Source organism: Bacillus sp. NEB1478, from assembly GCF_031582965.1.
GTDB lineage: Bacteria > Bacillota > Bacilli > Bacillales > Fictibacillaceae > Fictibacillus.
The window spans coordinates 692,059-749,729 of sequence record NZ_CP134049.1 but is presented as its reverse complement, the minus strand read 5'-3'; the positions used below and the strand labels follow the sequence as shown (position 1 = coordinate 749,729).

The 57,671-nt window shown below is 36.6% G+C and carries 59 protein-coding genes (2 of these 59 only partly in view); 12 read left to right on the top strand and 47 right to left on the bottom strand.

Going from position 1 to position 57,671, the window contains the following annotated elements:
• Positions 1-1,204: the 5' end (the start) of a preprotein translocase subunit SecA gene (secA, locus tag RGB74_RS03490; protein WP_310761610.1), read on the bottom strand. 1,316 nt of this gene lie to the left of the window's left edge; only the first 1,204 of its 2,520 coding nucleotides appear in the window; it begins with the start codon at positions 1,202-1,204; the stop codon falls past the left edge of the window.
• A 253-nt stretch (positions 1,205-1,457) separates the two neighbouring features.
• Here secA and RGB74_RS03485 point away from each other — a divergent pair, with 253 nt between their 5' ends.
• Positions 1,458-2,042, top strand: a complete 585-nt coding sequence (locus tag RGB74_RS03485; protein WP_310761609.1) for a flagellar basal body-associated FliL family protein — start codon at positions 1,458-1,460, stop codon at positions 2,040-2,042.
• A 100-nt stretch (positions 2,043-2,142) separates the two neighbouring features.
• On the opposite strand, the gene RGB74_RS03480 is transcribed toward RGB74_RS03485, so the two are convergent.
• From RGB74_RS03480 to RGB74_RS03460, 5 genes are all read right to left on the bottom strand, one after another.
• A complete protein-coding gene (locus RGB74_RS03480; protein ID WP_310761608.1) occupies positions 2,143-3,771 on the bottom strand; it encodes a long-chain fatty acid--CoA ligase in 1,629 nt (542 codons plus the stop codon).
• A gap of 145 nt (positions 3,772-3,916) precedes the next feature.
• Complete coding sequence (locus tag RGB74_RS03475; protein WP_310761607.1) at positions 3,917-4,576, bottom strand: DUF6198 family protein; 660 nt, start codon at positions 4,574-4,576, stop codon at positions 3,917-3,919.
• A gap of 318 nt (positions 4,577-4,894) precedes the next feature.
• Complete coding sequence (locus RGB74_RS03470; RefSeq protein ID WP_310761606.1) at positions 4,895-5,371, bottom strand: DinB family protein; 477 nt, start codon at positions 5,369-5,371, stop codon at positions 4,895-4,897.
• Between the two features lie 154 nt (positions 5,372-5,525).
• Positions 5,526-6,080, bottom strand: coding sequence for a ribosome hibernation-promoting factor, HPF/YfiA family (hpf, locus tag RGB74_RS03465; protein ID WP_310761605.1), 555 nt, complete (start codon positions 6,078-6,080; stop codon positions 5,526-5,528).
• A 127-nt stretch (positions 6,081-6,207) separates the two neighbouring features.
• Positions 6,208-7,629 (bottom strand): amino acid permease, encoded by a 1,422-nt coding sequence (locus RGB74_RS03460; RefSeq protein WP_310761604.1) that lies wholly within the window; start codon positions 7,627-7,629, stop codon positions 6,208-6,210.
• A gap of 153 nt (positions 7,630-7,782) precedes the next feature.
• On the opposite strand from RGB74_RS03460, the gene RGB74_RS03455 reads away from it, so the two are divergent.
• Positions 7,783-8,265, top strand: coding sequence for a GNAT family N-acetyltransferase (locus RGB74_RS03455; RefSeq protein ID WP_310761603.1), 483 nt, complete (start codon positions 7,783-7,785; stop codon positions 8,263-8,265).
• Positions 8,266-8,641: 376 nt separating this feature from the next.
• On the opposite strand, the gene RGB74_RS03450 is transcribed toward RGB74_RS03455, so the two are convergent.
• Complete coding sequence (locus RGB74_RS03450) at positions 8,642-8,839, bottom strand: cold shock domain-containing protein (protein ID WP_066245425.1); 198 nt, start codon at positions 8,837-8,839, stop codon at positions 8,642-8,644.
• Between the two features lie 338 nt (positions 8,840-9,177).
• On the opposite strand from RGB74_RS03450, the gene RGB74_RS03445 reads away from it, so the two are divergent.
• Both RGB74_RS03445 and RGB74_RS03440 read left to right on the top strand, forming a co-directional pair.
• The gene (locus RGB74_RS03445; protein ID WP_310761602.1) at positions 9,178-10,212 is read left to right on the top strand and encodes an acyltransferase family protein; all 1,035 of its coding nucleotides are present in this window, start codon (positions 9,178-9,180) and stop codon (positions 10,210-10,212) included.
• 129 nt (positions 10,213-10,341) lie between these two features.
• Positions 10,342-10,605, top strand: coding sequence for a YqhV family protein (locus tag RGB74_RS03440; protein ID WP_310762780.1), 264 nt, complete (start codon positions 10,342-10,344; stop codon positions 10,603-10,605).
• Between the two features lie 25 nt (positions 10,606-10,630).
• Here RGB74_RS03440 and RGB74_RS03435 read toward each other — a convergent pair whose 3' ends face one another.
• The 13 genes from RGB74_RS03435 to RGB74_RS03375 form a co-directional block, all read right to left on the bottom strand.
• On the bottom strand, positions 10,631-10,981 hold the full coding sequence (locus tag RGB74_RS03435) for a flagellar protein FliT (protein ID WP_310761601.1): 351 nt from the start codon (positions 10,979-10,981) through the stop codon (positions 10,631-10,633).
• Entirely contained in the window at positions 10,981-11,382 is a 402-nt protein-coding gene (fliS, locus tag RGB74_RS03430) for a flagellar export chaperone FliS (protein ID WP_310761600.1), read from the bottom strand. The genes RGB74_RS03435 and fliS overlap by 1 nt, the downstream gene beginning before the upstream one ends.
• A 28-nt stretch (positions 11,383-11,410) precedes the next feature.
• Positions 11,411-12,877 (bottom strand): flagellar hook-associated protein 2, encoded by a 1,467-nt coding sequence (locus RGB74_RS03425; protein ID WP_310762779.1) that lies wholly within the window; start codon positions 12,875-12,877, stop codon positions 11,411-11,413.
• Positions 12,878-12,901: 24 nt separating this feature from the next.
• Entirely contained in the window at positions 12,902-13,240 is a 339-nt protein-coding gene (gene flaG / locus RGB74_RS03420) for a flagellar protein FlaG (protein WP_310761599.1), read from the bottom strand.
• A gap of 115 nt (positions 13,241-13,355) precedes the next feature.
• Complete coding sequence (locus RGB74_RS03415; RefSeq protein WP_310761598.1) at positions 13,356-14,153, bottom strand: hypothetical protein; 798 nt, start codon at positions 14,151-14,153, stop codon at positions 13,356-13,358.
• The gene (locus RGB74_RS03410) at positions 14,153-14,749 is read right to left on the bottom strand and encodes a PilN domain-containing protein (protein WP_310761597.1); all 597 of its coding nucleotides are present in this window, start codon (positions 14,747-14,749) and stop codon (positions 14,153-14,155) included. Before RGB74_RS03410 ends, RGB74_RS03415 begins: the two co-directional genes overlap by 1 nt.
• Entirely contained in the window at positions 14,746-15,711 is a 966-nt protein-coding gene (gene pilM, locus RGB74_RS03405; protein WP_310761596.1) for a type IV pilus biogenesis protein PilM, read from the bottom strand. The genes RGB74_RS03410 and pilM overlap by 4 nt, the downstream gene beginning before the upstream one ends.
• A gap of 216 nt (positions 15,712-15,927) precedes the next feature.
• A complete protein-coding gene (locus RGB74_RS03400; protein WP_310761595.1) occupies positions 15,928-16,380 on the bottom strand; it encodes a type II secretion system protein in 453 nt (150 codons plus the stop codon).
• A 36-nt stretch (positions 16,381-16,416) separates the two neighbouring features.
• Positions 16,417-17,625: a type II secretion system F family protein gene (locus tag RGB74_RS03395; protein WP_310761594.1), complete on the bottom strand. Its 1,209-nt coding sequence runs from the start codon at positions 17,623-17,625 to the stop codon at positions 16,417-16,419.
• Between the two features lies 1 nt (position 17,626).
• Complete coding sequence (locus RGB74_RS03390; protein WP_310761593.1) at positions 17,627-18,667, bottom strand: type IV pilus twitching motility protein PilT; 1,041 nt, start codon at positions 18,665-18,667, stop codon at positions 17,627-17,629.
• Positions 18,668-18,675: 8 nt separating this feature from the next.
• A complete protein-coding gene (locus RGB74_RS03385; protein ID WP_310761592.1) occupies positions 18,676-20,340 on the bottom strand; it encodes a GspE/PulE family protein in 1,665 nt (554 codons plus the stop codon).
• The gene (locus RGB74_RS03380; protein WP_310761591.1) at positions 20,337-21,755 is read right to left on the bottom strand and encodes a VanW family protein; all 1,419 of its coding nucleotides are present in this window, start codon (positions 21,753-21,755) and stop codon (positions 20,337-20,339) included. Before RGB74_RS03380 ends, RGB74_RS03385 begins: the two co-directional genes overlap by 4 nt.
• Entirely contained in the window at positions 21,748-22,686 is a 939-nt protein-coding gene (locus tag RGB74_RS03375) for a hypothetical protein (RefSeq protein WP_310761590.1), read from the bottom strand. The genes RGB74_RS03380 and RGB74_RS03375 overlap by 8 nt, the downstream gene beginning before the upstream one ends.
• Positions 22,687-22,855: 169 nt before the next feature.
• Between RGB74_RS03375 and RGB74_RS03370 the strand changes: the two genes are divergently transcribed.
• From RGB74_RS03370 to RGB74_RS03360, 3 genes are read left to right on the top strand one after another with little or no spacing between them, the layout of a single operon-like run.
• Entirely contained in the window at positions 22,856-23,287 is a 432-nt protein-coding gene (locus RGB74_RS03370; RefSeq protein WP_310761589.1) for a type IV pilus modification PilV family protein, read from the top strand.
• On the top strand, positions 23,277-23,750 hold the full coding sequence (locus RGB74_RS03365; protein WP_310761588.1) for a prepilin-type N-terminal cleavage/methylation domain-containing protein: 474 nt from the start codon (positions 23,277-23,279) through the stop codon (positions 23,748-23,750). Before RGB74_RS03370 ends, RGB74_RS03365 begins: the two co-directional genes overlap by 11 nt.
• Position 23,751: 1 nt before the next feature.
• A complete protein-coding gene (locus tag RGB74_RS03360; RefSeq protein ID WP_310761587.1) occupies positions 23,752-25,575 on the top strand; it encodes a hypothetical protein in 1,824 nt (607 codons plus the stop codon).
• A 46-nt stretch (positions 25,576-25,621) separates the two neighbouring features.
• Here RGB74_RS03360 and RGB74_RS03355 read toward each other — a convergent pair whose 3' ends face one another.
• The 19 genes from RGB74_RS03355 to RGB74_RS03265 all read right to left on the bottom strand — a co-directional run bounded on the left by RGB74_RS03355 (position 25,622) and on the right by RGB74_RS03265 (position 42,054).
• The gene (locus RGB74_RS03355; RefSeq protein WP_310761586.1) at positions 25,622-25,936 is read right to left on the bottom strand and encodes a DUF5658 family protein; all 315 of its coding nucleotides are present in this window, start codon (positions 25,934-25,936) and stop codon (positions 25,622-25,624) included.
• Between the two features lie 215 nt (positions 25,937-26,151).
• The gene (locus tag RGB74_RS03350) at positions 26,152-27,498 is read right to left on the bottom strand and encodes a glycosyltransferase (RefSeq protein WP_310761585.1); all 1,347 of its coding nucleotides are present in this window, start codon (positions 27,496-27,498) and stop codon (positions 26,152-26,154) included.
• A gap of 38 nt (positions 27,499-27,536) precedes the next feature.
• On the bottom strand, positions 27,537-29,468 hold the full coding sequence (locus tag RGB74_RS03345) for a glycosyltransferase (protein ID WP_310761584.1): 1,932 nt from the start codon (positions 29,466-29,468) through the stop codon (positions 27,537-27,539).
• Position 29,469: 1 nt separating this feature from the next.
• A complete protein-coding gene (locus tag RGB74_RS03340; RefSeq protein WP_310761583.1) occupies positions 29,470-29,799 on the bottom strand; it encodes a DUF8042 domain-containing protein in 330 nt (109 codons plus the stop codon).
• Positions 29,800-29,860: 61 nt separating this feature from the next.
• Positions 29,861-30,712, bottom strand: coding sequence for a flagellin Hag (hag, locus tag RGB74_RS03335; RefSeq protein WP_310761582.1), 852 nt, complete (start codon positions 30,710-30,712; stop codon positions 29,861-29,863).
• Between the two features lie 144 nt (positions 30,713-30,856).
• Complete coding sequence (csrA, locus tag RGB74_RS03330; protein ID WP_310761581.1) at positions 30,857-31,084, bottom strand: carbon storage regulator CsrA; 228 nt, start codon at positions 31,082-31,084, stop codon at positions 30,857-30,859.
• 3 nt (positions 31,085-31,087) lie between these two features.
• Positions 31,088-31,531, bottom strand: coding sequence for a flagellar assembly protein FliW (gene fliW, locus RGB74_RS03325; protein ID WP_310761580.1), 444 nt, complete (start codon positions 31,529-31,531; stop codon positions 31,088-31,090).
• A 12-nt stretch (positions 31,532-31,543) separates the two neighbouring features.
• On the bottom strand, positions 31,544-32,119 hold the full coding sequence (locus RGB74_RS03320) for a DUF6470 family protein (protein WP_310761579.1): 576 nt from the start codon (positions 32,117-32,119) through the stop codon (positions 31,544-31,546).
• Positions 32,120-32,172: 53 nt separating this feature from the next.
• Positions 32,173-33,051 carry a flagellar hook-associated protein FlgL gene (flgL, locus tag RGB74_RS03315; protein ID WP_310761578.1) on the bottom strand — a complete coding sequence of 293 codons (879 nt, stop codon included), beginning with the start codon at positions 33,049-33,051 and terminating at the stop codon, positions 32,173-32,175.
• 11 nt (positions 33,052-33,062) lie between these two features.
• Complete coding sequence (flgK, locus tag RGB74_RS03310; protein ID WP_310761577.1) at positions 33,063-34,583, bottom strand: flagellar hook-associated protein FlgK; 1,521 nt, start codon at positions 34,581-34,583, stop codon at positions 33,063-33,065.
• A 21-nt stretch (positions 34,584-34,604) separates the two neighbouring features.
• A complete protein-coding gene (locus tag RGB74_RS03305; RefSeq protein WP_310761576.1) occupies positions 34,605-35,063 on the bottom strand; it encodes a flagellar protein FlgN in 459 nt (152 codons plus the stop codon).
• Positions 35,064-35,072: 9 nt separating this feature from the next.
• Complete coding sequence (gene flgM, locus RGB74_RS03300; RefSeq protein ID WP_310761575.1) at positions 35,073-35,339, bottom strand: flagellar biosynthesis anti-sigma factor FlgM; 267 nt, start codon at positions 35,337-35,339, stop codon at positions 35,073-35,075.
• A 95-nt stretch (positions 35,340-35,434) separates the two neighbouring features.
• Entirely contained in the window at positions 35,435-35,830 is a 396-nt protein-coding gene (locus RGB74_RS03295) for a TIGR03826 family flagellar region protein (RefSeq protein ID WP_310761574.1), read from the bottom strand.
• 82 nt (positions 35,831-35,912) lie between these two features.
• On the bottom strand, positions 35,913-36,623 hold the full coding sequence (locus RGB74_RS03290; RefSeq protein ID WP_310761573.1) for a ComF family protein: 711 nt from the start codon (positions 36,621-36,623) through the stop codon (positions 35,913-35,915).
• Positions 36,620-38,116, bottom strand: a complete 1,497-nt coding sequence (locus tag RGB74_RS03285) for an ATP-dependent helicase ComFA (RefSeq protein WP_310761572.1) — start codon at positions 38,114-38,116, stop codon at positions 36,620-36,622. The genes RGB74_RS03290 and RGB74_RS03285 overlap by 4 nt, the downstream gene beginning before the upstream one ends.
• 51 nt (positions 38,117-38,167) lie before the next feature.
• Complete coding sequence (locus tag RGB74_RS03280) at positions 38,168-39,016, bottom strand: DegV family protein (protein ID WP_310761571.1); 849 nt, start codon at positions 39,014-39,016, stop codon at positions 38,168-38,170.
• A 140-nt stretch (positions 39,017-39,156) separates the two neighbouring features.
• Positions 39,157-40,077, bottom strand: coding sequence for an ROK family protein (locus RGB74_RS03275; RefSeq protein ID WP_310761570.1), 921 nt, complete (start codon positions 40,075-40,077; stop codon positions 39,157-39,159).
• A gap of 84 nt (positions 40,078-40,161) precedes the next feature.
• Positions 40,162-40,893, bottom strand: coding sequence for a response regulator (locus tag RGB74_RS03270; protein WP_310761569.1), 732 nt, complete (start codon positions 40,891-40,893; stop codon positions 40,162-40,164).
• Between the two features lie 12 nt (positions 40,894-40,905).
• The gene (locus RGB74_RS03265; RefSeq protein ID WP_310761568.1) at positions 40,906-42,054 is read right to left on the bottom strand and encodes a sensor histidine kinase; all 1,149 of its coding nucleotides are present in this window, start codon (positions 42,052-42,054) and stop codon (positions 40,906-40,908) included.
• 312 nt (positions 42,055-42,366) lie between these two features.
• Between RGB74_RS03265 and RGB74_RS03260 the strand changes: the two genes are divergently transcribed.
• Positions 42,367-43,002, top strand: a complete 636-nt coding sequence (locus RGB74_RS03260) for a YigZ family protein (protein ID WP_310761567.1) — start codon at positions 42,367-42,369, stop codon at positions 43,000-43,002.
• A 156-nt stretch (positions 43,003-43,158) separates the two neighbouring features.
• Positions 43,159-44,169 (top strand): LCP family protein, encoded by a 1,011-nt coding sequence (locus tag RGB74_RS03255; RefSeq protein WP_310761566.1) that lies wholly within the window; start codon positions 43,159-43,161, stop codon positions 44,167-44,169.
• 36 nt (positions 44,170-44,205) lie between these two features.
• Here RGB74_RS03255 and RGB74_RS03250 read toward each other — a convergent pair whose 3' ends face one another.
• Both RGB74_RS03250 and RGB74_RS03245 read right to left on the bottom strand, forming a co-directional pair.
• Entirely contained in the window at positions 44,206-45,264 is a 1,059-nt protein-coding gene (locus RGB74_RS03250; RefSeq protein ID WP_310761565.1) for a glycosyltransferase family 4 protein, read from the bottom strand.
• 158 nt (positions 45,265-45,422) lie between these two features.
• Positions 45,423-46,505, bottom strand: coding sequence for a glycosyltransferase family 4 protein (locus RGB74_RS03245; protein ID WP_310761564.1), 1,083 nt, complete (start codon positions 46,503-46,505; stop codon positions 45,423-45,425).
• Positions 46,506-46,889: 384 nt separating this feature from the next.
• Between RGB74_RS03245 and RGB74_RS03240 the strand changes: the two genes are divergently transcribed.
• From RGB74_RS03240 to RGB74_RS03230, 3 genes are all read left to right on the top strand, one after another.
• Positions 46,890-48,392, top strand: coding sequence for an O-antigen ligase family protein (locus tag RGB74_RS03240; protein WP_310761563.1), 1,503 nt, complete (start codon positions 46,890-46,892; stop codon positions 48,390-48,392).
• A complete protein-coding gene (locus tag RGB74_RS03235; RefSeq protein WP_310761562.1) occupies positions 48,373-49,017 on the top strand; it encodes a hypothetical protein in 645 nt (214 codons plus the stop codon). Before RGB74_RS03240 ends, RGB74_RS03235 begins: the two co-directional genes overlap by 20 nt.
• Positions 49,018-49,261: 244 nt before the next feature.
• A complete protein-coding gene (locus RGB74_RS03230) occupies positions 49,262-51,523 on the top strand; it encodes a cell wall-binding repeat-containing protein (RefSeq protein WP_310761561.1) in 2,262 nt (753 codons plus the stop codon).
• A gap of 41 nt (positions 51,524-51,564) precedes the next feature.
• On the opposite strand, the gene RGB74_RS03225 is transcribed toward RGB74_RS03230, so the two are convergent.
• From RGB74_RS03225 to RGB74_RS03200, 6 genes are all read right to left on the bottom strand, one after another.
• Entirely contained in the window at positions 51,565-52,275 is a 711-nt protein-coding gene (locus RGB74_RS03225; RefSeq protein ID WP_310761560.1) for a DapH/DapD/GlmU-related protein, read from the bottom strand.
• Positions 52,276-52,472: 197 nt separating this feature from the next.
• Positions 52,473-53,588 (bottom strand): DegT/DnrJ/EryC1/StrS family aminotransferase, encoded by a 1,116-nt coding sequence (locus RGB74_RS03220; RefSeq protein WP_310761559.1) that lies wholly within the window; start codon positions 53,586-53,588, stop codon positions 52,473-52,475.
• A 91-nt stretch (positions 53,589-53,679) separates the two neighbouring features.
• Positions 53,680-54,771, bottom strand: coding sequence for a glycosyltransferase family 4 protein (locus RGB74_RS03215; RefSeq protein WP_310761558.1), 1,092 nt, complete (start codon positions 54,769-54,771; stop codon positions 53,680-53,682).
• Positions 54,772-54,816: 45 nt separating this feature from the next.
• Positions 54,817-56,046, bottom strand: coding sequence for a glycosyltransferase family 4 protein (locus RGB74_RS03210; protein ID WP_310761557.1), 1,230 nt, complete (start codon positions 56,044-56,046; stop codon positions 54,817-54,819).
• Between the two features lie 30 nt (positions 56,047-56,076).
• Complete coding sequence (gene wecB, locus RGB74_RS03205; RefSeq protein WP_310761556.1) at positions 56,077-57,129, bottom strand: non-hydrolyzing UDP-N-acetylglucosamine 2-epimerase; 1,053 nt, start codon at positions 57,127-57,129, stop codon at positions 56,077-56,079.
• 265 nt (positions 57,130-57,394) lie between these two features.
• Positions 57,395-57,671 carry the final stretch of a nucleotide sugar dehydrogenase gene (locus tag RGB74_RS03200; RefSeq protein ID WP_310761555.1) on the bottom strand. Its footprint extends 1,061 nt past the window's final position, so the window shows 277 of its 1,338 coding nt (coding positions 1,062-1,338); the start codon falls outside the window, past its right edge — the gene reads right to left on this strand; it ends in the stop codon at positions 57,395-57,397.

Sequence of the window (57,671 nt, the reverse complement as noted above, 5' to 3'; positions counted from 1 at the left end):
CTTCACGCGCGATCGGACGGTTCGTTGGAATCACGATAACATCCATGTTATAGATGTTGCGGAATTCCTCTTCTTCCGTTTTCGCAGTACCAGTCATACCAGCAAGTTTGTTGTACATACGGAAGTAGTTTTGGAACGTGATCGTCGCAAGTGTCATACTTTCACGCTGGATCTCAAGACCTTCTTTTGCCTCGATCGCCTGGTGAAGTCCGTCGCTGTAGCGGCGGCCAGCCATCAAACGTCCCGTGAACGGATCAACGATGACAATTTCGCCTTCTTGAACGACATAATCCACATCCAAATGCATGATTGCTTGCGCTTTTAACGCTTGATTAATATGGTGATTCAGTGTTACGTGCTGATAATCATAAAGGTTATCAATGCTGAACATTTGCTCTGCTTTATTGATTCCTTCTTCTGTCAGCTGTACGTTTTTCGTTTTTTCATCAACTGTAAAATCTACTTCCTTTTTCAACTGGCGCACGAACATGTTTGCCATTTGATACAGCTGTGTTGACTTTGCCGCAGATCCTGAAATGATGAGCGGTGTACGTGCTTCATCGACAAGGATGGAATCGACTTCATCGACGATTGCATAGTTGCGGCGCTGAACCATTTGTTCCTTATAAACAACCATGTTGTCTCGCAAATAATCGAAACCGAACTCATTGTTTGTACCATACGTAATATCCGCATCGTACGCTTCACGCTTTTCTTCTTTTGAAAGGTCTGAAACGTTCAAACCAACCTCTAGACCAAGGAAGTTGTAAAGAGGACCCATGATTTCGGAGTCACGGCGAGCTAAGTATTCGTTGACCGTAACAACGTGAACACCTTGTCCGCTAAGCGCGTTCAAATAAACCGGCATTGTCGCAACGAGCGTTTTACCTTCACCGGTTTTCATTTCTGCAATATTCCCTTCATGCAGCGCTACCGCACCCATGATCTGAACAGGATAATGGCGCATCTTTAACACACGTTCAGAAGCTTCACGAACAGTCGCAAACGCCTCTGGCAAAAGATCGTCCAGTGACTCTCCTTTTTCGATACGTCCTTTGAATTCGATCGTTTTTTGAGCTAAAGCTTCATCACTGAGTGCTTTATACTCATCAGTTAATGCTTCCACTTTTTCTGCAATTTTCTCGTATCTATTTAACGACCTATCATTGGAAGTTGGAAAAATCTTTTTCAAAATGCTTATCATCCGAATAAACGCTCCCTGTTTTCGAGAATTATATACCACTTCTATTCTACCAGTTTGTGATTCGAGCCACAAGAAATGCCAAATCTTTTCGCTACTATTCTTATATCGGATATTATATCGGAACCTATAACCCCATCCCTGTTTATGTAAATTTTTATAAAAACGAGATTAAGTGAATATTTAAACACGTGTTTAATACAGACATAACGTGAAAGTTTTGGTAAAATAATGGAAACGTATGCAGGAGGTTCAAATGGGACATACCGATCTGGAAAGAACGAAAGATAATCGCAGCGAAAAAAAGAAAACGATCATTCTAACGGTAATACTGAGTTTGTTCCTTATCGGAGGAGTCGGTACATGGGGATATTTTGCATTATTCGGTACATCATCCACATCTGAAGTAGATCTGCCATCGGAAGAAGAAATCACAAACGCTGAAAAATCAACAGGAACTGCAATCTACAAGCCGACAATCCAAGTTCCTGTCACTGAGATAAATCATCGGATAAATAGGATGCATGAATACTGGAACAGTGAACTTGGCTTTGGAAATTGGCATAATTATAAAATTAATAGCAATCTTGAAGAACTGAAAAGCAAGGTTCAGGAAACGCAGCAAGACATACTGCCGTATGTTTCTGGACCACTGAAAAAAGATGTTGAAACCGCCATAAATAAGATAGAAGCAGGCTATCATGAAAAGAATATCGATGCTTTAAAAGGGGCTCATCGAATCTTTCATGACCTGGATATTACATTAAATGATTACAAATCGACAACCGATTTTTGGGAAGTAACTGAAACCTATAAATGGTGGCAAAAAACACAAAAATAATCGAACAAGAGAAAAGCACTGCCCTCAATAATTGAGAGCAATGCTTTTTTTCATTACCAGAAAAGATAACTTGTTATCTAGATGATCTTCAATTCGATCTTTATGATTTTGTGGTTGTCATATAGTGATCTTTCAGCTGATCACGCAATGTTCGTTTTAGGAATTTCCCTACTGATGTTTTCGGAATCTCTTCCAAGAACACAATATCGTCTGGAATCCACCACTTCACGAACTGGGGTTTTAAATATTCCAGAATATCTTCTTTCGTCACCTTATCTGTTGCTTCTTCTTTTATAACAACACATGCAAGCGGCCGCTCCTGCCACTCCGGATGAGGAACCGCTATAACCGATGCTTCGAAAACATCCGGATGCGCCATGATCGCATTCTCTAAATCGACTGACGAAATCCACTCACCACCGCTTTTGATGAGATCTTTCGTACGGTCGACGATTTTCACGAATCCCTCTTCATCAACAGTTACGACATCACCCGTATGCAGCCAGCCGTCAACGAACGTTCCTTCTGTCCGGTCGTCATTGTAATATTCATCCGCGATCCAGTTTGATCTGAGCAGCAGCTCACCCATCTCGTTCCCGTCCCATTTCACTTCACCATTCGCACCAAGCACCTTCATTTCAACACCTGGAACAACGTAACCTTGCTTTGCTTTTATATCTAATTTTGCTTCATCATCCAAGTCCGTCTGATACGATTTTAATCGGGTTGAAATAACCAGCGGACTCGTTTCTGTCATTCCGTATGCATGCATGAACGGAATGTTATGCTTTTCTTGGAATGCTCGGATCATTCCTTTTGGCGCAGCAGATCCTCCGCATAAGACAGCTCGCAGACTTGAAGTTTCATAACTTTTTTGTTCGAGTTCACGAAGCAATCCCATCCATATGGTCGGAACCCCTGCGGTTACAGTTACCTTCTCCATCTCGATCAATTCTGCTAAAAGTTTTGGCGTAAACTGTGGCCCTGGCATAACCTGCTTTGATCCGAACCAAGTTGCTGCATAAGGAAGTCCCCACGCATTAACATGGAACATCGGAACAACAGGCATGCAGACATCACTTTCAGACACCGCACCGCAATCCGCGAGCCCCAGTGCCATCGAATGAAGAACCGTTGAACGATGCGTGTATGTTACCCCTTTTGGATTACCAGTCGTGGCTGACGAAAAACACATCCCTACCGGATCGTTCTCGTCCACATTTTGTGGAAATTCATAATCCGGGTCACCTGTTTCCAGCAATTTTTCATAATGATACAAAGGCTGTAATGGAGATTGCGGCAGTTCGTCTTCATCCGTCATTAAAATATAGGCTTTTACGTTTGGAATATGGTCTTTTAGATGTTCTACAAGAGGCAGGATATCTTGATCGATTAATAAAATCTGATCATCGGCGTGATTGATGATAAAGGCAACATGCTGTGGAGAAAGGCGGATATTAATCGTGTGAAGGACAGCTTCAACACCTGGAATCGCAAAGTACGCTTCGAGATGGCGGTGGTGGTTCCAAGCAAGAGTTCCAACCCGCTCCCCTTTTTGGACACCAAGGCGCTTTAACGCACTCGATAATCTTCGCGTTCTTTCACCAATTTCACGGTAAGTGAAATTACGTATTCCTGACATTGTCCTGCTCGTTACTTCTTTTTTTGCAAAATACCGTTCAGCGTGCTCCAGCATACTTGTTACTCGAAAAGGTACATTCATCATCATGACTGCTTCTCCTCCTTTTAATAGACAAATACATTATTGTAAGCGCTTCCTCTCAACTAGTTCCCTTTACCTATAACAGATTCCTTCCATGAAATGCACATTTAGACGAGGATTTTAATGGAAATGTAAAAAAACAAAACCTCGATCACATACGATGGTCGAGGTCTGAAACTTTATTTAATATGATTCTTTTATTGTAATGGTCGATTAAGTAGCCGATTCCGAAAACAAATAGAAGCGTCCCTATTCCGATACCCATTAAATGATGTTGCAATAAAATGATTAAGATACTGATTGACAAAGGAATGGACATGCAAAAGATCGTTCCTACCGTATAACTTTGTTTTAATTTTGCAAAAGCCTGCAACAAATAATCAAAAGGCAGATAAACAGAATCCAGTTGAAAATAAATGCAAACGGCTATGGCCACAAAATTGATGCCAATTAATAAATAAAGACATCTGAAAAGCATGCTTTCCGGTACATAAATGAGATGGTGCAAATGAACAAACACATCAATAAATAGTCCAAAAACAAAAGCAAGAGCTACGCTTTTTATTATAACGGACAAAGTAAATCGCACCTTCAGCAAATAACAAAGAATAAATGAGAATACGTTCAAAAGAATAATGCATACCCCAATCGATATCGGAAGCATGGAGCCAATGTTTTGACCGGCAGAAGTCCACGGGGCACTACCAAGATTGGCTACTATCATAAAACTATTTCCTAAAGCATTTAAAAGAATCGAACAAATAAACCATAAATTCACTTGAAGAGGTTTCATCGGTGTCACTTCTTTCATTCTGTAAGTTTCTTTCAGTTAGTAAGTATACTCCTTTTTTACAAATTTTGCAGAGATTATTACTTTTAAAAAACACAAAAAGGAGCAGAATTTGCTCCTTTTTGTTTCAAGTGGTAAAGTTTATTTCCGCTACAGGATATTTGCTTTCCGCGGGGCGTGCGGTGAGCCTCCTCGGCGCAATGCACCTGTGGGTCTCACCTGTCACGCTGCTCCCGAAGGATTCTCGTACCTTACGCTTCAATCAACTTCTTTTTAGGCAATTCCATTTAAAATACTTTTGAATAAGCCAAACTAAAAAGAAGCAGAATTTGCTCCTTTTTAAATAACAGATTTCTGTATGTTGATCGCTTTTCGAATCGCTAGGATCGTTCCTACATGAATACCCTCATGATAAAACGTGCGTGGAAGCACTTCTGCAAAACTGTTCATGCCAAGCTCTGTTAGTTCGTCCAATTCTTGATCGAGACGATGGCCAAATTCGTGCTTAATGTGCTCGACCTGTTCCATTAATCGGTTGCGTAATTCTGAAAGTGTCGGGGGTGTCTGTTTCCAATCCTCTGGCTTCGTACCGTAGCCAAACAATTCACGATAATGTCTGGGTGATGGATTATCTTCTCTCGTTTTGTGATAGAGCCAATCATATTGATCTAAATAAATGTGGCCCAAGTTCCAGCGAATGTTGTTGTTGAAGCCGTCTGGAATAAAGTCTGCTTCCTCTTCGTTCAGTCCTTCCATTACGCTTAATGTATTGTGACGAAAAGCAGAGAGTTGTTTTAAAAGAATTTCATTTCTCACCTTCAAAACCTCCTAAAACTCACAAAAATATTAGCTATAATGTTTTCTCCAAAGATTACAGTATTCCTTTATAAAATTCTCAGCATCTTTTCAATTTAAAAAACACACCCCTCAAAAAGGGGTGTGCCCGTCATCATTAATATTTAATTTAAGTTTATACTTCACCAGCAATAAGGCCGTATTTTCCGTCTCTACGTTTGTAAACGACGTTCATTTCACCAGATTCGGCATTATTGTAAACGAAGAAGTTATGACCTAAGAGATCCATTTGAAGAATAGCTTCTTCGGTATCCATCGGTTTAAAATCAAAGCGTTTTTCACGCACGATTTCAAATTCTTCTTCTTCATCTAACAGAGCAGTGGATACACCCTCTGTTCCAGTTGCAAACATGTGTTTAGCACCTTCACTGTTTCTAGTTTTTCGGTTTACTTTTGTTTTATGTTTTCGAATTTGTCTTTCAAGTTTTTCTACCACCAGGTCGATCGCAGCGTATAAATCTGTATGACGCTCTTCTGCGCGAAGCAGGAGTCCCTTCATGGGTATCGTTACCTCAATTGATTGTTCATTGTTATAAACTTTCAAATTAACATGAACATCTGAGTTTGGAGTTTCGTTAAAGTATTTGGTGAGCTTCGTTACCTTCTTCTCTACGTAAGCCCTAATGGCTTCGGTCACCTCGATGTTTTCTCCACGAATGTTAAATTGCATAACTTAACTCCTCCTTTCGGTGATGTATATATATTTCGATATACCCGAAAAGAATTCCTCCGTAACATTTAAAATATTTTGACAATTTATTAATGTATTTCGACAAAATCTTTACAAACTTAATAAATCAATATTCTTCCTCACTTTTATGAACCTTTTGAAAGTACCCAAATCGGCTCCCCGCACGAAAAGCAATCTGAATAATCGCCACAAATCCTATACTAATATAAAAGCCGACACGCTGATTATGGTGAAGAAGAGCACCGCCTATACTAAAAAGGATTAAAAAAATTCCAATATAGGAAGCAAAAGGTGTGGAAAAATAACTGGAATCACTTTCATCATCCAGCTGTCTTTTCTTTTTGATGTGGGAAGCCAATATGATCATCCAGTTTAAAATGAGCATAATTCCTGCAGCTGTCGTCATATATTCATACACGGTATCCGGTAAAAAGAAAGACAGAATAACTGTCACACCAAGACCTGCTCCACTTAAGAGCAAGGCACCTGTCGCTACACCTTTTTTGTTTTTCTTTTCAAGCCTTGCTGGCGCATCTCCATCTTTTGCAAGAGAAATCATAATACTCGTTATCGAGAACAGCGCGCCTACCATTGTCGAAAAAGCCGCTGAAATTAAAATGACGTTAAAAATACTATCCAAATAAGGTATATGAAAGTTGGATAGGGCCTCAACAAAAGGGCTTTTCTCTTCATTTATTTTTGTCCATGAAACGACACTTAGTATAAGAAAAATACTTCCTATATAAAGAACTGTCAGCGCTAATACTAATGACCTTCCTGCAAGCGGAATTTCTTTTGGATGCCTAAGTTCATTCGACAAAACCCCCAGCATTTCAATCCCGCCATACGAAAACAAGATAAAAATAAGCGCAGACCAGAATCCTGTAAAACCATTCGTAAATAAACCGTCTTTGAACGCATATGACCAGCCTTCAGTTACTTCCTTGCCTGGGTGAATCACTCCCGAAATTACCAATGCAATAAACCCTATAAAAATAATTAGTGTCGCTAATTTAATGACCGCAAAAAATGATTCAACGGTCCCAAACTTTTTCACACCAAACAAATTGATACCCAAAGCCAGCACCGAATAAATGATCGCAAATATCCAGAGAGGCACTGACGGAAACCAAAACTGAGTAAAAATAGACAAAGCTGTCACTTCACTCGACATGATTAACACACCAGCAATCCAATACACCCACCCGCTCGTAAATCCCATCACGTGACCAAAAGCTTGTCCTGCATATGTACGAAATGAGCCAGCTTGCGGATCACGAACTGTCATTTCAGCCAGTGCATGGAATACAAAAAAGGCAGTTAACCCTGCGAGCAGATAGCCAATAAGCACAGAAGGACCAGCAGAATGGATGGAGAGACCAGTCCCGAGGAAAAATCCTGCTCCAATCACACTCCCTACCCCGATCAATGAAAGCTGCCACCAAGATAGCTTTGGCGATTTCCCTTGTTCCATCTTCTTTTGCTGAACAGCCGACACCGTTTGTTTTGTAACATTCTTTTTATGCATAATTGACCTCCTTTCTCTACTCTTACCCTCTACCTCCCAATTTTTCACAAAAAGAAAAATAAAACCTTACCTCTTTATTGTGGTTCAAAACGAGAAGATTTATATTGAATAAAAAGAGATAATTAAACATTTGTTTAAAATGAGGTGTAATTGATGAAGAAACTCTGGATTAGAAATGACGAATTCACAATTCACACGGACAAGAAACACCTGGATATGAACGTCATTTATGAGTTTTTAAAGACTTCGTATTGGGCGAATGGGATGTCTAAAGAAATTGTGAAAAAATCGATTGATCACACACCTTTGTGCTATGGGGTATATGAGGGAAATCCTGATGAGGATAAAAATGCTAACCAAATTGGATTTGCAAGAGTGATTACCGATTTCACAAGGTGCTCCTGGCTAAGCGATGTGTTTATTCTGCCCAAGTACAGAGGAAAAGGATTAAGCAAATGGCTGATGCAAGTCATCACATCCAATCCAGATTTGGAGGGTACATCCTTTCTGCTTACGACCAAAGATGCCCATGGATTGTACAAACAATTTGGTTTTCAGGAATTAAAATCACCTGAAAGCAAGATGGAGAGACCGATCAATATTGCTGTAATTGAAAAAAATCATCAAAGCCAGTGAAAAAGGAAACGACTCAAAGAGGGATGAACCTCAATGAGTCGTATTTGTTAACTTAAAATCTATTTTTCCACTTTTTAATACAATTTTATTGAAAAATATGGACAAGAACGTTAAATAGGACTTCCTATCCTAAGTTTTCGTGCAAGTTTTGCTCGTCACTGACAATGAGATTCGCCGCTTATCAATCCAATCATTTGTTCATTTAGAAGCAAAGAGGTCGAGAAAGTGAAGTTTCGAGGAATGGAGCGTATTATAATACGTGAATACCGCAGAAACAATACTGACAAAGAGATCTGCAGCTTATAGATGAACAAATCAAATAAAAACCCGCCTGTAAATTTACAGGCGGGATCTTAGTTATGGTCATGGTTTTAAATTATAGTTTAGTAACGTTAGCCGCTTGAGGCCCACGTGCTCCATCTACAATATCAAACTCAACTTGTTGACCTTCGTCAAGGCTTTTGAATCCGTCAGTATTGATTGCAGAGAAATGTACAAATACATCGTCTCCGTCTTCGCGTTCGATAAATCCAAAACCTTTTTCTGCGTTAAACCATTTTACTTTTCCTAACATGCCTTTCACAATCCCTTCATCATGCGTTTATCTTTGTATAGAATCTCTATACACTTCATAGTATGACACACACCCAAAAATGTTGTCAAAGGCTTAAGATTAGCGAAAAATAAGAAGTTTTGTCGATTTTTTTCGGTTAAAATATCATGTAAAAACGCAAGAAAACTCTTCCTCTTTATCCACTAAATGTACATACTATTACATTCCTTTATAAATCGTTTAACATTGAGGTTACATTCATGCTTGGGCTGTTCTTATTTTTACCCTTTTTTGTTAGTGTTGTTTGGTGGATTTTGAATAAACACATCGACAATACTAACTAACTAAGAGGGATAAATATGATAAAAGAATGGAACTTATTGCGAACAATTGCATGTCTGACCATTGTCTTTCTACACAGTACATCTAATATCGGATTAGTGACTGGCTTTCCAAAAACCGAATATTATCAATTGATGAGAATTATCCTATGTTACGCAACACCAACATTCGTTGTTTTATCAGAGATTATTTTAGCTAACCGATATCCAGAGAAACTTCCCGATCATTTTTGGTCTAAGCGTATAAAATGGATATTTGCTCCTTACTTATCATTTGCAGTCATTGATGCGTTGGTGAGCTTTCATTTAAATCCAAACGTAGATATTTCCCAAAAGATTGTTAAAAATATCTTTTTAGGCAGCTTTGAAGGTTATTTTGTTCTTATTATTTTTCAGTTTTATGTGCTGCACTACTTTGTTACGAAATACCGTCTTAAAATGGAATGGCTTATTCCAATAAGCATTTTATCTATGATCTTTCATTTTCAGATTCTTGAAGGTGACATTGCATTCGTAAAGGAAAACATGGGGATTTTCAAAATTCCTTTTACCGCTTGGTTTTGTTATTTTACGGTTGCCTATGTGATCGGCCGAAATTACAGCAAAATTTCAGCCGCTTTATTAAAGTATAAATGGCTGACAGCTGCGGGAGTATTGGTTTCCTTAGCAATCGTGTTCGTATTTTACAAGGCGGGATATACTGGAATCGGCTCACGCAGAATTGACTTATTACCTGTCAGTCTTTCAATAAGTGTAGCTGTTATCGCTTGGGGCCAGCTCATTAAAAAATCAAAAATTATAAATACCATCAGCAATTATTCATTCGGCATTTACTTGATACACTGGCAAGTACAACGCTATCTTGGAACATACGCAGCTCAAATTTTCGAAAACACATTTACTCGTGTCATGGCATTATTCGTTCTTTCATTAATCATTTCTATGGCGATTATCAAATTAATCTCCATGCTGCCGTTCGGAGCTTATATTGTAGGTAACATAAAACGAAAAATTCCTAAGTCACAGCGAAAAAATCTAATGAATGCAGCGTAGAAAGAAAAGGTAAGCCCCTCCGGCTTGCCTTTTTTTTATTCTATTTCAGGCTTGACCACATATAATTCAGTAGAACAGAGTATTGTTTTTAAACAGATGTTTAAAAGGAGGCAATGGACGTTGCTGAACATGATCGAAAAAGTCGTACTAGGAATGGCCGCGATCCGTATTCTTTCGGGAACTTTAGAAATCACCGCAGCTTTTTTTATGCTGCATTACAATACTGTCGAGCGTGCACTCGTTATTAATTCTTTGCTCTCCATTATCGGTCCTATCATCTTCTTCTCAACCATGACCCTCGGAATATATGGCTTATCCACAAAACTGTCCTTTACAAGTCTGCTTTGGATCATGTTAGGCGTAATTTGCATTGTTTATGGAATAAAAAAATAAACCTTAGCCGGTAGCTAAGGTTACTTCACTTCTTTTTATCAAAAAACATGCCGTCAGACGAAACCGATTGATACGGATTCGCATACTGGACATTGTTTATCTTTTTCTTTTTCATGAGTGTTAAGTTCTGCTTGATCTGGTCTAATTTAAGCGCTAGTAATGGCTCGATTGTTTCATTCAATTTCACAATCATCTTACCCATCCGCTTTTCTTCATCAGTATAGGATAAAGGAAGTTTGTCCATTATCGCTTGACGCTGCTCTAATAGTTCATTCAGCCTCTCGATATATGGTTCACGTTCTTCTTTTGGCAGCCCTGCATTCACGTGATCATGCAAATTTTTTGTGATTTCTAATAAAATCTTAACTGCAGACATTAAACTCTTCCTGTTTCCCCGTGCTGAAGTCGGCGGTTGATCTGAATAACCTCTTTCCACGTATTGCGGAAATCCGTTACATAGTCTTCAATCTCATCTAAAATTTCTACGTTGTTGTGCAGATTTACCTCAACTAAACGTCGGTTGATGTAATCGTACATCTGCATCATCGATTTTGAAACTTCTTGATCCATGTTTAATGTAACCATTAATTCTTTAATGATATTTTGAGCTTTTAATAAATTGGTGTTTTTACCTTCGATGTTTTTATTCTCGATCGCCGTTCGTGCGAGACCGATAAATTTCAAACATCCGTTGTATAACATAAGCGTCAATTCACCTGGTGACGCTGTTTGAAATGAGTTGTTCTGATATGCTTTATTCGCGCTAAGTATGGACATGTAAAATTAACACTCCTTTTTCATTCAATTACTGTCCGCCGCCAAACTGTTGCATTAAGTACATCGATTGCTGGTTAGATTGTTGAATGGCTTTTTCCATAGCTGTAAATTGGCGCCAATAACGATTTTCCACTTGAGTCAGCCGATCTTCGAAAGCCGAGATTCTAGAATTTACATCTGTCAGTTCACGACCGAGTGTAAATTGTGCATTAGTAAAAGTTGATTTTCCAGCCTTGCTTTCAATTTTTTGAATAGTACTATGAATTGTTTCCCGAAGATTTTTAGCGATTCCTCTTACCTCATTACCACCACTATCCGTAAATCCAGTAAAAAGCTTCATTACAGAATCGGGATTATCTGTAAGTGCATGCCGAAGTTTGTCTTCATCTATCTCTAATTTTCCTTTATTAAAATAGTTACCGGTTGTGATTCCAATCTCAGTTAGCTGATTATAATCGGAATATCCTGTATTCACTGTTTCATAAAGATTTTGTCTCATTATGTTTAGTCCATTTGAAAGAATGGAATCTCCACGAAGCATACCACTCTTGGCCTTTTCATCCCAAAGCTCTGCTTCCTTTTCAGAAAGGTCCTTACGCTGCTCATCAGTTAACGGAGGGAATTTACGGTACTTCGTTTCACTGATTTTTTTATTAATTGAATCGACTGTCTCGTTATATTTTTCAACAAAATTCTTAATAACATCCACAGTGGAGTCCAAGTTATTTGCAATACTAATATTTGCTTTACCTGCTTGCTGTAGAGTATAAGTAACCCCACTGATGTCAAATGTATTAGTCGCACGTGTTGTCTGGTAACCATTAATTTTAAAACTAGCATCATTTCCGGCAGTTTTACCAGTGATTTCTCCCGTTGTATTGGAGTATCCGAGCTCAGACATAAAGGCGGCTGTTGAAGCATCATCCACAACAATCGAAGAATTAAAACCAGTATCTTTTTTTGTTAAAACAAATTTTTGATTTTGTTTATCATAAAAAGCGGTTACACCAAGACCTGAAGTGTTAAATTTTGAGATTATGGTATCTACAGTATCACCGTCATTAATATCTATCGTTTTCACACCTTGATTTGTACCTGCACCATCCGTGACAGTAAATGTTAACGTTTTATTACCGACCGTCTGATAGCTGGTTAAATCCTTTGATCCACCTACCCAAATTGCTGAACTTGCTGTGGCTAAAACTTCTATATTAACCGATGTATTAACTGCCGTTCCGTTAGCAGTTGCCGATACAACACTTGAATTAGAATTAGTAACAGTTTTCGTAGTGAACTTCCCTTGCTTTCCTATACCATCAAAAATACTCTTATCCAAATCATCCAGGAGCTTGTTTATTGAACGATAATCATCACGTTGCCACTCTAATTGAGTTCTTTTCTGTGATAGTTTATCTAATGGTATTCTTTCTGCTTTCATCATGTCTTTTACAATAGAATCAATATCCATTCCACTTGCAAGCCCGCCAATTCTCATACCACTCACGGTTCTTCACCGTCCTTAAATTTTTTTATCCACGAAGATTCCCATAAAATCGATCATTTCAGAATACATGTCCAGAAACTTTTTGTTCGGAATCTCCCTCATTACTTCATGTGTCGTTTCATCTACGATTTGCACATAATACTCGTCTAGTTTTTCGTGAAGAACAAACTTTGTTGAAGTCTGACTCGGTCTTAACATTTCGTTCATTGCACCAATAATTTTTTCCAGCTTTTCTTTCGTCGGTTTTACTGTAACTGAAGCTTCGGCTTTTGAAGTATCGTCTTGTAGGTTTTGGCTTTTCAGCACAGGCTCAGATTTTTGAAAAACAGGAGAACTAATTGCTTTCAGTTCCACCTTCATCGCCCCTTTTATTTTTCTCTATCCGTTATATCGGATTATCCATTTAATTGTTGAGTTTGCCAGTTAAGAAAATAGGTAAAGAAAAAAACAAGACACCGTGGCCTTGTTTTTATTCGTCATTTTTTAGATTTGGTTCAGCTCCGCTTAATGGATTTTCTTTTCCGTTTGGAGCAGGGAAATCACCTTCGGGTAGATCTTTTAAATAATCCGTAAGCTCTGGTAAATAATATGCGGCAATCGTCACCTCATATTTTAACTGATCAGGTGAAGCTTCTGCCGCCGCCCGTTCTATTTCACTTAGTCCAGTAAACGTAATTCCTTCAATAACTGTAATGCGCTTCAAGTCCTCAATGGTACGTATGAACTTCATTAGTCCCTCATAGTTTTTAGATAGGACTGTCATCTCGGCGGTTATTTTTTTTACACCGTCAGGTAATGATTCCTTTGTTACGTTCACTTTAGAATCAGTGATTGTTTCAGTTTGTTCCGTCTTATCTGTTACAGGCGAATTGCTAGTTTCTGCAGCCTGTGCTTCTTGAGATTTTGAAGCTCGGTCTGTTTCTTCTTCATCAAGTGCATCATCAGAATCACTAAACTGCATGCTCAGAATCAGACTGTCCGACAAAACTTCTGCTTTTTCAAACTGGAGCAACAGTTGATCAACAAGTGGTTTCACGGGAACTTCCTCTTGAAGCGGGTATGTGTTTTCATCAGTCGTTTGAATGATGGAAATCGCTTTCTCTGATTGCTTTATAAAGGTTTGCTGCTGTTTGATTTCAGAATCTACTGCTGTGATATCAGCATTTAAAGGGGAGAGAACACCGAAATAACCGTACAATCCACCAATTAAGGATAAAATGAGCAATCCTGCGATTACATATAATTGAACTTTTTTATGATCAGTCATCATTCTTCACCTTTTAACTCGGTCAATTGATCTTTGTTAAATTTAATTTTGTATTGACCACGATATCTCGGCAGAATATTTTCAAATGCTGTCAAATCTTGACCTTCTTCAACTTCTTCTATATTGGTCGTTTCCATTTTTTCAATAGAAGCTTCGGTTAAATAAGGCGAGTTTGTGAGTTCATGCAAATATTGTGAAGTTTCATCGAGCGTATCAAATTGCGCTTCAATAGTGATTGTTGATTTTTCCTTGTACTCGTATTTTATAAAAAATCCTCTTTCAGGCAACAAACCCACAAGGTGCTGAAGAAGATCAGCAGCTGCAATATTCTTACTGCGTATATATTTAACTTTTTCAACTAGTGGAGAAGCTGAAATAGCTGGTGTTGTTTGATTTTGCATTTTCGCTTCAACTAGTTTTTTCTCCTGCTGAAGCAACTGCTCTTTTTCATGAAGAGTACCTGTATTCACATAATAACTTAATCCTAGCCATGTAAATAATCCTAAAAAAAGAGCAGTAGCAGCTATTAAAACCAACATGGTTTGAAACGACTTTTCTTCTTTTTTGGGAAGTAGATTAATATCAACTAACATCATAGCTGTACCTCTTTTAAACCAAGACCTAGGACAACATCAAATTGTGGTGCAAGCTGAGAATCTGATTGATCCAGGATGATAACAGGAACATCAAATTTTGCTTGTAGTTTATTTTGAATATATTTTAATTCCGGAAGTTCGCCAGACAGCACAATTTTTGTAATGCCTTGCTGACCATTATTCAAATTAAATTTATAGTAGGTGACAATTCTATCAATCTCAATAAGCTTGTCCTCGATCAATCCATGTATATAACCAGAATCACCTTTCCACTCAATAGCCTGTTGTCTAAAAGACCATTGTTTGATTTCACTCTCCATCTTTAAATGGTTGAAGAATAATGGTTTATGGTGGTGAAATACACTTAGCTTTACAGCCGGAATATCAAACTGCAAACAAAGAGTATGATCTTCTTCCGTAACTAATTGTTTTTGGTAGATGAGCCGATATAAGGCTACACATGATGCGTCCGCGATTGTTGGCTTTAACTTCGCATCTTCTAAAAGAGAAGCATAATCGGTCACCATTTTTTCAGATGCGGCAAACAGGAGAATCTCTCTCATATTTTCTTTTTTATCTAATAAAACATAGTCAAAGACAGGATCCTCAAATGGCAAATGGATAGAGTTGCCTAACTCCATGTAGAGGTAACCCTTAATTTCATCATCTTTATGTTCTAAAGGAATTTGATGCTTTCGGATGATGAGTTTGCTATCTGGAATAAGAAATTGAACTTCTCTGCCTTTAATTCCCCACTCACTCACACACTCTTCTAATAGAATGAGCAGCGTTTCTCGATCCAAAATCGCACCATCCTGTACAATTCCTTCAGGAAGATAACGTTCACCAAAGCTTTTAACCTCCAACAGCTCGGGCTGTCTCATGTCTAAATAACGGATCACATGATCTTGAATGACTAAGTTAATTCTCTTCTTATTGAAAAATCCTAACCCGAATCTCATTATGCCCACCCCTGCCATGTTTGTTATGACTGATTGAAAGATACACATTTTAAACAACTGTTTAAAAATACTCTAAAAGAAACTAGGGAACTATCAATTCCTTTCACCATTGCACCAGGGCTCTTGTTGGTGGAATCGTGAAAAGAATTCTTATTAAGTAGAACCCTCTCGTCTTTTTAGTCGAGAGGGTATACTTCTAAAATTATTTCCTAAATTCTATTCTTCAACTTTATTATCTTCAACTTTCGATCTTGCTAATTCAGTTCCACTAACACTTGTTATACTTTTTTTACTTCCAATTAATGTAACAGTATAAGTAAAGGTATTAGACCCTGAAGCTTTTGAAATAACAACCTTGCTTTTATCAACATCGTAACTGCCACCGTCTGGATCTTTTACTGTTTCTAATAGATCTTCAGTATTCATAGTTTTAAGAGTAAGGTCTGAAGGATTAGTAAAGTTTGGATTACTTGTTACATACATCTTGGCTGCATTTACCATTTGCTGTGCGTTTGCTACGTGTGCATCTTTCTTAGAGTTTTCCATAATCCCGCCAATACTCACAACTGCGATACCTGCTATGATTCCTAGGATTACAATAACAACTAGCAATTCGATTAGCGTTAATCCTTTTTCATTTTTTAAATGCTTTTTTAATAATGCTAACATGTGAATCCCCATTTCATTTTATATTTGGATGCTTTACTACCCTATTGTTTTATACACTTCAAACATCGGTACGATAATGGAAATAACGATCGTCCCTACAATGGACGCGAGAAAAACAATCATTAAAGGTTCTATTAAAGCTTTTAATCTATCTGTTGAAGTTTCTACTTCTTTTTCATAAAAATCAGCAACTTTAGCCAGCATTTCGTCAAGTGATCCTGTTTCTTCCCCAATCGAAATCATTTGCGTTACGAGTGGTGGAAAGATCCAGTGTTTTTTCAAAGGTTCCGTTAACCGTTGACCGGTTTCGAGCGCACTTCTTGATTCCCGGATCACTTTCGCAATAACTTCATTCTCTACTACTTTTTCCACAATCGATAATGACTGCAGAATCGGAACAGAGCTTGAGAAAAGGGAACTTAGTGTTCTTGTCATCCTCGCTAAAGCTGACTTTTGAAGCAGTTTTCCAAACACAGGTATTTTCAATATGACATAATCAAAATAATACCGAGTAGAGTCGCTTTTCCGAATAAAGAGAAGTGATAGATAAATAGAAATAAAGATTAATATGATCAGCCACCAGAAGGCTTGGACAAAATCACTGCAGGCAAGAACAAACTTTGTAATGCCCGGCAACTCTCCTCCAGCTTCCTTTAGCATTGTGGCAAATGTAGGTACCACTTTAGCCAATAAAAAGATAACAACAAATACCGCTACTACCCCAACAATCATCGGATACATCATTGCTGAAAGGATTTTTTGTTTTGTATAATGCTGCTTTTCAAAATAAGTGGCTAGCTGATCAAGTGTGTCATCGAGACTACCACTTGCTTCCCCCGCTGCGATCATGTTCACGACCATCGGCGGAAAAATCGTTCGGTGCTTACTCATCGCCATGGATAAAGGATTACCTTGCCGCAATTCCTCTTCCACATCTGCTAACACCTTACGCAATGCTTTACTTTCCGTTTGAGCAGATAAGATATTCGTAGAATCGACTACAGAAACACCTGCTCGCAGTAAGGTGGCAAACTGCCTAAGATAAATAACAAATTGCTGCGACTTTACTGGACTGCCAATGGAAATCTCTTTGTTCAATAATGATTGCTTCACTTCTTGAACATCTGTTACCGAAATCCCTTTTTCCTTCAGCTTCAATACAGCTTCCCGTCTAGACAGACCAAATATCGATCCTTTTCGTCTCTTACCGCTTTTGTCCCGGCCTACATAGCTAAATTGTGCCATCTCATCCCCCCTTCTCCAGGAGATACGGCTCTACAATCTCTTTTGTAACTTCATTTCGATCAAGAGCTTCTTTTGCCGACATTTCGAACGTGTGCATGCCTGCGTTCTTGCTGGTCTGCATGACACTGTGGATCTGGTGGATCTTCTCATTGCGGATTAAGTTCGCGATCGCTGGTGTATTCACCAATATCTCTGTAATCGCTTTGCGTCCTTTTCCGTCAATCGTTGGCAGCAATCTTTGAGACATCACCCCTACTAAAACAGAAGCAAGCTGAATCCTAATCTGTCCTTGTTGTTCAGGTGGAAAAACATCTACGATTCGATCGATGGTGGAAGAAGCATTTGTTGTATGTAGTGTCCCTAAAACAAGATGACCCGTTTCTGCTGCTGTAATAGCTGTTGCGATCGTCTCCAGATCCCGCATTTCTCCTACTAAAATGACATCAGGATCTTGGCGGAGTGCCGAACGAAGTCCATTTGCGAAATTGTTTGTGTCAAAGCCAATTTCACGCTGGTCTACCACGCACGTTTGATGACGATGCAGATATTCAATCGGGTCCTCTAACGTAATAATATGCCGGCTCATCGTCCGGTTCATATAATCGATCATCGAGGCGAGTGTTGTCGATTTTCCGCTGCCGGTTGGTCCTGTTACGAGAACGAGACCTTGGTGTTTGGTCGCCATTTTGCGAACGACTTCTGGCAGATTCAAATCTTCTAAACTAGGAATCGCTGTTGGAATGATCCGAAATGCTAGACTCACACAGGAACGCTGACGATACGCGTTCACCCTGAATCTCGACAACCCTTGAATGCCATAGGAGATATCAATTTCGCCCATTTCTTCAAAATCGGGATAATATTTTTCATCGATTACAATTTTTGCAATCTGAAAAGTATCATCAGGCTTTAACGGTTCACTTCCATACCGCTTCAGTTTCCCGTTAATTCGAAAAACAGGAGGCATTCCTACAGATAAATGAACGTCTGAAGCTTTTAATTGAAAAGCAGCTTTTAACCATTGCTCTAATTTTTCTTTCATGTCTGCACCTACTCGTTAGTTGCGACTCGTAAAATTTCTTCTGTCGTTGTTAATCCTTGTTTTACTTTAAGGAAACCATCATCAATCAAAAAGATCGTTCCGTTTTTCATGGCGTAATCACGTAGTTCGATAATCGGACGGTTGTTCATAATGAGCTGGCGGATATGCTCGTCAATCACTAAAATCTCATGAAGTGCTATTCGTCCTTTATAACCCGTCATATTACAAGTACCGCATCCTTTTCCTCGAGAAACAACATCCACCTTAATCCCGCGCTTTGCAAAGATTTCTTTTTCACGTTCTGTTGCTTTAAACGTTTGTTTACAATCACGGCATATTTTTCGAACGAGACGCTGCGCCACTACTCCTGAAAGGGAGGCTGCTACTAGGAAAGGTTCTACTCCCATGTCGGTTAATCGGGCAATTGTACCAATGGAATCATTTGTATGAATCGTACTTAAAACAAGATGACCCGTTAGAGAAGCACGGACTGCGATTTCAGCTGTTTCGGTATCGCGAATCTCACCGATCATGACAATATCCGGATCTTGACGAAGTATGGACCTTAGTCCACTTGCAAATGTAAGACCAACCGATGCATTCACCTGGATTTGATTAATGCCTTCAAGCTGATACTCAACTGGATCCTCAACGGTTACAACGTTAACTTCCTCAGTGTTCAGCTTATTTAAAGCCGCATATAGCGTGGAAGATTTCCCTGACCCAGTAGGTCCCGTAATGAGAATAATTCCATTCGGCTGTTTAATTAAGCTCTGAAACCTTTGGAGATTCAGTTTATTGAATCCCATATTTTCAAGGTTGTTTAGTGTGCTGCCTAAATCAAGGATCCGTAAAACAATCTTCTCACCATAAATCGCTGGCAATGTCGAAACCCGCAGATCGACCGGATGCATGTCCAAATTGAGTTTTATCCGGCCATCTTGGGGCAGACGGCTTTCCGTAATATTCAAGTTCGCCATGATCTTGACCCGTGCTGTTAACATACTTTGCATATGCTTTGGCAAGCTGCGTTCTGTTTTCAGCATGCCGTCGATTCGGAAACGAACGACGAGTTTCGTCTCTTGCGGATCAAAATGGATATCACTCGCTTTTTGTTGAACCGCCTGTTGAATGATCTGGTTGACGAGTTTGACGATGGGAGAGTCATCTTCTGTTATTCGGCTGTCATCCTTTTGCAAAGTACTTTGAGGCAAAAGTTCCAAAAGCTCTTCCATCGAATCATCAATATCGTAGTATTTATGCTGAGCCCGAATGATGTCGTCTTTGGCAGAGATCGCTCTTTCAATTTGAAATCCAGTCGTTAAGCGCAAGTCATCGATTACGGTAAAATCCATAGGATCAGACATCGCAACAAAGAGCTTATCGCCATCTTTTTTGACTGGCATCAAGTAATTTCTTATTGCAAACTCCCTTGGTACGATAGAGATCGCCTGTTCATCAATCGGATAACGGTAAAGGCTGATGTGAGGAATACCAAGCTGGAATTCCAACACTTCGATCAGCTGCTGCTCAGATAGAAACCCCTTCTCGATTAAGGCATCTCCAAGCTTTTGTTTACTTCGCTTTTCCTTTAACGTTTGCTGAAGCAGTTCTTCTGTAATGAGACCTGATTCAACTAACAGATCACCCAGCCGTTTCTTTTGAATCATCATTTCGTGTCACCACCACTCACTTTTGTACCAGTGCTTCCCCCTTGATTCACAGTTTGCGAACCAGCCTGCTTATCTGTTCCTGGAATGCCAGGTATTACAGGCTTTGTTGTTACCCCTGGCAAATAATTAGGATACACAGGATACGGATAATAAGGATATGTTGGTATAACTGTTCCATCGGGATAAGTTGCCGATGGATTGCCGTCAGATGGCGTTCCTTCTGTTGGTGTTCCCGCACTAGGATCTGTTTCAGGAGCCTCTTCGGTCGGGAATCCTCTTTCTTCAAGACGATGTTCCGGTGGATAAAAATCTTCCGCAAATTTCATTGTTTCCACTTTTTCCGTTCCTTTATATGACTCACGATTAACAGTCGTTAAATAGCCATCACTTCCCGAGTCAACGAGTACAGAACTTAAAAAACTAGAAAGGTTCTCATTAAAGTGAATAATCGTTTTTGGTTTAAATACTTGTGTTTCCAATTTAATTTTATACGTGTACGGAAAAGGAGCGCCTACGATTGAGGTCACTAGCGTATTTCCATTGACTAAAAACTTCAGTTTATAAGCCGGAGCATTGGGATTTTGAAAAACAAAGTCCATATCCTCAGGCTTCACATTCGCTTCATAGCCTAACTTAACGTAATCGGGCAGTTTTCTTGATGTATGACGTTCAACAATCGTAAAGTTCGTTTTTTGAACAGCCGCATAAATGGCGCTGGATAACACATTAATATCAATGGAATCTTGAGCGGTCATACCTGATTCTTGTATCGCCTGGATCAGAGAGAACGTTTGTCCAGGTTTAACTTCATAATCATCCAAACCTTCAATCCAATCCTCTAATAAAACATGTTCACCAGGTAACGCAATTGAACTTTCACTAACGACCTCTTCAGGCTGGCCGTATGTAGTAAGAAATTCGTTCACATTTAACTCCAGATTCAAAGTTTGTAAATCCGCACCAAGTTTCTTCAACCGGGCATATAACATTTCTTTATCTAATAATTGATCTAAACCATCTGCCTTTAATTGGGCAATCGACTTGTCAACTGCATCTTTATTTAAATCAACAAGGAGATTAGTAGATTTAGCTGTATTTTGGATGCTGTCTTCTGCTCGAAATGTCCAAGCTTCAGGATCTACTGTGACAGTTTGTTCGTTATACTTCAGAACGACTTGAGAATTTTTTTGCCAATCTGATACTTTTTTATTTACTTCGGCCACAGCTTCATCGCTCGTAAGGTTTCCAACTGCAATAGTACCTACTTTTACACCCTTATTGATCACATGCTCTTCGAATAAATTAAAGTATAAGTTTGTTAATAAAGAGCTGAAAACAAAGAGAAAAAGAGCCGTAAGACTAATGGATACAAATATTATGAGAAAGCTCTTCGGATTGAATTCTCTTTTAGCCATAAACGACACCTTTTAAATCAATCACTTCTAGTTCGCTAATACGTTCTTCAACTGCAGTGGCATCAACTGTTAATTCATTCAGTACTTCTTTTATTACATCAATAAATTCATTTTCCTCAATTACATTTAATTCTTCATAAACGGGTATTTGTTCTCCTACCACATTTACCTCAGTTTCACGAGTGAGGTCTTTTTCTTCCACCAAATCTACTAACTTATCATTTTGTTCTTCTACAATAGTATTTTCACTATGTGCTGAATGTTCCGTTTGAGTTGCTTCATTTAAGTCTTCTAGTTCCTCTAAAAGAAGTGAACGCTTCAGCATAGCCTCTTTCAATTCTTCATCGGTATGTATAGTTGCTTTTTGGAGTTCTTCTTCTATAATTTCTCGACCTTCTGTTAAAAAAGCAAATTCATCATCCGTAATTACTTCAAATGGAATTACTTTTTCGGTAATTTCAACGTGAATTTCTTCTATTGTTAGTTCTTTTATATCTTCTAAATCGGCTAAAATTATTTCTGACTCACTAGTAATAGATTCTAACTCAATTTCTTTAGGAAGATTCATATCTTCTATTTCCAGATCTTTTATGGTCACAGCCAGATCCATTGTCTCAATATTGGAAAGATCGTTTTCTATAATCAATTGGTCTTCCATGATAATTTGGGCTGAATCCGTTTTTTCTCCATTTGCACCTTTAACAGCCCTACGTTTTTCTACAAAATAGGAAGCGATAAAAGAAACACCAATCATCGCGCTTACTGACATCCAGTAAGAAAACATATCTAAAATAAATAATCCGCCCATAGCTACCATAAATGATAAGCCTAATACAGCCATTCTATATTTCAAAGGAACATTCGAAGGAAAAAAGTACAACAAAGGACTTATAACTATCGTAAATAGCAATAATATGATAATTTGCGTCAAATTATTATTCCTCCATTTCCAAATTCCGTTCTTTTTCCCTATAATACTACAAAGTTACTAAAAAATATCCATATATAACAAAAATATTCTAAAAATATTGTATAATAAAGCAAAACAAACGATAAAAGTAGTATTTTAGACCTACACTTTAAGTATTAGGAGGTGTGCTATGCTCTCGGAAAAAGGTTTTTCATTAATTGAAGTGCTTGTTTCTTTATCGATTCTGTCTATTTCGGTCATTGCCATATCTTATTTTTTCACACAAGCCAATGAAGTATCTGCCGGAAACAACAGCAAACTCGTTGCGACAAACCTTGCCAGAATGACACTTGTAAGAGTCCAGCATGACTACACTTCTTTTGGAATAACAAAAACAGCTAAGGTTTATAATCAATCCAACTGCAATCCCACTGGATGCCAGCCTTTATATGAGTCAACTATTAATAATAAAAAGTATGATATCGATATTACGGTAAGAAGCCAGACAACAGAAGAAGCAGAAATTAAACTCTTTCCCGTAACGATTAAAGTCAACTATAAAACTATGCGAAACAACCTTAAAAGTACGATTGTAGAAGGGTATGTTACAGATGCGAATTAAGATTCTTAACGAAAGAGGATTAACCTTAATAGAATCTCTCCTTTCCCTTGTACTTTTTTCGATTATCGGAACGGTGGTTTATTTTGTGTTGATTAACGGACTGAATACTGAAAAAAAAATCTATTCAGAAACCCTGATTCGTGACGAAGCAGATCTTGTCATGTCGCAAATAATTAATGAACTATATACAGCATCCGTTTCTAAAGTTACCGATATTTCAACGACTACTCAAAACCTGCTGAGCTATCAAGGAGCTGTTAATAACGTAACGACTGTCGGTTTTATAGGAGCCAATCCTGTCATCGACGGTAAATCTATCAGCTCGAACGGATTTGATTTCACCAACTCTACCATCGAAAAGTCTGGGAACAGCGTAGTCATTATTCTAAATGTAAAAAGCAATAAAAATAAAAATGCAAAACCATTAACACTTGAAAGCCAATTTGGACTTTTGGAGGAGTAACATGAAAAAGATTCTTTTTTCGGAAAAAGGTAATACACTGCTAATTGTTCTCCTCATGATCGTCATCTTTTCCGTTGCCGGCCTCTCATTAGTAACAACAACATTTAATGGCGTAAAAAAAACGGATGCCCGCGAAACACAAATACAGTCAACCGAGCTTGCTGAAAAAGGAATCGACTATTTATCAGTGCTGCTTGAAACAAAATCAAAGCAATATATCAATTACACTACGAATGATTATGAAACCGCATTAACAAACCTTTTAAGCAAATATGAAGTGAGCGATGCGGATACTCCCTTTAAATCAACCGCAGCTCTTCCAGCAGATGCTGGTGAACTAAAAGTGAAAATCTATAACCGCCATAAAACATCTACAAGTCCAGATGACTTAACTCAAGTGATGACTTTACATAGCGAAGCAAAAGTAAACGGCAAGACAAAAACACTTATTTCTACCATTCAGCTTGGTGCCAAACAAGTTCCAGAAGCGCTAAATTATGCACTAGGCGCTTATAATCCATGTACAGGACAAGCGAATTGTACGACAAAACCAGATGATGGAAATATGTTTATACATGGGGGTGTTGCGATTAAAGGGGACCTCTATGTAGAAGGAAACTTAACCACTAAAAATAAAGGAATCATAGGGACAGAAAAGAATTGGATTCCTTCAGATTTCCCAAGTATAGAAGGCGAGAACGGGAATAAAGCACGACTTATTCTACCCGGCAATCTATATACACTAACGAACGACCGTACTTACAGTAATCATATTAACGAGACACAATTCACCTCACAAAATGGTTACCAAAATATTCTAAAAACAAATATAGAATCAGCATTCACTGCTTATCATGAAGCAAACAAACAATATGTTCCAATGATAGATACACGTGTGCCTAGCTTTGCACCTATTGATATTTCGGGACAGAAAATCAACTATTATTATCCACTGTATGGAAATTCGTTTACAGCTACTGAGCTTCGGGATGGAAATTTCAATAATAATCCAAATCAAGAAAACATAAGAAACCGATATGCGAATGATAATATCTATGTAAATATGAACAGCAACAATAACAACGGCAATAATTTTATTACGATTAATGGCAGTTTTACCTTTAATCGTTTTAGTACTAAAAATCTTAACAATGAAAAACGTGATGCATGGATTTCAAGTGATAAAGATAGTTGGAGTAAAGTGACTTTTAAAAAAGGTGGTTATTTCGGTGGGGATGTATTAATCGGGAATCCATGGGAAAGCGGTTATAACACCAACAACTATCAAAAATTTGAGATTGATGGACCCATTTTTATTGATGGAGACCTTACCATATGGGGAGCAAACGTAAAATTTAACTCTACCGTTTATGTTACAGGAAAAACAACCATTCGATTCTCCAGACTTCAAGGTATCGTTCAAAATAATGTAGAAAAGTCATTAGTACTTTTCGGTAAAAAACCCATTCTCATCGCAAATAATAATGTTTATGGCGATGTTCCTAATGTAATCCGCGGATTCTTTTATTCTGAAGATTTAATGGAAATCTACGGTGTTGGTTCAAACGTGGAGATTCAAGGCGGTGTCTTTGGCAGGAAAGTTGTATTAAATGCTGCAAGAGGAAGAGTTAGCCCTGATACTGGATCTGATGATGAAAGAGGAGGAGTAGGAACTTACGTATTCCAACCGAATCAAACCCAAATATCTCCTTCAAAATCCCGTTTAATAATAACTTATAATCCTGAACTCATTCAAAATCCGCCAGAAGGATTACCAAGAGTTAGAGAGTTATCAGTAACCACATTAGATCGGTATTTGCAGTAAATATGAGAAGTCTTCCTTAAAAATAGAGGAAGGCTTTTTTATTTTATCAAGAAGCGAGTAAAATCTTTAAATACAAATGCCAAATGATAATAAAAGAATAGATGATGAATGCGATGTATAGAAGAAATTGAACCCTCTTCCCAACCTGGATAAATCCAATAGCTAGAATCAAATATGAAAAAAAGAATTTCACGAGTAAAAAGAGTACGGGATCCTTCGAGTAAACCAAACGCATAACCGGATTCAATTCAACTCCGCCTTTTAGGAGAAACTGATGTGTGAATAGCGCATCTGCCATATTAAAAATAGCCAAACAAACACATATCCATAAGTATCGCTGCACCCGGAATACTTGATCCATCCTTCCACTCCTCTCTCATTTAGAAGTATACCCTAAATAAAAGAAGGTTGTTCTTAATAACGCACGACAAATAGTGACAAGTAAAGTGGAATTTGAAAAGATAAATGTTTAATGGCTATAAAGGTGGTTTTTATATAATTAGATAATAAACAAAAAACTATCCAATTATTTTCTATTGCTCAAAATAATTGAATAGAGAAAAAAAGTAATCTGGATTAACTTCTTATTGATTGCATATTTAACAACTCTCGAATGACTGTATGAACCATTTCCTCTTGTTTATCTAATGAATATTTATTTTTAATAAAATTCCTATATTTTATAGGATTATATTCATCAACCGAAAGCATTTTGTAACATTCATCAAAAGTGTTCCAGATATACTCTGGGGGAAATATTCCTCTTGCTCCCACAAAGTTATGTATTAATGGTTTCATACCTCTTGCCATTGCCTCCATTATACCTACTGGATGTCCCTCTAGAACGCTAGTCGAAATAATATAATGTTTATCTTTTAGCCAGTTCGCTATATCAGTCTGCCAGCCTTCAAAAAACACATTATCCTGTAATCCTAATTCATGAATAATTTGTTGAAAATATAATGCATATCTAAGCTCTTGGTATTTACCTGCAATAAATAATTTATATCGCTTATCTTTTTGATAGATGGAATGAAAAGCATGCAACAATAACATCGGGCCTTTTTTAAAGTTAATATAGCCTACAAAAGCTATATTAAAGCCCTTTTCTCGATTCACTAGTTTATAGTCTTTTAGGTTTATTCCATTTGGGATAACAATGGTGTTATTTTCATTTAATTCTTTGACTTGTTGTAACACTAAGTTTTTTATATGCTCTGCTACTAAAACTAACTGATCAACTACTATCCAATTAACATCATGGATATAATGAGTAAACGCTTCATAACTATGAAGACGGCAGATAATTTTCTTTTCTCTTGCTATAGGAAGCTTACTACCAGTAATAATTAATTCGTCACACCATTCAAACCAGCAAATATCAGACCACTTCATACCTAATTCAATATCTATTGAACAACTGACTATTATTTTTTTCACATGATAGTCTCTAGACATTTCGTCTATGATATTTCCAAGAAAGCTATCCATCCCTTTTTTTACAAAGAAAGCTATTTTTTTCTTAACAGAATTTCTGATTCCTTTATCTTCCTTTATTTTATTTATTGCATTTATAACATCCTCTTGGATTTTTTCATCCCCTATGAGGATTAGATCATTATATATATTCAATGCCTCTTCACTTTTATCTTCCAAGCCATAAACATATGCCAAATTAAATAAAATATCTTGATCTAAGGGGAATTTCAAAATTTCTTTTGATAATAAAATTCTAGCTTCGTCATATCTCCCTTGGAGTACTAACAAGGTCGCTTTCATCGAAATAATATCAGAATCTAACTCTATTTTACTTTCAAAATGACTAAGAATTTTGTTAGCTTCTTTTAGAAAACCGCCGTTAATTAATTTTTCTAATTTTTTTTTTACAAGATTTAGTTTATCATCCCTGTTTAATGTTCCCATTTAAAAGCACCAGCACCCTCATTACCTTATGAATTTGTTTATTTTTTAACCACCAATAATTTATGAAACTCTTCTTGAATAAAAAATGAATTAACAAACTTTCTAAAAACAGGATAAGTTTCAATTGCCTCTTTATAATAATTTAATGCTCCTCTTCTATTATCCATTTCTTCTAATTGATTAGCTAAAAATAAACTAATAATAAATATATGTTCTTTGAAATTTAATGTTTTATAGATCATTCTTAGTTTTTTTTCTTGATACAGGCTTAAAAGATAACTTAAACCACTATCTACAAATTTAAAAAATAATTCTCTATAATTAATTATTTCGTCCTCATCAATTAATCCATTATTAATTGAAAAACTAAAATAATAATTTGCAATAATAAAATATACTCTATTAAAATGGAAATCATATTTCTTTAATTGAATTTCTTCCATTTGTTTTTTGAATTTCCCTAAACTATCTTTATTCACTACTTTTGTACATACATATATTAATTGATCATCTGGTATTTTTGCCGCAAATTCAAAAATAGACAAATTTAAGTCCAAGATTATTTCAAACACTTCTTCCAAATAAACTGGAGATGTCGTTCTACTGTTATATTTACTATAAAAAATCTTTATTGTGTTTTTCTTTTCTTCGAATGTTTTTGATACTCTTAATTTATTTAAGTCATTATAAATATCAGTACCGTTCGATAATTCTTCATATAAAGACTCTAATTCTTCAATAGTTAAATTAGATTTATGCTTTTCAATAGTCCCAATCATTATTTCTCTTAACTGATTATTTTCTGTTTCTGTTATACATCTATTTATTAAAAGATAGTCTTTATTTAACATATAATATTTAATTAATTGCTCTTTTTTAAAATATTCATCAGTAATAAAATTTATATAATTGTTAACTTGGTTTAAATAAGAAGAATCTTTCAATAATAAATTTATTAGCTTATAACCTGCAACTGTAATAGAGCCTTCATCTATCTTATGAAACTCCATAGCAGAGCTTTTACCAATTTGTAGTTCTCCGACATTCTGAAGTAAATCAAAGTATATTTTGAAGTTATTAATTGCACACTTTTCGTTCGCTAACTTATCATATGCGCTTGCTAAATAAAAATAAAGATCAATATATTCATTTGATATATTTAATCCTTCTTTACAGATTTCGATTGTCTTTTCATAATCATGTAATAAATAAGCTAAATTCGCATATATACCAAATATATATAATTTTGCTGCTTTCTCATTTTTATCTTTTAATAAAAAGTATGCTTTTTCAATTTGTTCATATGCTCTTTCTTTTTCTCCATGTAAGCCATAACTTTGTGCCAGTTGAAATCGATAATACACATTGTTAGGGTTTAGCTCTAGCTCTTTTTGAAGTAATTGGCTTGTTCTGTTATATTTTCTTTCCATTAATTTTTTATCATCTCTAACATATCCAAAATGATTAAGGTATACATCTGTAACATTAAGGATTGGACTTTTGAATTGTGGCTGATTATGAACAGAACCTACATATTTAAAATCTTTATCATTTCTAAAAAGCCTAGGCGAAACCATAGACGAAAACAAGTTTTTATCTTTGTATGTGTAATTTTTAACTCCAATTTGAATCGTATTGTATTTATTAAAACGATTGTTATTGATTATCTCAAATAATTCATTTGCACCCATTAATTCTTCATCTGCATCTATAATAAATACCCATTCACCTTTTGCTTTTGAAATTGTATAATTCCTCATAAATGAAAAATCATCATTCCATTGTTTATCAAATACAAGATTCGTATATTCACTTGCAATTTTTTTGCTATTATCTATAGATCCTGTATCTACAATAATTAATTCAACAGTTTTGTGATTCAATAAAGAAGCTAGACTTGGCAAATAACTTCGCAGGTTTTCCTCCTCGTTCTTCACCATCATGCAGATGCTTAATTTTATATTATTCATCTTATGAAAGAAGCTCCTTCCAATAACTTAATATTGGCATTATTTCCTGTCCTAAAATATCAGCAACAAATAGTGGATCTTGCAATTCAATGGCATTTATTATTTCATTCATCTTTGCATTTATATCTGAAATTATAAATTTATTTTGATTTGGATCAATTGCAGCTAACCCTTCTGTTAAAACTGTTAAATCTTCAGTAAAAATTAATACCCTGTTTAAACCATCTGATATATCATTTTGAAGGAATACCTCTTGTATACTCGATGCTCTGATTTCTAAATTATTAATAAGTTCAAGTAGAGTATTTTCTAGTTCAAGTAATTGAGTCATGCATTGTCACTCCTTTTTGTATATAAAAATAAGCCGACCGAAGTCGGCTTATTCACTTCAATTATCTTAATAATTGAAGCACACCTTGTGGTTGTTGGTTCGCTTGAGCCAACATAGCTTGAGCTGCCTGAGAAAGAATTGAATTCTTTGTTTGTTGCATCATTTCTTTAGCCATGTCAACGTCACGTACGCGAGACTCAGCTGCAGTTAAGTTTTCTGATGCGTTATCTAGATTGTTAATTGTATGCTCTAAACGGTTTTGGTTTGCACCTAGTTTAGAACGTTGAGTTGATACTTGCTCAATAGCTTTATCGATAGCTTCAATTGCAGTATCTGTGTTTGTTTTTGAAGTAAAGCCTGAAACATCTAGTGAATCAATAGCTAAAGTACTAGTACCTAGACTAGCAGCTTTCATATTTTCAATTGTTAGTTCAAGCTGTTGAGTTCCATTTGCACCGATTTGGAATGTTAAAGTTGCAGTTCCGCTAGCATAAGTACCATCTAGAAGGTTCTTACCATTAAACTGAGTTCTGTCACCAATTCCATCAATTTCATTAATCAAGTTTCCAATTTCATCTTGGATTGAACTTAGGTCTTCACTTTCATTTGTTCCTAAGTTTCCAGCTTGAACAGTTAATTCACGCATACGTTGAAGAATACTATGTGTTTCATTTAATGCACCTTCAGCTGTTTGAATCAATGAGATACCATCTTGCGCATTACGAGACGCTTGATCTAACCCACGAATTTGCCCACGCATTTTTTCAGAGATTGCTAGACCTGCAGCATCATCTCCTGCACGGTTAATACGAAGACCTGAAGACAATTTCTCCATTGACTTGCTTTGTGCGTTTGAAGCACTGCTTAGTTGACGATACGTGTTAAGTGCAGCGATATTGTGATTAATTCTCATTTTTTATTTCCTCCTTGAATGTGTTCCGCCCACGTCCTTGTGGTTGGATAATTTACTGAAACAAAAGTTCTTTTACGGCCGCTAAAGTACTATTTGTTTCTACAATAGTTATATCGGAGGTAAACGATTTATCTTTAATAGCTTTTAGGTGTTTTTTAAACTTTTTAATTTTTGTAACATGTTTAATGACGTACCCGCTGCACTTGCATTTTCTTTTTGAATAGCTAGAAAAACTTCTTTACGATGTATTTCTATATTTTTAGGTGCTGAAATTCCTAGTTTTACTTGATCACCATCAATGGATATAACAGTTAGTTCAATATTGTCCCCAATTTTAATTACTTCTTGTGGTTTACGAGTTAATACTAACATTCTTTAAACCTCCTTTTGAGCAAATTGAGGTTCTATTAAAACATGGCGTATCTGATATTGTGAATTAGTTAAGACAACTTGCTTTGCTAAATTCACTTTATCATTAATGACTAGAGGTGCTTGTAGATTTGCAGTAGTTTTTTCAAATGGATCATTAATCGTTAAAATAACCTGGATCATTACATCAGATTCATTTTTTATCTTTAACAGATTTTGAACAGATTCTGGAAGTTCAATATCATAATCCTTAAAAAACATGAATGGATTTGCTGTAAAAAAAGCAAGTTCTTTAGTAGACACAGATTGTAAAACAAAAAACAGTGACTCTTCTATTGGAAGTAAAACAAACTGTTTTTCCTCTTCGAAACCTGGTAATCCTTGGTCAAAATGAATAATATCTGATTCATTAATTTCTATCGTTTCCTCAAATTTCGTATGAAGTATCATTACCATCACCCTTTACTTTTTTTCATCCATATTTAAACCTACCACATCTATATATAATGATGACCATTGTTTCATTTCAATTTGTACAGATCCAGGAGTATAAAGGTGTTGTGGTATATTAACTTTTACATCTATTTCTGGTTTATGTGTTTGCCAATTTAATTTCACTTCACCGGGCTGATAGTTTATTTTTACACTAAATGGAGAAGGAATGAAACCTATATTAAAATCATAGATGGGACTTTCACTATTTCTTTTTGCTTGTTGCGCAATTGGATTCCCACCATTTTCTATCATCATTAATTCATCACCATCTTGTGACATTCTTGCAAGACCCGATAACCAATCCTCATACCCTTGTTGAGCAAATTCTTCAATTCTTTGAGAAATACTCTTCAAGTCCATATCTGCTCTTGCTTGGGTTTGATCAATTGTCAGTTGTCCAGAGGTCCGTTCAATATCTAATTCTGCTCTTGGCTGTTGAATAGATAGTTCTGCTGGAGTCTGTTCAATTTCTTGAACAGATTTTTGAATATTAATATCAATTTGTCCGAAAGTAGACTCCATTCTTAACTGAGGAAAATTCAAGTTAACCCCTCCCTTTCTAAACAAAAGAGCTATCACAAGGATAGCCCTAAAAGTTAACGTAAAAAGTCCATTAATGATGGTTGAATGATTCGTGCCCCTACACTGAGTGCAGCTCGCTGAACCGTTTCTTGCATTTTCAGATCAGTAATCACTCTTTCGATATCAGCATCTTCATTATCAGAAAGAATACGATTAGCGATGACTTCTTGTTCACTTACTCTGTCATCAATCAGCTCCAGCCGGTTATTTCGTGCACCTAGCTCAGCACGTTCAGCTACTAAACTATCAATGTTCTTGTCCAACTTTCCAAGAAAATCATTAATTGGTGTAGCGTTGTTCCCTTTTAGTGCATCTTCAAGATCAGTTATATTTTTAAATAAATCCTGATTAAAGACATGTGTTGGATTAATATTTACAGCAACTTCAATCCCTTTAGACATTTCTATTTTTACCGGATTTTCGTTAATTGATAATGTCGGCGGATTAGTTGATAAGTCAACTGGTGCTGAAGTTGTATCATTTCCATTAAATAGATACTTCCCTGCTATTTGTGTATTAGCAATCGATCCTAGGTGCTCTTTCAACTGACCTACTTCTTTAGCAATCATTTCCTTTTGTGAGTCTTCTAGTGTGCCATTACTCGCCTGTACAGTTAGCTCACGAATTCTTTGCATGACACTCGTTGCTTTATCTAATGATGCATCTGAATTCTCCATCCAGTTATACGCTTCAGATAAGTTGCGTTTATATTGTTCTACTTCTGTTAAGTTTGTTCGATAGGACATACCTTTCATCGCTACAACTGGGTCGTCTGAAGGACGGCTAATCTTTTTACCTGTAGAAAGCTGTTCCTGTGTTTTGCCCATTTGCTCATAGCTTTGGCTAATATGACGGAGCATATTATTGGATAACATCGATTGTGTTACTCGCATTTATCTTGCACCTACCTTCCTCCGACACCCATTCCGTTAATAATTTTATCGAGCATTTCGTCTACCACTGTTATGTTCCGAGCCGATGCGTTATACGCATGCTGGTACTGAATCATATTCGTCATTTCCTCATCGAGGGAAACACCGCTTACAGAAGTACGGCGCTGTTCAACTGCGTCTGATAAAACAGCAGAGTTATCAGTTAGGCGTACTGCTTGTTGTGCATCTATAGCCATTTTACCGATTGCACCTTCATAAAAACTTTGCAATGTAGCTGTTCCACCAGTAAAAGCTAGATCTGTATTTTTTACATCTGCAAGTGCAAGTGCATTACTTCCATCACCATTGAAGCTGCTTTTTGCGGCAGCTATGTGATCAAGATTATTCGTATCTGTGTGAAGTTTAATAGATTTTGCTGCACCGGATGTACCCGTTAAATCAAAGAAAGAATAGTTTGTGTTTCCATCCAATCCTGTGCCTGCTTTGTGAACCTCGTTAAACTTATTGGCGAAGTTTAACGCCATCTCATCAAGGTTATTTAGCATATCTGGATAGATTCCTTTTACAGAACCGTTAATACCATCTTCATATCCATAAGCTTCTAATAATCCTTTTAGTTTTCCACCTGAAAAATCAGTAATACTAAGTGGAGCGGAACCACTTACTGTTATACTTTCCGCCATCTTACTCGTAGTATCATAGTTGATTGATACAGCGTTGATTGTTTGAGGATTAGTAGCAGAATCAATCAGTTTTACTGGAGTTGCAAATGAATTTCCGCTTACGTTTAATAGTTCAATGCTATATGAGCCCTCAGCCATAGGTAGTGCTAATCCGCCATTTGCTTCTTTTGTTACTTTTATATTCACAAGAGTTGAGAGCTGATCAACTAGATTATCTCTTTCATCATAAAGATTATTAGGTAAATAACCATGCGGTTCAATTTCTTTGATTTGCTGATTGATATTAGCGATTTGTGTTAAGTAAGAATTCACTTCTTTACTAACGAGATCAGCTTGAGATTTCATATCTTCTTGTATGGAAGATAAAGAGTTGGATAGGTAGTTGAATGTCTCCGCCACTGCCAAACCGCGTTGTCGAACAACCGAACGAGCTCCAGAATCTTCAGGATTAACAGCTAGATCCTGCAGTGACTGCCAGAAACGATCCATCGTTTTCGCTAAACCATTATCGGAAGGCTCATTCATGATATCTTCCATCTTCTCTAACGCTTCACTTCGAGAGTTCCAAAATCCTAATTTGTTATTCTCACCGCGAAACTGTGTATCCAGGAATCCTTCACGCACTCGCTGAACAGAACCTGCTTCTACACCTGTTCCCATCTGTCCAGGAATTTGCGGACGGTTTCTTGCTGCAGCTGGGTACGCTTCTGTTTGAGAAAAATTGACACGTTGACGAGAGTATCCGGGTGTATTGGCATTAGAGATATTATTACCGGTGGTCTGCAGAGCAACTTGCTGTGTAAACATTCCTCTGCGGGCTGTTTCTAATCCATGAAAAGTTGAAGTCATTCTTAGGTTCCTCCGTTAGGTTTAAGCTTTTGAATCAAACAGTGATGAAGGGTTTGAGTGATAAGGATTTGTTTTTGTCTTACTATATGTTGCGGGTTCATTTGAAGGCTGAACCATGCTTAACGTCATATTTACGTACTGAAGTGATTGCTCTAACAACTCTTGATTCAGTTCATTTCTGCTCTTTAAAGCCTGGTAAGCATGTACTAACTTTCCTTGCAAATGTATGAGCATTTCTTTTTCTATATCATCAGCTTGCTCTAAAACGTCTGATACCGTTACATTCGCAAACTTGAGTAGTCTTTCTTTTTCGATCACTTGAAGTTTTTTCACATTCAGATCTTCTTCTTTCAATAGAAGGTCTAACGTTTTCATGTCGCCAGCTTTTAGAGCTTCTGTTTTCCGTTCTCCTAATGATAGAAGGTCTTCATGTGATTTAAACAAACGTTCAAGCAGTGATGTCATTTGTGCAGTTTCCATGGAAACCTCCTAGGATTTACTCCAGAAATCAATAACCGATTTTGCTGTTTCTGAAATCTTTACTTTATATGTGCCGTTATCCACTTGTTGTTTAATCTCGTTTACTTTTTCAACACGTTCTTGTTCAAACTTTGAAGTTGATAAAAGCTTTTTAGCTTCATCTGAAATTTGAATTTCATCTTTTTTGAAAACAGATTGTTTTTGTTCTTGTTTCATATCTTGCACCTGTTTTTTGTATGGATTGTTTTGTATGGAGTTGAAGTTGTTTATACGCATTTATCGTCACCTCTTTTATTAGAAGAAAAACCGTACTCTTTAATTGGAGTATCGGTTAATAATTAAAATTCTTTAAGGCATGGAGCAAATATAGGTTAATTGTCATCTGTATGGTAAGAAGGTAATGCTTCTTCTTGTTTTTGTCTAATAAAATCTTCAATGGATAGATCGGATTTGATACGATTCTTGCATTCTTCACACAGTCGTCCATCATTAATTGGATTTTGACAACCATCACATGGATATGTGAAGTTAGGATATCCCTTCACTCGAATTCTTCCTTGATGGATAAATTGAATAATCTTATTTTCTGGAACCTTCGTCGCTACGCTTACATCGAGTAAGGTAGAATTACGATTTTCACTTTTACGAATGAACTTATATACAATGTCATATTGTTTTTCTTCTTCCATATAACAAGTATCACAGTTATTACGAATCACCTTTACAAAAAGTTTACCGCATTGGGGACAGTTCAATAAATTGCCCATATTCATTCCGCTCCTTAGCATATCTTTCTCTTTTATATATCGGAAAGTGCTAAGAAGTATTTAGCAGGTCATAAGTTTTAATTTATCTGCCTAATGTTAAGGAAGAGACACTTTTTGCTCCCGCATCAACTAAGACTTTTGCCGCATAACGTATCGTGCTGCCCGTTGTATAAACGTCATCTACAAGGAGAATCTCTAAATCTTGAACAGAGGAACCATTCTCAATTTCAAAAGGGTTAACTTTTTTCATTATACGGTCTTCTCGATTCTTTTTACTTTGTTTTTCTTCATGCGCCGTTCTTTTTAAAACGGAATGGACATTTGAGCTAATACCATTTGCCAGTAATTTCGCTTGATTAAATCCCCTTTCATAATGACGTTCTTCACTTAAAGGAATAGGAACGACAATATGATTATTATAGAATCTCCTGTATAACGTTCGAGTCTGGTCATAAAATGCTTTAATTATTTCCGCGTCACCACGATACTTCAATTTTGAAATAACATCTTTCATAAAGTCATTATAAACATAAAGGGAACGATTTTTTAACAAAACTCCACACCATTCTTCATCTTCTTCCCATCTAACGCAGTCGAAACAGAGATCTGCTTGTCGATATTGCTCGGGAAATAATGAAAATGATCGACCGCATATTCTGCAAATCTCTCCTTTTATTAATGCTAACTTGTTATGACATGACTGGCACAACATCGGGTGCCGATATAAACCTAACAAAATACCCCATGACCATGTTTCAGAATAAGACTGATGACAAAATAGGCAGTAACTCAAAAACCTGCCTCCTTATTCATATCTTTAATGTGATTCACTGCTTTTAACATGTTCAATGATTTCCCGTAATGAAAAAAGAATACTTGTCCATTATAGTCCTCTTTGTTTCTGCCAGCTCTTCCTGCCATTTGAACGAGGGCGCTTTCTGAAAACACATTGTGGTCTGCTCCAAAAACCGCTACATCTAAAAATGGAACGGTTACTCCACGCTCTAGAATCGTAGTTGTTACTAATAATGAGATTTCATTTCGGCGAAAGGACGCTACTTTTTCTTTTCTTAAAGGATCTTCTGCATGAACAAAATCAACGCTAGCTTTTATATGTTTCCGCACCAAATCAGTTAATTTTGCAATCATCGAAACGGATGGGACAAAAATCATGGCACGACGACCACTTGCAACTTGTGACTTTAACCACTTTATAAATGCTGGTGGAAGTTTGCCACGATCTATTCTTTTTTTCCATTCACCACTCCAGACAATTTTCGGAACAGGTAATGGAAATCCATGAAATCGCTTAGGAATTTTCACAAATGATAAATTATCTCTATTAACATCTTTTTTCATTTTGGTGGAAGGTGTTGCAGACAGGTGTAACTTGAAATGATAGGTTTTAACCGCAGTTGCTGCAGCATATTGGAGGGTATGATCGTACGAATATGGGAATGCATCCACTTCATCTATGATCATCATGTTAAACGCTTGTTTAAATCGATAGAGCTGGTGAGTTGTTGAGATGATGAGTTGTGCAGGGATTTCACGTTCTTCTGATCCGCCATAAAAGCTGGCGATCGAAGTGTTTGGAAAAACAGTCTTTAATCGAGGTGCTAATTCTAAAACGACATCCGTTCGAGGCGTTGCTATACAAACTCTGAGTCCTTCCTTTAGTGCTTTTTCAATTCCTTTAAAAAGGACTTCCGTTTTACCAGCACCACAAACTGCCCAAATGAGCATTTCACCACTCGATCCAACTTTTTCTAGGAATCTTTTTGATGCAATTTCCTGACCTTCTGATAATTCACCATTCCAAACTAATTCATAACCTTCACTCCACTTTAGCTCAGGACCAATCCAAGAAATAAGAGGTGTACACGTACTCACTCGACCCATCATAATGCAATTTCGGCAATAAACGCATTTTTCACTTTTACAGCGAAAACACGAGAATGAAGCAAACAGATAATCCTTTTCATTTCCGCAACGATTACACTGCCATCCATATTTGGTTTTACTTAATCCAGGATTATACTTCACAAAACCTTTTACAAAATGTTTGTGGATTGTTTCTAACGGAAGGTTTATTTCATCTAAAAGCAGCAGCTTTCCGAAGAGGAGTTTTTGTAGGTTTTTATCAAATGCATAGGTTGGATCATAGGGGCTATCTTCAAATTCTGGCAGTTCACAAAAAGGAACAGCTTGTAATTCTGTGTCACTTATGAGGCTTTCTGGGGCAATCGTTAAACGCTTGTTTAAAATAAAGGAGACAAACCTCATTGTGTTGTCTCCAAATATTTTAGAGATTTTATCATCTGCATCTCTCCGTTTTTATTCTTTCATCCACGTGATACCAAGCGAGCCTTCACCTAAATGGGTACCGATGACCGGTCCAAAGTAACTGATTGAAACATTTGCATTCACAAAATTCTCACGAAGTTCTTCGGCAATTTCCACAGCTTCGTCTTCACGCTTAGCATGGATAACCGAAATCGTCACTTTTTCATCTTGTCTGATGTTCTCATCCATGATGTCAAATATCCGCTTCAATGCTTTCTTTTTTGTTCTTATTTTTTCAAATGGCACGATCTTTTTATCATCAAAATGAAGAATCGGTTTGATTTGCAGCAAGTTCCCTATGAAAAGCTGAGCGGTATTTAACCTTCCGCCGCGGTGCAGGTGGTTCAAGTCATCCACTACGAAATATGCTGGTATCCCTTTATTCTTCATTTCTAGAAGTTCGTTCATAATCTCAAACCCGTTCTTACCTTGATTCGCCAGTCCAGCAGCCTTCATTGTATAGAAGCCTTGCGGTGCGCAGCTGATTTCTGAGTCAAAAACATGAAGCTTGATTCCATCGACCATTTCCCCTGCGGCAACTGCACTTTGATACGTTCCGCTAATCCCGCTTGATAAAGTGATCATCACTGCTTCGTCATAATCTGTTGAAAGTTCTTCCAGTAACTCTACCAGTTCCCCAATCGCCGGCTGGGATGTTTTCGGTAAGGTATCGTTTCTTCCAACCATTTCATAAAAATCATCTGCTTTTATTTCAGCTTCTTCTTTGTACGTTTCATTTTCGAAAATAACGTTGAGCGGAATCATTACAATGTCTTTATCGCCGCGGATATGTTCAGGTATGTAGGATGTGCTGTCTGTAATGATAGCTACCTTACTCATAATTTTAGCCCTCTCTTATGTAAAAATCTTATTTGATCACCTTTAACAGTGTACAACATCAAAAATAGTAAAACACGAAATTAAGGTCGTATATAAAATGTATTCTCTTGATTATACTTATTTCCTTCCATACTTTTCTTCTATACGTCTAACCGTTTTCGGCATAACGAGTAAGCACCATACAAAACTGAGTGATTTCCTAAGGATGAAATATTCAATTCTGGTTTAAAAGGAACATATTTATCAAGATTTTCATTTATTTTTTCTAAAAAAGGTTTTAATTGTGATCCTACTCCGCCACTGAATAAAATGACTTCAGGATTTAAAATTACTGTTAAATTTATTAAGCATGTTGAAATGTGTTCTACGGCTTCTTCTATTATAGATTTTGCAACTGGGTCATCACTTTTAGCTAACTGAAAAAGTTCTTCTGTTGAAACACTCAGCCCCATTAACTCAGCATACTTATGAGCCATTCCATAACCGCCTGCATGTGTGCTTAAATATCCATAGCCTGGTCGTGCTGCTCTAAATCCTTTTGAAACAACTGATTTTTCTGTTATGGCGTATCCTACTTCACCAGCAGAAAAAGAATGCCCTTCATAAATTTCTCCATTTAAGAAAAGACCAGCACCGATACTTGTACCGATCATAAAATAAATAGCATGGTTAACACCTTCTAATGTACCTTTCTCCACTTCACCCAGCAATCCAATATTTACATCGTTTCCGATGCAAACTGGAATACCGAGTAAATTTTGAAGCTTTTCCTGCATCGGGTAATTCTCCCAGTTCAAACTAGGCGCTTCTAAAACCACACCTGCAGCACTATCGACCAACCCTGTGACGCCTAATCCAACATAGCTCACTTCATTAAGTCGTATCCCCTGTTCCTGTATGATCCTTTTCATCTCTACCGCTAAACAATCCGCAACATCAAATTTTATGACTTCGTTTGTTTTAAAAGTTTTACTGTTCAATAATTCTCCATCAATATTAAACAATACACATTCTATTTTTGTTCCGCCAACATCTGCAGCGAGGATATATTTCTTTTTCAATTAGATCTCTCCAATGGTTTTTCTTTTTTAGTATTAAAAAAAGACCCTCATTTTACATGAAGGTCCTCAAACTCAAAACTTGTATTAACGCACCTTTACCCAGCCGTTTTTGATCGCTTCTACTACCGCTTGTGTACGGTCGTTTACGTTCATTTTTTGCAGAATGTTACTTACATGGTTTTTAACCGTTTTTTCACTGATATACAGCTCTTCACCAATCGTACGGTTGCTTCGTCCGTCAGCTAATAGCTGAAGAACTTCACATTCACGACGCGTTAAGATGTGCAATGGCTTGCGGTATTCCACTTCTACAAAACCAGCTTTGTTCTGCTGTGTCTTGTTTGAAGTAGATAAACGGCGGAACTCGTTCAGCAAGTTGTGTGTAATTTTCGGATGCAGATAAGCACCTCCATCAGCTACAACTCGTACAGCTTCGATCAAGGAATCTGCGTCCATTTCTTTTAGCAGATAACCGGAGGCACCGGTTTGAACCGCATGGGATACATATGTTTCATCATCGTGGATCGAAAGGATGATAACTTTCGTGTCAGGAGACTTTTCCACTAAACGGCGAGTCGCTTCAACGCCGTTAACATTTGGCATGTTAATATCCATCAAAACAACATCTGGGTTATGATCACGCACGATTTCTTCTGCTTCTGATCCATCATCGCCTTCTGCCACTACAGAAAATTGATCTTCCATATCTAATATGCGCTTTACACCTTCACGGAACAATCTGTGGTCATCAATGATTGCAATCCTTGTTTTCTCAGGTGCTGAGGCGTTGCTTTCGTACACATTAATTGTATTCATGTGTGAACCCTCCTAGTCTCGAATGGGAATTTGAATATAAACACTTGTACCGAAGTTCAAGCGAGAATTAACTTTTAATGATCCTTCGAGCAGATCAACACGCTCACGCATACCCATCATTCCAAACGAATTCGTATTGGAAGGCTGTGACGTATCGAATCCTTTACCATCATCCCGAACATAGATCGAGACGAACTTTTTGGTAATCTCGAGTTTAACTTGTATGACCTTTGAATTAGCATGCTTTAAAGCATTATTGACTGACTCTTGAATCAGCCGGAATATCGCGATCTCCATTTTGTGATGGAAACGCCGCGACTCACCCATAGCTTGCAATTCAATATCGAGGCCAGTGCTCTCTTTTAGGTTGCGTAAATACTTATCTAAAGTAGGAACGATGCCCAGATCATCTAATGCCATCGGGCGCAGGTCATAAATGATTCTGCGAACTTCTTTCAGCGAATCCCGAATCATAACCCTTAAGTCTTTAATTTCGGCACGCGCTGCTTCTGTTCCTCTTTCCACAAAGATTTTCTCGAGCAGTTCCGAGCGAATCAGCATATTGGCCATTAACTGTGCCGGTCCATCATGAATTTCACGGGACAGCCGTTTTCGTTCTTCTTCTTGTGCCTCAATGATCTGAAGACCAAATTCCTGCTTTTGTTTAGCATCTCGAACAAGTTCATTAATCTTACGCAAGTCACCGTTTAAATAATTCAATACAACCGATATCTGACCTGAGAGATTTTCCGCTTTTTGAACCGTTTCCTGAAGTCCGAGAATCCGTCTCTCCAGTTCGTCTCTCTTTTCGCGTAGCTGTTTTTCAGTCTGTCTAATAATAGACAGTTCAATTTGATACTTGTTGGCATTCTCATAAGCGTCCCGAATATCGGATTCACTGTACTTCTGAAAATGCTTGCTCACTTCAGCAAGACGGGTTCTGGCAAGCTTCGCATGGTTTTCGGTAAGATCAACCTTGCTGATTACCTCAATAACCTGTTCTTTAACCCCTGCCAAATCACGCTGTAATTGTTGAAATTGCTGACGTGAGTTTTCATTGATCTCAAAGATTTGAGACTGGCTTTCCGTTACAGTATCGATGGTTTTATTCAATATTCCGTCTAATAAATGTGGATCTATCGCTAATTTTGCTGCAGACATGTAAATTTCCTCCAATTAAAACGATAAAGAATTACAAACGGAAGTTCTAGAACCATCTTACCTAATTATCAAATAGGACTTCTTATCCATAAAAGTACTAAGAATAAGATTGTTTAAAAATCCACCTTATATAGTACATTCGGCAAGATGTGGAATTTTATGACTTTTTCTGATAAAAAATTTTATCGATTTGTATGAAAATTAATATGACCTTATAATGAAGAATATCATGTATTTCAACGAGATTAAAGATTTTTCGACAATTTTGACATTAAAAATTTTAATTCTTTACCGCCCTAAAGGAGATTTTATATGCTATCCGACTATCTTACTGTAAAACAAACAGGTCAGCACGAGATCATAATCGATAAATCACGTTTCATTACCCATATTGCCAGAGCAACAACCGAAGAAGAAGCCATCTCCTTCATTCAATCCATCAAAAAAGAACATAACAGTGCGACTCACAATTGTTCGGCCTATTTAATCGGAGAAACCGACAATATTCAAAAAGCGAATGATGATGGTGAACCGAGCGGCACTGCTGGTGTCCCGATGTTAGAAGTCTTAAAAAAACGTCAACTGAAAGATACTGTGGCCGTAGTTACCCGATACTTTGGCGGAATAAAACTAGGTGCTGGCGGATTGATCCGTGCTTATGGAAAATCCGTTTCTGAAGGGCTTAACCACATTGGTGTTGTAAATCGGCAGCTTCATCAAATAATCCATATTCTTGTTGACTATACCCTCTTAGGTAAAATGGAGAACGAACTAAGAAATTCTTCTTACCCGATCAAAGATATGAAGTACACTGATAAAGTGGAAATTCAGATGTATGTACCGATAAATGAAACAGAGACTTTTTACGAATGGATAACAGATCTCTCCAATGCACAGAGCGAAATTTTATTTGGTGATAAGGATTATTTGGAAATAGATGTGAAATGATAAGGTTATCCCCATCTAATCAAATATGACACCGAATCTTATAAATGTTATTTTTTCGACAATGTTTCTTAATGAAATGCGATATGTTATTATCAAGGAGTTGTGCAGGGATACTATCACTCCAATTTTTATTGGGCTTAAGGAGTTAAGAGGTATATGAACCAACAAAATCACACAAGACAACGTAGAAGAAGACGTAAGCGCAGTCCATTTCGTCGGCTGATACGTTTTGTAGCTTTAATAGCTATTTTGTTTTTTATAAGCGCAGCAAGCTATGGTGGATATTTAGCTTATAAAATAAAAGCAAACGCAGATAGAAGCTATGTTGACACAGAAAAGTCTGACCTTCGAATGGATAATGTAAAGCTCGGGAAAGATCCTGTAACGATCTTGTTAATCGGGGTTGAAGATTATCAAGAAGGTGATGTAGGCAGAGCTGATGTAATAAAGCTGATTACCATTAATCCAGAAACAAAAGAGGCTGCAATAGTAAATATTCCACGTGATACACGGACTTATTTGTCATCAATAGATAGAAAAGATAAAATCAATCACTCTTATGCTTATGGCAAAAAAGGTGAAAGAGAAAAAGCTGTTATGAAAGCTACAGAAAATCTAATGGGAATTCCGATTGATTATTTTGTTTCAACTAATTTTGATGGGTTTGAGAAGGTTGTAGATGAACTTGGCGGTATAACGGTAAATGTACCATTTGACTTTAAACAGGGGTCATTTAAGCGAATGATTACATTTAAAAAAGGTCCTATGAAGATGGATGGCGAAGAAGCACTTGCCTTTGTGCGTATGCGTAAGCAAGATCCTCGCGGGGACATCGGAAGAAACGAACGTGAAAGCGAAGCAATTCGAGCAATAATGGATGAAGCGATCTCAGTTCGTTCGATTACCAAAGCTGATAACGTTATTGACCAGCTTGGAAATAACGTCAAAACGAACATTACGACTACAGAAATGTTTGCGATGAGGAACTTCTACAAAACCATAAAGAATAAAGAGATAAAACCTATACAGCTTGAAACGTATCCGGAAACAATCGATGGAGTTTCATATGAAATTCCTAGGGATGAATCTGTTCAAGAAATTAGGAAGAAGTTATCTAAGATTCTTAATATTGAAGAAGAACTCCCTAAAACGGATAATTCTAAATAAATAATTTACAATTTGACTTCAGTTCTTAGACTGGGGTCATTTTTTTTGGTGTACTTTATTGAGGATATTTAAAAAAGGAGTAAACCGATCATTCACAAGACCGATTTTTTCCGCTAAAAATTGAAGGAGGATAATTAGTAGCAACACGATCACAATAGTTCCTCTAAGTGTTGTTAATGGTAAGATGATTGCTACCGCACTAAAGATTAAACCCATCCCGTAAATGAATAATACCGTTTTCCTGTGAGATAAACCTTTTTTTAATAACCGATGATGAAGATGTCCTTTATCAGGCTTTACGATGGACTGTTTATTTACGATCCTTCTTATAATCGCAAAAGCAGTGTCAAAGATAGGTACACCTAACAATAAAATCGGAGCGATAAAACTAAATAATGTAACGCTTTTATAAAGGCCTAACAAGGAAAGAATCGCTATGCAATAGCCTAAAAATAACGCGCCTATGTCACCCATAAATATTTTCGCTGGATGAAAATTATAAAATAAAAAGCCAATTACACTTCCAAATATAATAATCGATATTGTAAAAATCATATCCTTTCCACTCAAGAAAGCCATTACTCCAATAGTGAAAACAATAATTGATGATGTTCCGGCAGCTAGGCCATCTAATCCATCTATCAAGTTAATCGCATTTGTGATTGCAATGATCCAAAAGATCGTTAAAGGATATGAAAGATATCCTATCTCAAAAGCACCTATAAAAGGGATATTTATGATCTCAATAATCAACCCGCTCATGACTACCAATGTTCCAGCTATTGCTTGAGCGATAAGCTTTTTTAAAGCAGATAAATGATATATATCATCAGCCAAACCAAGTAAGATAATGACCAATCCGCCTAATGATATCCCAAGAATTTGTTTTTCAAATAATCCGCTAATGAAAAAACCAATCCCCACACCTATCACAATGCTCAACCCACCTAATCTCGGCATCACTTTTGTATGTACCTTTCTTTGATTGGGTTCATCTACAGCATTGATTTTAATAGCAAGTCGAATGACGAATGGAGTTACTGCTAGAACAGTAAAAAAACATATAAAACCAATTAACAATGGGTTATTAATCATACTTTTGCCCTCAAATCATTGATTTTGCTTCCATCCTATAGAATTCCATGAAATTGACTTAATTACTTATGTAAGTTTTTTCCGCTACTTGATTGAATAATTATCGTTTCGGGCATAATAAAAAAACTTGCCTAATATAGGCAAGTTTTTAGTAAATATTACTTTTCAATTTTTATTTGCTGCGTTGATTCTGAACTGAAAACTTTTTTCCAAATGAATAATAGTGGTCGGTACTTGTGATGAACGAGTCCGATTAACTCGGCTATTAATTCAAGTAATACTAACAATCCAGCAGTGATTGCAATAGCTCCCCATACTGTTGTGGATGAAAATATTGCAGCAGCAAAGCTGAAAATAATACTAAGTCCGTAGATCATCAGTACAGTATTACGATGTGATAATCCTAGCTGGAGTAATCTGTGATGTAAATGCCCTTTATCAGGTGCTGATATTGGTTGCTTATTTGCGAGTCTTCTAATAATCGCAAATGTGGTGTCAAAAACAGGTACTCCTAAAATTATAATCGGAACAACAAAACTAAACAAAGTTACACTTTTATATAGTCCGAGCAGCGAAAGCACCGAAATACAATAGCCTAAAAATAAAGCTCCTGTATCACCCATAAAAATTTTCGCTGGATGAAAGTTATAGAATAAGAAGCCTATTATAGAGCTTAGCACGATGAGTGACAGCGTCAGAATCATCATATTGCCATTTAATCCAGCCATAATAGCAATAGTCGAAATGACAATAGCAGATATTCCCCCTGCTAGTCCGTCTAACCCGTCAATTAAGTTAATTGCATTTGTAATAGCCAAAATCCAAAAAATCGTAATTGGATATGCCCAAATTCCTAAATCGAACTTTCCGATAAAAGGAATACTTATAAAATCAATTGTTAATCCTGTTCCTACAATAACTAATGCTGCAAGCAGCTGTCCTAAAAGTTTCATTTTTGGGGAGATTGTCAATTTATCGTCAAGTAGACCAACAATAACAATTATAATCCCACCTAATGTGATCCCTGATACAGCTTGATATTGGAGACCTGCTGTAAAATACCCAGCGATAACTCCTATTACAATTGCAAGACCGCCTAGTCTTGGCATTAGTTTCTGATGTACTTTTCTTTTGTCTGGTTTGTCTGTCACACCAATTAAAATGGCTAGCTTAATAACAAAAGGTGTAACAAGCAAAACAGTTAGGAACGAAATAAAGCTTGTTAACAGCAATGTTTTCATTATATCCCCTCTTTATAACAAATCGCTTGTGTATATAATAATTCATTATTTTTCGCATTTGTCAAAATGTCTGTGTACCTAAGATGAAATTATAAAGATAAACACTCAATTACACAACCAATAACAAAGAATTTTCATATTCTCTTTACATTATATTTTTCGACAAAATCTTACATAACCTGTCCTTCCTCAATTTTATTTGATAATTTCCTTATTTTAAAAAAACATAAACCTATTAACTGTATTAAATTCAAATTATTTCAAATAAAGTTACAGTTCTATAACACTCTTGTAAAACCTAAAATAGCGACCTATTAGCGACTTATATTATGATATACTCAGTTATTGTGATAGGAGAAAGAGAAAGGAGTTTATGCGAGCTACATGTTATATTCAAAGACACAAAAAAGTCTAATTTATCAGATTATTATTGCTTTACTATTTTCTTTACTTGTTGGATGGATTATTGCATCTAGCTTATTTTCAGCCGACTCGAAAACAGTCCTTTTTTTATCTGGGCTTTTAATTTTATGCATGTTGATTTTTATCACTTGCAAACCACTTCTAAAAAAATATTCGTTTATGGAAAACTTAATATATTTACTAATAATCAGTTCGTTTTTCGGGCCAGCGATAGCAAGTGTAAATATAGGTCCATTCAGCTTATTCCCATATAGACTTTTATTTTTAATTGCGCTTCCTATATTTTTCTTTAAATATTTTCAAAAGGATCAATTAACTCCATGGTCAAAAATAAATGTGAAAAATATAATATTGTTTCATGTAGTCTGGATTGTCTATGCTCTTATCTCATTAATATGGGCTAAAACGATTAAAGCAGGAATAGCTGATTTTGTATTTTTAGTTATTGGAATCAGTTTAATTCTGTTTGTTACTTTCGTTTTTAAGAAAGAGCGAGATTATGTAAATTTATTATACATTTGGGTGGCAATGTTTCTTTTGCTCTTGATATTTGGGTTAATCAATCATTTAACTTTGATCCATTTTCCAACTTCAAGATTTTATGGTATAGACACTTATCAAAAATCCATTCCAACATCCGTATTTGCAAATGAAAATGATTTTGCCAGTTTTATTTCAATCAGTTTCTTTTTTGCATTAGCTCTAGCTAATCATACAAAACATATGATTGTAAAAATTGGAGCAATTGGGGTAATGTTATTTTCTCTTTACATTATGTCACTGACTTCTTCTAGGGCAAATTATATTTCTATCTTGCTTGGACTAGGATTTTGGTTCCTGTTTTTAACTTCACGTAACATTAAAAGATACATGATCATTGCCTTTGGTTTTATGAGTGTACTTGCAATACTTATCGTACCTCATAAAATTTATAATGGCTTTGCATCAGTGTACGGTTTGATTGCAACGCTCGGAAATAATACAGAAGGAAGTTCCGTTGATATACGTATTAACCTAATTAAAAATTCATTCCATTTTATTAGCGAATCATTTGGTTTTGGAATTGGAGCCGGAAACTCTGAGTACTATATGAAAGAATTCGCCAAGTATCCCACTCACACAATTATAAACATTCATAATTGGTGGATTGAAATGATGGTCAATTATGGTATTTTTATATTTACAGGATATTTACTTCTCTATGCAGGATTGATATATTATTTATTTAATATCTTTAAGGAATCTACCGGTAACAATCGTATGATAGCTGAGGCTTTGTGTACAGCACTGATTGCTTTTTTCCTTGCAAGTATCAGTCCGAGCTCTCAAATAACTTTGAATTATTTATGGTTGCTTTTCGCATTCGCGATAGGATTCATTAATTATTGGAAGACCCATTCAATTGATCAAATACCTTACTCAACACTTAAATCGGAGGATTCATATGAAAGAAACATTCAATAGTATAATAAACAGGTTAAGAAAATGGTTCATATTATTAATTTTAATTCCATTCTTAGCTGCAGGAGCTGCCTATATGTTTCAGAAAAAAGGGCCGTCATCCTATACGGCTAATGCAGAGATTCAACTTGCTAACTTTGATAAAGATAGCAATCAATTGGACTATACGGATGCAGAATATGCGAAAACATATATAACTAGCGATACATTTATTGAAAAGTTGGAAAAAAAAGATTCGAGTATAGATCCAGGTGATATAAAATCAAAAGTATCTTTTATAATAAAGCCAGCTAAAGTACTCGGTCTTAGTTATACTGGTAAGAACCCAAAAGAAGCCAAAGAAACATTAGAACTTGTTGTTAATCAATATATTGACGATTCAAAGAAAGCAAAAGAAGATATTACAAAATTTTATGAGGATTCTAAATCACAAGCTGGTCCTCAAAAACCAAAAACTAAAAGTGAATATGACCTTATCATATTTGGTTTGCATGAAGCTAAAGAAATAAAACAAGTAAACATTGAAACAGTGCAAGAAAGTGCTAAAAACAAAACAGTATTCGGTTTCTTAATTGGCTTGATAATAAGCTTTATGATACTTCTATTACCAGAAGTATTCCGAAAATAATAATACAGTTATTAAAAACACCTTCCGGCAACAAAATGCCTAAAGGTGTTTTTTGTATTTTTATTCAATTTTCACTAAAGAAATTGTATAACCCTCCGATAAAGATTATGTGACATAATTATTCAAAAATAATGAAAATAAGATATTATATGTAATTTTTTATCTTATTTTGTAATTAAATGTCCATTGATTTTACCATTAATGGTAAAATTTAATAGTCACTAAATTTATAGGGGGAGATGTTTTGAAGGGAAAAAAGAAGATTAATAGATTGTTTGTATCCACTCTATTAATTTCATCCATTGTTTTTACACCTGTCGGTAAGAGTTCTGCAGCAGAACCGACTGTTTCAATTAAACTTAAAAATTACATAGGTAACAAAACGGCTTTGAACATTAATACTGAAGGTCAATATCGTATTAATACAGAGAATTCTTTACGCCTTGATGGTGCCAACCGTTTTGTAGTAGCTTCCAAAATTGCAGATAATAGTTGGGGTAATAATGCTGGAACTGTCATTCTAGCAAACTATAATGCCTTTGCTGACGCACTTTCAGCTGCTCCATTAGCTTATAAATACAAAGGGCCAATATTATTAACTCAAAAGGATTTCTTAACAGCAGATGCGAAAAAGCAAATTCAAGAAATTATGCCTAGTCAAGTTATTATTGTCGGTGGAACTGGAAGTGTTTCCGGTAATGTAGTAAATGATATTAGAAGTATTAATAGTAATATCTCTGTAAGAAGAATTGGCGGTGCCGATCGTTTTGAAGTTTCACAGAAAATCTCAAGTGAATTAGGTACACCTGGAACATCAATCGTTGCTAACGGTTTGAACTTTCCAGATGCATTGGCTATTGCCCCTTATGCAGCGAGAAATGGATATCCTATACTATTAACTCAACCAAACAAACTACCTTCTAAAACAGCATCCGCACTTAAATCTAATAAAACCACTAAAACAATCGTAGTCGGTGGTGAAGCAAGTGTAAGTAAATCTGTCGCTGATAAACTGCCAAATGCTGATAGAATTGGTGGGGCTAACCGTTTTGAAGTAGCTGCAAATATTTTAAAAGAATTAAAGATGAGTGCTAATAGAGCTTTTGTCGCTACTGGACTTACTTTTGCTGACGCATTAACAGGTTCTGTATATGCAGCTAAAGAAAATGCTCCTTTATTGCTTACAATGCCAACATATATCCCATCAGCTACAAAAGATGTCATTAACTCAAAGGCCATCTCTGATTTTACAGTATTAGGTGGAACTGGATCTGTTTCGAATAGCGTTATGGCAGATCTCCCTGCCGTTTTAGATGCGGGTGAAGATTACACAGTTAAAAAAGTAGGTGAAGACCTTGTATTATATAAAGGCTCTACCTTAATAAAAGATTTCAATGCTTCTTCTTTTACTTTAGACCCGGAAAAATACGGTGTTTCTTCAGTTATTGAGCTAGACAATAATTTATCTTATCTAGGTGATATGACATTTGCAGTTGAAGGCAGCTATATTAGACCAATCAACGAAAATGTTCCTTTAGAAGATTACCTAAAGGGTGTATTACCAGGAGAAATGAGTTATTCATGGGAAAAAGAAGCTTTAAAAGCCCAGGCCATAACTGCTAGAACGTTTGTTTATCGAAAAGGTGATATGGCCATTGATGACACACAATCAAACCAAGTGTATAAAGGCTATATCTGGGGTTCTAGCGAGTATGGGACAAGCAATTCCGCTGTTAATGAAACAAAAGGCATTATTTTGACTCATCCATCAGAAGTTTCTAAGAGCAACCCTATGGGAGTTGCCCAAACGTTCTACTACTCTTCAAATGGTGGTCAAACTTTATCTAATAAGAATTCATGGGGTACAGCAAGATTGCCATATTCTATTTCAGTAGAAGATACATTTGACGTGAAAAATGCTAGCAAATACAGTTATTATAAAGGTGATTGGTCTTATGAATTAAAGAAAACTCAGATTGACACCTCAAAAATTGATTATACAACTGGGACTACTTTAAATAACTGGTGGAATAATGCAAGTGAAATAGATACTAAAATTATGACTCAGTTCAAGTCCATGCTAAAAGCAGACGGATATAACTATATCCCGAAAACATCTGATATTAAAATTATTAAAATAGATAATGTAGATTTCACAACATCTTTTGATGAAGATGACAGACTCGATGGATCCATCACTTTAAAGTACTTTGAAAAAACGTCTAACGGCTATGTGATGAGCAATGGAAAATTAGCTGTAAAAACTTTAACAGTCATCCGTAGATCATATGATATTCGCAACATGATTGGTTCTAGCATTATGTACAGCCCTTATATCAAGTCTGTTGATAATAAAACAGATCGATTCGTAGTCAATGGGGCTGGATATGGTCACGGAATCGGTATGAGCCAATTTGGAGCGAAACAAATGGCTGTAGAAGGAAAAGATTACAACTTTATTTTAAATTTCTACTATCCAACGACTGTAAAGAAAGATATCTATTAAAAAGTTAAAAGCACACGACCAACTCGTCGTGTGCTTTTTGTTTAATTTTGATTTCTCAACAACTGATTTTCAGGAACTTTTCTTAATACGCGGGCAGGTGAACCAACTACTAGGTCCTCTTTTTCTACATTTTTAGTTACTACACTTGCTGCAGCAACTGTTCCGTCTTCCTCAATGACTTTACCGGGAAGAATTGTAGAGTTTGCGCCTACTCGCCCTCCATTTTTAATAGTTACACCTTTAAATTTATCATAGCGTTCTTTTGATCTTGCCATATAATTATCGTTTGTTGTAACTACATATGGTGCGATGAAAACTTGATCACCAAGTTCTGAATAGGCAGTGATGTAACAGTTTGTTTCAAGCTTACACTTTACTCCTACCGTACAATCATTCTCTACCGACACGCCACGCCCTACAATTGTCTTTTCACCGATTGTAACTCGTTCACGAACCGTTGCAAGATCCGCTACAAATACATCATCAGCTAATTCAGCATTCGCATAAATAATCGCAGAAGTTCCAATTGTAACGCCTGAACCAATTACTGTTGGAGGAAGTTTTTTCACTTCTGGTAGAATGGAGTTTTTAGCTCTTGTCGGCTGTTTTCCGATCACTGCATTATCCTGAATGATACAATGATTACCGATTGTTACGCCATCATAGATAACTACATTATGCCCAATTGTTACATTTTCTCCTAACTTAACATCATTACCAATTACAACGTTTTGCCCTTTTTGAACTGTCATCATAGACACCTTCTTCCGTAAGTATGTAAAGAAAACTTGGCTGACGCCAAGCCTTTTTAGTCAGCCTTAGTTACACTTATACTATCGACTTTAACTTGTTTCTGCTTTGATGATCCATCCTACTGCAAACAAGTTATACTTTCTGATAGTGTAAAACGGTGTTCACCCCAGTTACGAGTGAACACCTTATTTTTGATTTAGTTTTTATTATAGAACTCAGCAATTTTTTCTACTACATATTGCTGTTGTTCAATTTTGAGTTCAGGGAACATCGGTAAAGAAATCGCTTCTTCTGCTGCTTTTTCTGTTACAGGCAGATCTCCCTCTTTATATCCTAACTCAGCAAATACTGGCTGTAAGTGCAATGGTTTTGGATAATAGATCATTGTTGAAACGCCTTGTTCTTGCAGATACTTTTGAAGCTCATCACGACGCTCTACTCGAATCGTATATTGGTGGAAAATATGGTGGCTGTAATCTGCAATAAATGGTGTAACTACTTTATCACCCAACTGCTCGTTTAACAGCTTCGTGTAATTCTCTGCTTTCTCTCTGCGAAGATTGCTCCATTCGTCAAGATGTGGGAATTTCACATTAAGGATAGCCGCTTGAAGCTCATCTAAACGGCTGTTATAGCCAAGAACATGGTGGTAATATTTTGGTTTGCTTCCGTGAACACGGATTACACGCATTTTTTCAGCAAGATCATCATCATTTGTAACGACCATACCGCCGTCACCATAAGCACCTAGGTTTTTAGTTGGGAAGAAGCTGTAAGTAGCAATCGTTCCTAACTCCCCTACGTTTTTGCCTTTGTATTTTGAACCGATCGCTTGTGCAGCATCTTCTACGATTCCTAAGTTATGTTTTTTAGCAATCTCAACGATAGCATCCATATCAGCCATTTGGCCATAGAGATGAACAGGAACAATTGCTTTTGTTTTGTCTGTTACAGCTGCTTCAATTTTTGCTGGATCAATGTTGAACGTTTTAGGATCACAATCAACGAATACTGGTGTTGCTCCAGCACGAGCTACAGCTCCAGCTGTTGCGAAGAATGTAAATGAAGGAACGATAACTTCGTCACCAGGTCCTACGTTTAATGCAGTTAATGCGATATGAATCGCATCACTTCCGTTAGCTACACCAATCCCATGATTTACATTGCTATATTTAGCTACATCTGCTTCAAGTTTTTTAACGTTGTCGCCCAAAATAAATCTTGCATTGGACATTACATCTTCCATTGCAGGCAGGATGTCATTTTTCAGGTTTTGATATTGTTCTGTAAGATCAAGCATAGGTACTTTCATTACATTAAACCTTCTCTCTTAAAATTATTAATTATTGTTTATTAGCATTTCTACATCATTCAGAATATATGAATGGTCGTTGTTTTTCAATCTATGACAATCTTTCATATAATTCAATCAGGCGTTCGCTTTCTTTTTCCCAATTGTATTTTTCTTCGATTGCCCGTCTTCCGTTCTTACCCATCTCAGCAGACTTTTCTGGGTTGTCCAAAATGGTTTGAATCGCATTTGCAATTTCATCTATATTCAAAGGATCGACGCAAATCCCACATTCATTGGCACTGACGATTTCTTCCCAAAGCGGAAAATTCGATGCTATGACCGGCAGACCAGCTGACATATATTCAAAAAGCTTAATCGGATACGAAACGACAAAACGCGGCTCTGGATGTAATAAGACGAGGCCTGCGTCAGCATTACTAAGCTCTTCTTTCACTTCTTGCCGGTTTAGAAATCCAAGATAATTCACATGCTTCCATCCACTCATCTTTTTCACTTCATCTTCTAATGAGGTAGGTGCAAATGAGCCTCCTAGACGGAATATAACTGGCAACTTTTCGTTGACCTTTTCAACTGAAGAAATCATCTCTTTTATTCCACGAAGAAGATAAATACCACCGAGATAAACAACACTTTTTTGGTTGTTATCTGTTGGAGATGCTGTTTCTGCACTATCCATCCCTTTCATCAGCTCTTGAAGCAGTGGATAGTTATGAATGGTTACGGTATTTGGATTATACGTTTTGAAACGTTCATTAATATATGGTGTAGCAGTTACAACCGCATCAAATCGCTTAGATGCATACCTTTCAAAACTTTTAGCTCCATAGGCTACACTTTTTCGGAAGGGAGTTGGAATCCACTGCTTTGAAAGCACTTGTTCAGGCAGATCTTCATGAACATCGTAGATCACTTTCTTTCCTTTTCCTTTAAGCTTAAGTCCAATTGGCATTAGTTCCGGATCATGAAAATGATAAACATCAGCATCTTGCCTAAGCGCTTCCTCGAAAACTAAAGAGGTCGTGTTCACCATTCGTTTCAAACGATTCTTAGCATTTGACGTAACACCTTTTATCTTTACACCAAAATGTTCACTATCTTGTGCATTAGGAACAATATAAACGACTTCGTGTCCAGCTTTTTGTAAGGATTGGCACTCTTTGATCAAGATTCGTGTATCCATAGCGGAATGCACTGAGGTTAAATGACAAACTTTCATTTGCATTCCCTACCTTTTCTTATAATCTTGAATATTCTCAAGTAAGTCATCGACAATTCTTCCCCAAGAAAATTCTCGGCAAACAAATTCTCTGCCTCTTAAAGAGTATTTTTCATATTCTGATTCAGTTAAATTGGCACATTGGATCATTTTTATTGCAATATCTTGATCATCTTCAGGAGTCGCAATGATTCCGCTGCCACTATCCTCGATTAATTTTGCGCTTTCCCCTACTCCACAATATAAAACAGGTACACCTGATGCGAGTGCTGGAAAAATCTTCGAAGGTCTTGCGCCTTGGAACAAAGCAATATTCCTTAGTGAAACAATACTGAAATCAGAAATCGAGAACACATTCGGCATCTCTGTAACAGGAACAGAATCATGGAAAATCACGTTATCTGCTTTTAAGTTATTTTTCAACTCGACAAGTTCTTCTTTTTCAGGACCGTCTCCTATAAATAACAATCTGATATCTGGGTTTGTTTCTTCTACAATCTTAGCTGCACGAATCACAGAATCAAGACCTTGTGCATATCCCATTCGGCCGGCAAAAGTAAATACTTTTTTCCCTTCAAACCCTAATTTCCGAAGCCATTCTTCATTCTTTTCTCCAGGTTGGAAAGTTTCTGTGTTTACGCCATTTGGTAAAAGAAATACTTGTTCTTTCCTCTTCCCTTTTTTAAGCATATAATCGGCAATGCCATCTGTCGCCGTTGCTATTTTCCAAGCTTTTTTATATAAAAATTTCTCTAATTTTTCAGCTAATGATATAAACTTCTTATTCTTTAGTATGCCTAATTCCACAGCAGATTCTGGCCAAATATCAGCTACGTTAAAAACAAACTTAGCTCTTTTAAGCTTCGAAGACATATAGCCTGTAATCCCTAAAAACAAAGGTGGAGAGGTACATATAATCACATCTGTCTTCTTCGCCTTCATCATAGAATAAAAAGCGCTGAAGGTGAAAGAGAAATAGGACACCAATCTTCTCCAAAAGGTTCCTTTTGGACTTGGATAGATCCACGAACGATGCACTGGAATACCTTCATACTCTTCATATTGATAGAATTTCCCTTTATATTCATCAGGAATAATGCCATGAGGATGATGTGGAAATGCAGTAATTACTTCTACATCATGCCCTCTTTTTATTAATTCTTTACTGACTTCATACAGACGGATCTGCGGAGCACCTACCTCAGGGGGGAAATGCTGACTCAATAAAATGATTCTCATAAATTTTTTACCTCTTTTTTAAACAAACGTTTAATTAAAGTATTTCGCGATCTTTCCGGCTGCATTTGCATCTCCAAACAGATTTTTATAAACAGGAGATACATCTTTACGAACGGCAGCCAAAATTTTCTCTTTGTCTGTTCCGACAAGAATATTCGCATCACTATCAAGTGTTTCTACCCATTCAGTTTGCTCTCTAAGCGTTACACAAGGAACTTCCATAAAGTAAGCTTCCTTTTGTACACCGCCAGAGTCTGTAAGAATTTTCTTCGCATTGCTCTCTAGCTTTAGCATGTCCAAATAACCTACAGGGTCAACAATCATTAAATTTGGAATAGACTCTAAGCTTAAATTCAAGCGCTCAATAACATGTTTCGTTCTTGGGTGCATCGGCCAAACTTTAACATCTTCAATTTCCGAAAAAGCTTCAAGGATTGTAGAGATTTTTTCAGGATCATCCGTGTTTTCAGCTCTGTGCACAGTGATCAGATGATATTCTTTTGATTTAAGTCCAAAAGTATCTAATATTATTGAATTGTTTTCTGCTATTTGCCGGTTATATTCAACAGCATCAAACATAACATCACCAACATTAATGACGTTGTGTTTCATGTTTTCATCAGTCAGATTGTTAACAGCTGTGTCTGTTGGGCAGAAAAGGTATTCAGAAACGTGATCTGTCATGATGCGATTGATCTCTTCAGGCATCTTTTTGTTAAAGCTTCTTAGCCCTGCTTCAATGTGAACAACAGGTACATGAAGTTTTGCTGCAGCAAGTGCACCTGCTAGTGTTGAATTTGTATCTCCATAAACCAAAAGATAGTCTGGTTTTTCTTGTAGGATAATCTCTTCAATTTTGCTCAACATTTCTCCGGTTTGTTTACCGTGAGAAGCAGATCCAATTCCTAAATGAAAATCCGGTTTAGGAATATGTAATTCTTCAAAGAAGATATCGGACATATTTTTATCATAATGCTGGCCCGTGTGAATAATTAATTCTTCATGATTCTTTCGCAATTCACGGGAAACAGGAGCTGCTTTAATAAATTGCGGTCTTGCTCCTAATACAGTTAAGAACTTCATGTTTAATTTACTCCTTCATTTATACTCTATCCATTCCGTACATAACAGTTTTCGCACAGCCATTTATCAAGCTGTCCATTTCTTGCAAAACCTAGATGATAAAGTTTTTCCAGTGAAGAAAACTTGGCTGACGCCATGACTTTTCCGTTAGCTAACAGGTTATAAAACTGATCATGGCAAGAAAAACTTCGAAAAATTCACATAAAAACCGTTCTAAAATCAGGAAAAGAGATAGCCAAATAATGGTTATCTCATCCTGTTTCTTTTATAGTAAGTGATATTTTTTAATAGAAGGAGCTTGTTCTTTTAATGCATTACGAGTATCAAAGATAACAGGGCTCGTCTCTGCAATCATATTATAGTCAAAGCTTGAGTGGTCCGTAGTAAGCATTACGAGGTCTGCTCCTTGTAATAATTCCTTCGTTAACTCATGTGTGTCATGCATCTCACCGTTTAATTTAAACTGTTCAACATGAGGATCAACAACGATCCAGTCAGCTCCTGCAAGTTCAAGCTTTTCCAAGATAGGCAATACTGGAGAT

What these genes read in the sequence shown, in the direction of transcription:
- RGB74_RS03410 (WP_310761597.1), bottom strand. Translation starts at nt 14,749, where the DNA reads ATGATGTTAGTTGATATTAATCTACTTCCCAAAAAAGAAGAAAAGTCG.
- RGB74_RS03370 (WP_310761589.1), top strand. Translation starts at nt 22,856, where the DNA reads ATGCTCTCGGAAAAAGGTTTTTCATTAATTGAAGTGCTTGTTTCTTTA.
- RGB74_RS03220 (WP_310761559.1), bottom strand. Translation starts at nt 53,588, where the DNA reads ATGAAAGTACCTATGCTTGATCTTACAGAACAATATCAAAACCTGAAA.
- RGB74_RS03270 (WP_310761569.1), bottom strand. Translation starts at nt 40,893, where the DNA reads ATGAATACAATTAATGTGTACGAAAGCAACGCCTCAGCACCTGAGAAA.
- RGB74_RS03445 (WP_310761602.1), top strand. Translation starts at nt 9,178, where the DNA reads ATGATAAAAGAATGGAACTTATTGCGAACAATTGCATGTCTGACCATT.
- RGB74_RS03485 (WP_310761609.1), top strand. Translation starts at nt 1,458, where the DNA reads ATGGGACATACCGATCTGGAAAGAACGAAAGATAATCGCAGCGAAAAA.
- RGB74_RS03390 (WP_310761593.1), bottom strand. Translation starts at nt 18,667, where the DNA reads ATGAAAGAAAAATTAGAGCAATGGTTAAAAGCTGCTTTTCAATTAAAA.
- flgL (WP_310761578.1), bottom strand. Translation starts at nt 33,051, where the DNA reads ATGCGAGTAACACAATCGATGTTATCCAATAATATGCTCCGTCATATT.
- RGB74_RS03395 (WP_310761594.1), bottom strand. Translation starts at nt 17,625, where the DNA reads ATGGCACAATTTAGCTATGTAGGCCGGGACAAAAGCGGTAAGAGACGA.
- RGB74_RS03360 (WP_310761587.1), top strand. Translation starts at nt 23,752, where the DNA reads ATGAAAAAGATTCTTTTTTCGGAAAAAGGTAATACACTGCTAATTGTT.
- RGB74_RS03365 (WP_310761588.1), top strand. Translation starts at nt 23,277, where the DNA reads ATGCGAATTAAGATTCTTAACGAAAGAGGATTAACCTTAATAGAATCT.
- RGB74_RS03285 (WP_310761572.1), bottom strand. Translation starts at nt 38,116, where the DNA reads ATGAGGTTTGTCTCCTTTATTTTAAACAAGCGTTTAACGATTGCCCCA.
- RGB74_RS03295 (WP_310761574.1), bottom strand. Translation starts at nt 35,830, where the DNA reads ATGGGCAATTTATTGAACTGTCCCCAATGCGGTAAACTTTTTGTAAAG.
- hpf (WP_310761605.1), bottom strand. Translation starts at nt 6,080, where the DNA reads ATGCAATTTAACATTCGTGGAGAAAACATCGAGGTGACCGAAGCCATT.
- RGB74_RS03210 (WP_310761557.1), bottom strand. Translation starts at nt 56,046, where the DNA reads ATGAGAATCATTTTATTGAGTCAGCATTTCCCCCCTGAGGTAGGTGCT.
- RGB74_RS03350 (WP_310761585.1), bottom strand. Translation starts at nt 27,498, where the DNA reads ATGGGAACATTAAACAGGGATGATAAACTAAATCTTGTAAAAAAAAAA.
- flgK (WP_310761577.1), bottom strand. Translation starts at nt 34,583, where the DNA reads ATGACTTCAACTTTTCATGGATTAGAAACAGCCCGCAGAGGAATGTTT.
- RGB74_RS03380 (WP_310761591.1), bottom strand. Translation starts at nt 21,755, where the DNA reads ATGGCTAAAAGAGAATTCAATCCGAAGAGCTTTCTCATAATATTTGTA.
- RGB74_RS03345 (WP_310761584.1), bottom strand. Translation starts at nt 29,468, where the DNA reads ATGAATAATATAAAATTAAGCATCTGCATGATGGTGAAGAACGAGGAG.
- fliW (WP_310761580.1), bottom strand. Translation starts at nt 31,531, where the DNA reads ATGATACTTCATACGAAATTTGAGGAAACGATAGAAATTAATGAATCA.
- RGB74_RS03245 (WP_310761564.1), bottom strand. Translation starts at nt 46,505, where the DNA reads ATGAAAACATTGCTGTTAACAAGCTTTATTTCGTTCCTAACTGTTTTG.
- RGB74_RS03235 (WP_310761562.1), top strand. Translation starts at nt 48,373, where the DNA reads ATGAAAGAAACATTCAATAGTATAATAAACAGGTTAAGAAAATGGTTC.
- RGB74_RS03265 (WP_310761568.1), bottom strand. Translation starts at nt 42,054, where the DNA reads ATGTCTGCAGCAAAATTAGCGATAGATCCACATTTATTAGACGGAATA.
- wecB (WP_310761556.1), bottom strand. Translation starts at nt 57,129, where the DNA reads ATGAAGTTCTTAACTGTATTAGGAGCAAGACCGCAATTTATTAAAGCA.
- RGB74_RS03255 (WP_310761566.1), top strand. Translation starts at nt 43,159, where the DNA reads ATGAACCAACAAAATCACACAAGACAACGTAGAAGAAGACGTAAGCGC.
- RGB74_RS03415 (WP_310761598.1), bottom strand. Translation starts at nt 14,153, where the DNA reads ATGACTGATCATAAAAAAGTTCAATTATATGTAATCGCAGGATTGCTC.
- RGB74_RS03460 (WP_310761604.1), bottom strand. Translation starts at nt 7,629, where the DNA reads ATGCATAAAAAGAATGTTACAAAACAAACGGTGTCGGCTGTTCAGCAA.
- RGB74_RS03435 (WP_310761601.1), bottom strand. Translation starts at nt 10,981, where the DNA reads ATGTCTGCAGTTAAGATTTTATTAGAAATCACAAAAAATTTGCATGAT.
- pilM (WP_310761596.1), bottom strand. Translation starts at nt 15,711, where the DNA reads ATGAGATTCGGGTTAGGATTTTTCAATAAGAAGAGAATTAACTTAGTC.
- RGB74_RS03480 (WP_310761608.1), bottom strand. Translation starts at nt 3,771, where the DNA reads ATGATGATGAATGTACCTTTTCGAGTAACAAGTATGCTGGAGCACGCT.
- RGB74_RS03450 (WP_066245425.1), bottom strand. Translation starts at nt 8,839, where the DNA reads ATGTTAGGAAAAGTAAAATGGTTTAACGCAGAAAAAGGTTTTGGATTT.
- RGB74_RS03225 (WP_310761560.1), bottom strand. Translation starts at nt 52,275, where the DNA reads ATGACAGTTCAAAAAGGGCAAAACGTTGTAATTGGTAATGATGTTAAG.
- RGB74_RS03250 (WP_310761565.1), bottom strand. Translation starts at nt 45,264, where the DNA reads ATGATTAATAACCCATTGTTAATTGGTTTTATATGTTTTTTTACTGTT.
- hag (WP_310761582.1), bottom strand. Translation starts at nt 30,712, where the DNA reads ATGAGAATTAATCACAATATCGCTGCACTTAACACGTATCGTCAACTA.
- RGB74_RS03425 (WP_310762779.1), bottom strand. Translation starts at nt 12,877, where the DNA reads ATGAGAATTGGCGGGCTTGCAAGTGGAATGGATATTGATTCTATTGTA.
- RGB74_RS03260 (WP_310761567.1), top strand. Translation starts at nt 42,367, where the DNA reads ATGCTATCCGACTATCTTACTGTAAAACAAACAGGTCAGCACGAGATC.
- RGB74_RS03400 (WP_310761595.1), bottom strand. Translation starts at nt 16,380, where the DNA reads ATGTTAGCATTATTAAAAAAGCATTTAAAAAATGAAAAAGGATTAACG.
- RGB74_RS03340 (WP_310761583.1), bottom strand. Translation starts at nt 29,799, where the DNA reads ATGACTCAATTACTTGAACTAGAAAATACTCTACTTGAACTTATTAAT.
- RGB74_RS03355 (WP_310761586.1), bottom strand. Translation starts at nt 25,936, where the DNA reads ATGGATCAAGTATTCCGGGTGCAGCGATACTTATGGATATGTGTTTGT.
- RGB74_RS03240 (WP_310761563.1), top strand. Translation starts at nt 46,890, where the DNA reads ATGTTATATTCAAAGACACAAAAAAGTCTAATTTATCAGATTATTATT.
- RGB74_RS03440 (WP_310762780.1), top strand. Translation starts at nt 10,342, where the DNA reads ATGATCGAAAAAGTCGTACTAGGAATGGCCGCGATCCGTATTCTTTCG.
- RGB74_RS03455 (WP_310761603.1), top strand. Translation starts at nt 7,783, where the DNA reads ATGAAGAAACTCTGGATTAGAAATGACGAATTCACAATTCACACGGAC.
- RGB74_RS03305 (WP_310761576.1), bottom strand. Translation starts at nt 35,063, where the DNA reads ATGGAAACTGCACAAATGACATCACTGCTTGAACGTTTGTTTAAATCA.
- flgM (WP_310761575.1), bottom strand. Translation starts at nt 35,339, where the DNA reads ATGCGTATAAACAACTTCAACTCCATACAAAACAATCCATACAAAAAA.
- RGB74_RS03280 (WP_310761571.1), bottom strand. Translation starts at nt 39,016, where the DNA reads ATGAGTAAGGTAGCTATCATTACAGACAGCACATCCTACATACCTGAA.
- csrA (WP_310761581.1), bottom strand. Translation starts at nt 31,084, where the DNA reads ATGTTAGTATTAACTCGTAAACCACAAGAAGTAATTAAAATTGGGGAC.
- RGB74_RS03475 (WP_310761607.1), bottom strand. Translation starts at nt 4,576, where the DNA reads ATGAAAGAAGTGACACCGATGAAACCTCTTCAAGTGAATTTATGGTTT.
- RGB74_RS03215 (WP_310761558.1), bottom strand. Translation starts at nt 54,771, where the DNA reads ATGGATACACGAATCTTGATCAAAGAGTGCCAATCCTTACAAAAAGCT.
- RGB74_RS03385 (WP_310761592.1), bottom strand. Translation starts at nt 20,340, where the DNA reads ATGATGATTCAAAAGAAACGGCTGGGTGATCTGTTAGTTGAATCAGGT.
- fliS (WP_310761600.1), bottom strand. Translation starts at nt 11,382, where the DNA reads ATGTCCATACTTAGCGCGAATAAAGCATATCAGAACAACTCATTTCAA.